General features: G+C 60.2%; 47 protein-coding genes and 5 tRNA genes (1 of these 52 running past the window's edge). 6 read left to right on the forward strand and 46 right to left on the reverse strand.

Annotated elements, in window-relative coordinates:
* Nucleotides 1–89: 89 nt before the first annotated feature.
* The 11 genes from ACTNA2_RS06770 to pstB all read right to left on the reverse strand — a co-directional run bounded on the left by ACTNA2_RS06770 (nucleotide 90) and on the right by pstB (nucleotide 15,001).
* Nucleotides 90–1,073: a DMT family transporter gene (locus ACTNA2_RS06770; protein ID WP_441036938.1), complete on the reverse strand. Its 984-nt coding sequence runs from the start codon at nucleotides 1,071–1,073 to the stop codon at nucleotides 90–92.
* Between the two features lie 339 nt (nucleotides 1,074–1,412).
* A complete protein-coding gene (locus tag ACTNA2_RS06775; protein ID WP_441048972.1) occupies nucleotides 1,413–3,602 on the reverse strand; it encodes a YhgE/Pip family protein in 2,190 nt (729 codons plus the stop codon).
* A complete protein-coding gene (locus tag ACTNA2_RS06780; RefSeq protein ID WP_441048973.1) occupies nucleotides 3,603–6,377 on the reverse strand; it encodes a YhgE/Pip family protein in 2,775 nt (924 codons plus the stop codon). It abuts the gene before it with no gap.
* A gap of 490 nt (nucleotides 6,378–6,867) precedes the next feature.
* Nucleotides 6,868–8,892: a molecular chaperone HtpG gene (gene htpG, locus ACTNA2_RS06785; RefSeq protein ID WP_154517684.1), complete on the reverse strand. Its 2,025-nt coding sequence runs from the start codon at nucleotides 8,890–8,892 to the stop codon at nucleotides 6,868–6,870.
* A gap of 202 nt (nucleotides 8,893–9,094) precedes the next feature.
* A complete protein-coding gene (locus ACTNA2_RS06790) occupies nucleotides 9,095–9,595 on the reverse strand; it encodes a GNAT family N-acetyltransferase (RefSeq protein ID WP_441048974.1) in 501 nt (166 codons plus the stop codon).
* Between the two features lie 39 nt (nucleotides 9,596–9,634).
* The gene (locus tag ACTNA2_RS06795) at nucleotides 9,635–10,285 is read right to left on the reverse strand and encodes a tyrosine-protein phosphatase (protein WP_441048975.1); all 651 of its coding nucleotides are present in this window, start codon (nucleotides 10,283–10,285) and stop codon (nucleotides 9,635–9,637) included.
* A 25-nt stretch (nucleotides 10,286–10,310) separates the two neighbouring features.
* Complete coding sequence (locus ACTNA2_RS06800) at nucleotides 10,311–11,066, reverse strand: CpsD/CapB family tyrosine-protein kinase (protein ID WP_441048976.1); 756 nt, start codon at nucleotides 11,064–11,066, stop codon at nucleotides 10,311–10,313.
* Nucleotides 11,067–11,069: 3 nt separating this feature from the next.
* A complete protein-coding gene (locus tag ACTNA2_RS06805) occupies nucleotides 11,070–11,726 on the reverse strand; it encodes a YveK family protein (protein ID WP_154517680.1) in 657 nt (218 codons plus the stop codon).
* Nucleotides 11,727–11,904: 178 nt separating this feature from the next.
* The gene (locus tag ACTNA2_RS06810; protein ID WP_441015683.1) at nucleotides 11,905–13,329 is read right to left on the reverse strand and encodes a sensor histidine kinase; all 1,425 of its coding nucleotides are present in this window, start codon (nucleotides 13,327–13,329) and stop codon (nucleotides 11,905–11,907) included.
* Nucleotides 13,330–13,332: 3 nt separating this feature from the next.
* A complete protein-coding gene (locus ACTNA2_RS06815; RefSeq protein WP_154517679.1) occupies nucleotides 13,333–14,061 on the reverse strand; it encodes a response regulator transcription factor in 729 nt (242 codons plus the stop codon).
* Between the two features lie 64 nt (nucleotides 14,062–14,125).
* Nucleotides 14,126–15,001, reverse strand: a complete 876-nt coding sequence (pstB, locus tag ACTNA2_RS06820; RefSeq protein ID WP_441048977.1) for a phosphate ABC transporter ATP-binding protein PstB — start codon at nucleotides 14,999–15,001, stop codon at nucleotides 14,126–14,128.
* Nucleotides 15,002–15,252: 251 nt separating this feature from the next.
* On the opposite strand from pstB, the gene ACTNA2_RS06825 reads away from it, so the two are divergent.
* Nucleotides 15,253–16,593, forward strand: a complete 1,341-nt coding sequence (locus tag ACTNA2_RS06825; RefSeq protein ID WP_441048978.1) for a D-alanyl-D-alanine carboxypeptidase family protein — start codon at nucleotides 15,253–15,255, stop codon at nucleotides 16,591–16,593.
* Between the two features lie 133 nt (nucleotides 16,594–16,726).
* On the opposite strand, the gene ACTNA2_RS06830 is transcribed toward ACTNA2_RS06825, so the two are convergent.
* The 6 genes from ACTNA2_RS06830 to serS all read right to left on the reverse strand — a co-directional run bounded on the left by ACTNA2_RS06830 (nucleotide 16,727) and on the right by serS (nucleotide 22,342).
* A tRNA-Ser gene (locus ACTNA2_RS06830) sits at nucleotides 16,727–16,817 on the reverse strand.
* Nucleotides 16,818–16,913: 96 nt separating this feature from the next.
* The gene (locus ACTNA2_RS06835) at nucleotides 16,914–19,100 is read right to left on the reverse strand and encodes a tetratricopeptide repeat protein (protein ID WP_441048979.1); all 2,187 of its coding nucleotides are present in this window, start codon (nucleotides 19,098–19,100) and stop codon (nucleotides 16,914–16,916) included.
* 635 nt (nucleotides 19,101–19,735) lie between these two features.
* A tRNA-Arg gene (locus ACTNA2_RS06840) sits at nucleotides 19,736–19,812 on the reverse strand.
* A 543-nt stretch (nucleotides 19,813–20,355) separates the two neighbouring features.
* Nucleotides 20,356–20,432: transfer RNA gene (locus tag ACTNA2_RS06845), tRNA-Arg, on the reverse strand.
* Nucleotides 20,433–20,506: 74 nt separating this feature from the next.
* On the reverse strand, nucleotides 20,507–20,884 hold the full coding sequence (locus ACTNA2_RS06850) for a hypothetical protein (RefSeq protein WP_154517675.1): 378 nt from the start codon (nucleotides 20,882–20,884) through the stop codon (nucleotides 20,507–20,509).
* A gap of 174 nt (nucleotides 20,885–21,058) precedes the next feature.
* The gene (serS, locus tag ACTNA2_RS06855) at nucleotides 21,059–22,342 is read right to left on the reverse strand and encodes a serine--tRNA ligase (protein ID WP_118080822.1); all 1,284 of its coding nucleotides are present in this window, start codon (nucleotides 22,340–22,342) and stop codon (nucleotides 21,059–21,061) included.
* Between the two features lie 111 nt (nucleotides 22,343–22,453).
* Between serS and ACTNA2_RS06860 the strand changes: the two genes are divergently transcribed.
* Nucleotides 22,454–22,627 (forward strand): DUF6724 family protein, encoded by a 174-nt coding sequence (locus ACTNA2_RS06860; protein ID WP_195838594.1) that lies wholly within the window; start codon nucleotides 22,454–22,456, stop codon nucleotides 22,625–22,627.
* Nucleotides 22,628–22,783: 156 nt separating this feature from the next.
* On the opposite strand, the gene proC is transcribed toward ACTNA2_RS06860, so the two are convergent.
* From proC to cpaB, 21 genes are all read right to left on the reverse strand, one after another.
* Nucleotides 22,784–23,554 (reverse strand): pyrroline-5-carboxylate reductase, encoded by a 771-nt coding sequence (proC, locus tag ACTNA2_RS06865; protein WP_427719061.1) that lies wholly within the window; start codon nucleotides 23,552–23,554, stop codon nucleotides 22,784–22,786.
* A gap of 73 nt (nucleotides 23,555–23,627) precedes the next feature.
* Entirely contained in the window at nucleotides 23,628–24,098 is a 471-nt protein-coding gene (gene rlmH / locus ACTNA2_RS06870; RefSeq protein ID WP_370450649.1) for a 23S rRNA (pseudouridine(1915)-N(3))-methyltransferase RlmH, read from the reverse strand.
* A gap of 6 nt (nucleotides 24,099–24,104) precedes the next feature.
* Nucleotides 24,105–25,043 (reverse strand): SPFH domain-containing protein, encoded by a 939-nt coding sequence (locus tag ACTNA2_RS06875; RefSeq protein ID WP_117848150.1) that lies wholly within the window; start codon nucleotides 25,041–25,043, stop codon nucleotides 24,105–24,107.
* A 306-nt stretch (nucleotides 25,044–25,349) separates the two neighbouring features.
* A tRNA-Leu gene (locus tag ACTNA2_RS06880) sits at nucleotides 25,350–25,436 on the reverse strand.
* A 43-nt stretch (nucleotides 25,437–25,479) separates the two neighbouring features.
* The gene (locus ACTNA2_RS06885; RefSeq protein WP_441048980.1) at nucleotides 25,480–26,397 is read right to left on the reverse strand and encodes a TatD family hydrolase; all 918 of its coding nucleotides are present in this window, start codon (nucleotides 26,395–26,397) and stop codon (nucleotides 25,480–25,482) included.
* A complete protein-coding gene (rsmA, locus tag ACTNA2_RS06890; RefSeq protein WP_441031685.1) occupies nucleotides 26,387–27,247 on the reverse strand; it encodes a 16S rRNA (adenine(1518)-N(6)/adenine(1519)-N(6))-dimethyltransferase RsmA in 861 nt (286 codons plus the stop codon). The genes ACTNA2_RS06885 and rsmA overlap by 11 nt, the downstream gene beginning before the upstream one ends.
* A 107-nt stretch (nucleotides 27,248–27,354) precedes the next feature.
* Nucleotides 27,355–28,956, reverse strand: coding sequence for a methionine--tRNA ligase (gene metG / locus ACTNA2_RS06895; protein ID WP_154517665.1), 1,602 nt, complete (start codon nucleotides 28,954–28,956; stop codon nucleotides 27,355–27,357).
* A 69-nt stretch (nucleotides 28,957–29,025) separates the two neighbouring features.
* Nucleotides 29,026–29,904 (reverse strand): 16S rRNA (cytidine(1402)-2'-O)-methyltransferase, encoded by an 879-nt coding sequence (gene rsmI, locus ACTNA2_RS06900; protein ID WP_441048981.1) that lies wholly within the window; start codon nucleotides 29,902–29,904, stop codon nucleotides 29,026–29,028.
* A 6-nt stretch (nucleotides 29,905–29,910) separates the two neighbouring features.
* Nucleotides 29,911–30,972 (reverse strand): glycoside hydrolase family 5 protein, encoded by a 1,062-nt coding sequence (locus ACTNA2_RS06905; protein ID WP_441048982.1) that lies wholly within the window; start codon nucleotides 30,970–30,972, stop codon nucleotides 29,911–29,913.
* Nucleotides 30,973–31,575: 603 nt separating this feature from the next.
* Nucleotides 31,576–31,648 (reverse strand) — tRNA-Phe (locus ACTNA2_RS06910).
* Between the two features lie 158 nt (nucleotides 31,649–31,806).
* Entirely contained in the window at nucleotides 31,807–32,166 is a 360-nt protein-coding gene (locus ACTNA2_RS06915; RefSeq protein ID WP_441048983.1) for a DUF192 domain-containing protein, read from the reverse strand.
* Nucleotides 32,163–32,639: a hypothetical protein gene (locus tag ACTNA2_RS06920; protein WP_441048984.1), complete on the reverse strand. Its 477-nt coding sequence runs from the start codon at nucleotides 32,637–32,639 to the stop codon at nucleotides 32,163–32,165. The genes ACTNA2_RS06915 and ACTNA2_RS06920 overlap by 4 nt, the downstream gene beginning before the upstream one ends.
* Complete coding sequence (locus ACTNA2_RS06925; RefSeq protein WP_441048985.1) at nucleotides 32,639–34,699, reverse strand: hypothetical protein; 2,061 nt, start codon at nucleotides 34,697–34,699, stop codon at nucleotides 32,639–32,641. The genes ACTNA2_RS06920 and ACTNA2_RS06925 overlap by 1 nt, the downstream gene beginning before the upstream one ends.
* 76 nt (nucleotides 34,700–34,775) lie before the next feature.
* Nucleotides 34,776–35,468 (reverse strand): TadE/TadG family type IV pilus assembly protein, encoded by a 693-nt coding sequence (locus ACTNA2_RS06930; protein ID WP_441048986.1) that lies wholly within the window; start codon nucleotides 35,466–35,468, stop codon nucleotides 34,776–34,778.
* A gap of 1 nt (nucleotide 35,469) precedes the next feature.
* Entirely contained in the window at nucleotides 35,470–35,700 is a 231-nt protein-coding gene (locus tag ACTNA2_RS06935) for a hypothetical protein (protein ID WP_154517646.1), read from the reverse strand.
* A 293-nt stretch (nucleotides 35,701–35,993) separates the two neighbouring features.
* Complete coding sequence (locus ACTNA2_RS06940) at nucleotides 35,994–36,227, reverse strand: hypothetical protein (RefSeq protein ID WP_427719148.1); 234 nt, start codon at nucleotides 36,225–36,227, stop codon at nucleotides 35,994–35,996.
* Nucleotides 36,228–36,237: 10 nt separating this feature from the next.
* Nucleotides 36,238–36,879, reverse strand: coding sequence for a type II secretion system F family protein (locus tag ACTNA2_RS06945; protein ID WP_441048987.1), 642 nt, complete (start codon nucleotides 36,877–36,879; stop codon nucleotides 36,238–36,240).
* Nucleotides 36,876–37,802, reverse strand: coding sequence for a type II secretion system F family protein (locus ACTNA2_RS06950; protein WP_441048988.1), 927 nt, complete (start codon nucleotides 37,800–37,802; stop codon nucleotides 36,876–36,878). Before ACTNA2_RS06950 ends, ACTNA2_RS06945 begins: the two co-directional genes overlap by 4 nt.
* On the reverse strand, nucleotides 37,775–39,103 hold the full coding sequence (locus tag ACTNA2_RS06955; protein WP_441048989.1) for a CpaF family protein: 1,329 nt from the start codon (nucleotides 39,101–39,103) through the stop codon (nucleotides 37,775–37,777). Before ACTNA2_RS06955 ends, ACTNA2_RS06950 begins: the two co-directional genes overlap by 28 nt.
* On the reverse strand, nucleotides 39,100–40,737 hold the full coding sequence (locus tag ACTNA2_RS06960; protein ID WP_441048990.1) for an AAA family ATPase: 1,638 nt from the start codon (nucleotides 40,735–40,737) through the stop codon (nucleotides 39,100–39,102). Before ACTNA2_RS06960 ends, ACTNA2_RS06955 begins: the two co-directional genes overlap by 4 nt.
* Complete coding sequence (cpaB, locus tag ACTNA2_RS06965) at nucleotides 40,737–41,396, reverse strand: Flp pilus assembly protein CpaB (RefSeq protein ID WP_370450646.1); 660 nt, start codon at nucleotides 41,394–41,396, stop codon at nucleotides 40,737–40,739. Before cpaB ends, ACTNA2_RS06960 begins: the two co-directional genes overlap by 1 nt.
* Here cpaB and ACTNA2_RS06970 point away from each other — a divergent pair.
* Nucleotides 41,383–41,586: a hypothetical protein gene (locus ACTNA2_RS06970; RefSeq protein WP_195838599.1), complete on the forward strand. Its 204-nt coding sequence runs from the start codon at nucleotides 41,383–41,385 to the stop codon at nucleotides 41,584–41,586. The genes cpaB and ACTNA2_RS06970 overlap by 14 nt on opposite strands.
* A gap of 67 nt (nucleotides 41,587–41,653) precedes the next feature.
* Here ACTNA2_RS06970 and rsgA read toward each other — a convergent pair whose 3' ends face one another.
* Nucleotides 41,654–42,607, reverse strand: a complete 954-nt coding sequence (rsgA, locus tag ACTNA2_RS06975) for a ribosome small subunit-dependent GTPase A (protein ID WP_427795936.1) — start codon at nucleotides 42,605–42,607, stop codon at nucleotides 41,654–41,656.
* A 486-nt stretch (nucleotides 42,608–43,093) separates the two neighbouring features.
* Complete coding sequence (locus ACTNA2_RS06980; RefSeq protein WP_427728430.1) at nucleotides 43,094–45,775, reverse strand: cation-translocating P-type ATPase; 2,682 nt, start codon at nucleotides 45,773–45,775, stop codon at nucleotides 43,094–43,096.
* 442 nt (nucleotides 45,776–46,217) lie between these two features.
* On the opposite strand from ACTNA2_RS06980, the gene pyk reads away from it, so the two are divergent.
* Together pyk and ACTNA2_RS06990 are read left to right on the forward strand one after the other, a co-directional pair.
* Nucleotides 46,218–47,678 carry a pyruvate kinase gene (gene pyk / locus ACTNA2_RS06985; RefSeq protein WP_346964805.1) on the forward strand — a complete coding sequence of 487 codons (1,461 nt, stop codon included), beginning with the start codon at nucleotides 46,218–46,220 and terminating at the stop codon, nucleotides 47,676–47,678.
* A gap of 421 nt (nucleotides 47,679–48,099) precedes the next feature.
* Nucleotides 48,100–49,173: a hypothetical protein gene (locus tag ACTNA2_RS06990; RefSeq protein ID WP_427795924.1), complete on the forward strand. Its 1,074-nt coding sequence runs from the start codon at nucleotides 48,100–48,102 to the stop codon at nucleotides 49,171–49,173.
* On the opposite strand, the gene ACTNA2_RS06995 is transcribed toward ACTNA2_RS06990, so the two are convergent.
* From ACTNA2_RS06995 to pheS, 6 genes are all read right to left on the reverse strand, one after another.
* Entirely contained in the window at nucleotides 49,170–50,018 is an 849-nt protein-coding gene (locus tag ACTNA2_RS06995) for a hypothetical protein (protein ID WP_441048991.1), read from the reverse strand. The genes ACTNA2_RS06990 and ACTNA2_RS06995 overlap by 4 nt on opposite strands.
* Nucleotides 50,019–50,097: 79 nt before the next feature.
* On the reverse strand, nucleotides 50,098–50,868 hold the full coding sequence (locus ACTNA2_RS07000) for an energy-coupling factor ABC transporter ATP-binding protein (protein ID WP_441048992.1): 771 nt from the start codon (nucleotides 50,866–50,868) through the stop codon (nucleotides 50,098–50,100).
* 44 nt (nucleotides 50,869–50,912) lie between these two features.
* Nucleotides 50,913–51,749: an energy-coupling factor transporter transmembrane component T family protein gene (locus ACTNA2_RS07005; RefSeq protein ID WP_441048993.1), complete on the reverse strand. Its 837-nt coding sequence runs from the start codon at nucleotides 51,747–51,749 to the stop codon at nucleotides 50,913–50,915.
* On the reverse strand, nucleotides 51,727–52,812 hold the full coding sequence (cbiM, locus tag ACTNA2_RS07010; RefSeq protein WP_441048994.1) for a cobalt transporter CbiM: 1,086 nt from the start codon (nucleotides 52,810–52,812) through the stop codon (nucleotides 51,727–51,729). The genes ACTNA2_RS07005 and cbiM overlap by 23 nt, the downstream gene beginning before the upstream one ends.
* Before the next feature lie 246 nt (nucleotides 52,813–53,058).
* Complete coding sequence (gene pheT, locus ACTNA2_RS07015) at nucleotides 53,059–55,512, reverse strand: phenylalanine--tRNA ligase subunit beta (protein WP_441048995.1); 2,454 nt, start codon at nucleotides 55,510–55,512, stop codon at nucleotides 53,059–53,061.
* A gap of 181 nt (nucleotides 55,513–55,693) precedes the next feature.
* Nucleotides 55,694–56,770, reverse strand: coding sequence for a phenylalanine--tRNA ligase subunit alpha (gene pheS, locus ACTNA2_RS07020; protein ID WP_154517607.1), 1,077 nt, complete (start codon nucleotides 56,768–56,770; stop codon nucleotides 55,694–55,696).
* A gap of 505 nt (nucleotides 56,771–57,275) precedes the next feature.
* On the opposite strand from pheS, the gene ACTNA2_RS07025 reads away from it, so the two are divergent.
* On the forward strand, nucleotides 57,276–57,671 hold the beginning of the coding sequence (locus ACTNA2_RS07025) for a carboxypeptidase M32 (protein ID WP_441048996.1). The gene runs 1,179 nt beyond the window's last position; the window shows 396 of its 1,575 coding nt (coding positions 1–396); its start codon is at nucleotides 57,276–57,278; the stop codon falls past the right edge of the window.

The raw sequence follows: 57,671 nt of genomic DNA on the forward strand, positions 1-57,671 counted from the left end.
GGAGTATGATGTCCAGCATCCCGTCCCCGTCTCTTCGATGTTGATGTTTGGCGACATTCATCTTAGGGCGGGGACGGGACATTATTACGTCAACGCTGGTCTAACGGAGAGTTACGCAAAAAGTCAAAGTGCGTCTCGCTCAAGATAATCGACAGGAAGATGAGCGCAAAGCCGGCAAGCAAACGCGAGGTGAGCACCTCCCCCATCAGCAGCACCGAGAACAGCACGCCCGATGGCGACTCCATCGAAAGCAGTAGTGAGCCCGTCGAGGCCGGGACATGCGCCAAGCCCACGTTTTGGATGAGCAAACCCACGCATGTGCAGCCCACCGAGAGAAATGCCATCACGCCAATAAAGCTCGGCGTCCACACGGATAAAGGCGCCTGGGTCTCGAACGGCAGCGAAGAGATCAGGCACAGCACACCGTTGCCCGCAAACATCCAAAACGTGATGACGTTGATGTCCATCTTGCGACCGTACTTAGCGGCCACCGCCATCTGGATGGCAAAGAAGACCGCGCCGCCCAGCGTAATAACATCGCCGGCATTGAACTCGACGCTATCAAGCGCCACCAAGCCAATGCCCGCCAGACACAGCAACGCGGCGCCCAAGTTGTAACGGGTAAGTTTTTCGCCGCTTAGGACATAGCTCGCAAACGGAACCAAGATACAGTACGTGCCCGTCAAAAACGCGCTTTTGCCTGCCGTGGTCTGCGCCAGGCCAATCGTCTGCAAACCGTAGGCACCCCACATGAGCACGCCCATGCCAAGTCCAACAATCAGATTTCGAGCGTTGAAATGGGCAACAATGCGCTTGTGGAAGACGGCAAGCATGACCAGCGACGCCGGAAGAAAGCGAATGTAGAGCAGCTCGAACACCGGAATGGTATCGAGCGCGTCCTTCATGGTGGTAAAGGAATAGCCCCAGATGACCGCTATCGAAAGCAGCAAGACCTTCCAGAACAGCGGCGAGCGCGCACCGGCACCGCGAGAGGCACCGCCGGCACCCAGGTCTTCGCGGGCTACAGGGCTATCGGGCATATTTTCGATTTCAATAACGGCATGATGGGCCATAGGGCATCCTCGCGCTCGGTCTGGGCGTGGTGTCCGCACGCGCGCGACCGCATGCCGCCTCATGGTCATATAAAAACGGGACGCGCCGGACCCCCGGCACGCCCCGCAACTGTAGCAACAATCAAGCAGCCCACGCAATTCAGCCCACTAAAGCGTTTTGTTCCGCCGTTCTACCGAACGGCGGACCGGCCGACGCTGCGCGAGCCGCATTCACGCCAATCTGACGTTCAATTTCAAGGGCGCGACCAGAAGGTCAGCGCCCTTTCATTTCACGTCACCTTGGCGCAAATGCGGCTCGCTCGCTGGCATTAGTGCTACATCAGCGTTAACGTTGCCGCACTAAATTAGCTTTGTCGACTCCAGCTTTTCGATAATCCAGTCGTTGGCTTTGATGACCGGACGACGAAAGACCACACCCAGGGCCAGCGACGGAATCAGATAGCTCGCCAGAATACCCAGCTCAACCCAGTACTCCATATGGTAGGCGCCAGCCATGGCGGCATGCATGGCGTTGATGCCATGGGTAAACGGCAGGAACGGATAGATCGCCTGGAACACGGGGCCGGTCATCTCGATGGGGAATGTGCCGCCCGAGCCACCGACCTGCATGACCAACAGCACGACAGCGAGCGCCTTGCCGATATCGCCAAACGAAACCGTAAGCGTGTAGACGATATTGGAGAACACGAGACTCGCGATCCAGCCCGCCAACACAAACTGCAGCGGGTTGTCGCACTGGATTCCAAAGAACAGGATGTCGCCGGCGCACACGAGCGTCGCCTGCAGCAAGGCCAAGCCGCCAAAGAACAAGTAGCGGCCCAAATAGATCTCGTGCAGGCGTACGGGGATGAGCTCGTTGATAAGCTCATCGTCGACCGAGACCTTCATCATGGCTGCCAGCACAATCGAACCCACCCACAGCGACAGAATCGTGTAGAACGGCGCCATGGCCGAACCGTAGTTGCGGATCGGATAGACCGGCTTGCGGTCGAGCGCGACGGGGCCGGAAAGCGACACGGCCAGACCCTCGGGATCATTGCCGATCATCGTTTTGATCGTAGCGAGGTCATCCGACATCAAGGCGCCGTCGAGCTCGTCCTTAAACGCACTGATCTTGTCCGACGCCTCACCCAGCTGATCGGAAGCCTTGTTGACCAGCTTTGCAGCCTTGGAGAGGCCCTTTGCCAGCGAACCGGATGCATCGGTCAGGCCGTCTACGGCGCTATCCAGATCGCCCGAGATACCATCGAGCGAGTCCAGGATGCCCGAGACGGTCTTCTTGAGCTCCTTGGCCTTAACCGAGAACGTGGAATCGTAATCGGATTTGGCACCCGAAATGCCCGACTTGGCATCCGCAATGGCTTGGTCGACTTCGGCACGCGTGTCGTTGACCTTGGTCATGTTATTCGAAAGAGACGTCGCGATGCCCGTCAGTTCCTTGGCATTGTTGCGATACTCCATCGCGATCCTGCCCAGCGATGTTGCGACGGACTTCAAGCCATCCTGGAGCTTTTCGCCCTTCACCTGATCGGCAAGGCCGCGAATCTTGTCCGAAGCGGCATCAATCTCATCGGCACGCGCATTGAGCGAGTCGGCAGCATCGTTAAGCTGAGACACGGTAAGGTCGACATGTTGGTTCGCAGCATCGAATGCATTTGCGAGCTCGGTGGATACGTTATCGAACGAGTCCGCGCTTCCGTCTATTGCAGAATCGACGGCACCTCTGACGGCCTTGAGTGCCGCCTCGGAATCGGCAACACCGCTCTCGGCACGCTGCATGAGCTGCTTCGTCGATTCCTCGGTGGTTCCGGTCTGCTTGAGCATGCCGCTCGCCGACGTAAGGGAATCGGCGGTCGAACTTAAAATGCCCGCGAGCGAGGCTGCGCTCGCCTTGACGTCCTGAAGGTCCTCGACCGAATCGCCAAGCGTCGAGGACAGATTGGCGATAAAGTTGCTAACCTGCTCGGTGCTCATATAGTCGAGCAGGTTTGACACCGTCTTAAGACCGATGGTCGTGATGGTCTTGGTAAAGGTCTCATTGACTTGGCTCTGGACGGCGCTCGAGCCCTTCTCGGTCACAATCTGGGCAATGGCGTTGGCCTTCTGGTTCTCGTAAAACTCGATATCGGCATGCTTCACCTCGGTCGAGAAAAGCGTCATCATGTCGGTGCTAAACGTTTTAGGGATAACGACGGCAGCGTAGTACGCGCCCGACTTAACGCCCTCGATCGCCTTATCACGGTCGTTGAGAACGACCCAGTCGAAGTTCTCGTTGCCGCGCAGGGTGGCGGTTACGTTTTCGCCCACGTTGACCTCGACGGGAATCAGATCACTCTCGTAGCCCTCATCGGTGTTGACCACGGCGATCTTAAGGTTGCCGGTGTTGCCGTACGGATCCCAGCTGCCGGCGATGTTAAACCACGCATACAGGCACGGCACGATAATGAGGCCCATCACGACAATCAAGCCGATCACGGAGCGAGACACGTTTTGGACATCGCGCTTAAACAGATGCAGGATGTTCTTCATTTATGCCTCACCTCCTTTGGAGTGCTTGCCAAGCGGGGTGGTGTCCCCGTCGTTTCCGCTTACGTTGTCAACGCCGTCGGCATCTTGAGCCTTACGATGCGCACCGATATGCGGCAGACGGCTCGTGGGCTGTTCGCTGTCCTTGGTGCCCCGCTCACTGGCGTTGAGACCGAACATGCGACGGGCGGCAGGGATGGCAGCCGTGTGCTCGCGCATCTCGCGGCGCAAGTCCTCATCCGAAAGCGCCGAGATGCGCAACTGGGTATTGAGGCTCGCGCGGATATATTCGATATTGATAAGCCAGCCGCAGATGGCAATAACCGAGATGATCCAAATGACAAGCAGGATGATCTTGCCGTTATTGTCGATATCGAGCACCGTCGAGAGCACAAAGAGCAGGACCTGCACGCCTACCACGGCGGCAAAACCGCCCTTGATGTAGTACGGGTAGCGATGCTCAAACGCCACGGCATGATCGAGCAGCTCGCGACGGTACGAATCCGAATCGAGCATGACGCGCATGGCCGTGCGCAGCGAATAGCGCTGGCGCGGCAGGTCGTTGGACTCGCAGATCATGAGGCCCGTCGTGGAAAGCTGCTTATCAAAGAGCAGATTGAGGTTGAGCAGCAACGGGCGCAGCTGCAGACCGATAAAGAGCGCCACGATCAGAAACACGCCCAGGATGCACAGGTTAAACAGGTAGTTGAACGAATACATGCCACCGACGGTCTCGCGCAGCAGATTGATGCCGTAGGTGAAGGGCAGCAGCGGATGCAGCCACTGGAAGAAGCCGGGCATCATCTCGATGGGATACATGCCCGACGAGCCGGGGATCTGCACGATAACCAGAATGACGCCGATCGCCTTGCCGATATGCTTAAACGTGGTGGACAGCGCATAGATGATATTGACGTAGGTGAACGAAATGGCGATGCCGCCCAGCACGAACAGCAGCGGGCTGACGCACTGCACGCCAATCACCAGATCGCCTACCGTAACGATAATGGCCTGGAACGCGCCCAGGATCACCAGGAGCAGCCAGCGGCCAAAGTAGCCCTGACGCGCGGTAAAGCTGCCGATGCCTTCGCGGTCGACCTCGAGCTTGTAGATAGCGATAAGCACGTAGCCGCCCACCCAAAGCGCCAGATTGGTATAGAAGGGAGCGATTCCCGAGCCAAAGCTCTTGACCGGGAAAATTGACTTGGAAGTCAGCTCTACGGGAGATGCCATAAAGTCTGCCACGTCATTGACGTCGACACCCATCAGATCAGCCAGCTCGCCCATGGACTCGGAGGTCTGCAGCGCCGCAATGTCGTTGGCGGCGGTTGCGAGCTTGTCCTGGACCTTGGCAAGCGAGGCATCGGTCTGGGACAGCGTGGTCTTGGCCTGACCGAGCGTAGCGTTGAGTTGCGAAAGTGTACCGCGCGCGCTTGCAATAGCAGGCGTGAGGCCAGACACGATTCCCGTCAGATCACCCGAGACGGCGGCAAATGAATCAAGCGCGCTCGAGGCCTTCGGCAGCGCGTTTTGACCCAGGTCCGTCTGGGCCTGGCCAAGGTTAGTCGCACCGGTCTGGATTGCGTTATTGATAGCGTCGCTGGCACCCGAGACAGCCGCGGCGTCATTCTCCATGGCGCTCGACTGCGCAGACAGACTATCCTTGATGCTCTTAAGCTTTTCATTCTGCTCGCGGAGCAAACCGATGGTCGATACAATGCGCGCGTCAATTTCCTCGGAACCTGTCGACGTGTCATTAACGAGAATTTCTAAGTGCCCGATAACGGCCTTATTGTGGTCGATCGTCGCCTGGAGAGGCTCAAGCGAGTTGTTGATACGGGTGGTCGTAGATGTGACCGTGCCCGTCAGCTTGCCAATCGCAGCGTTCGCGGAGGCTGACGTTTTGGTGAGCGCAAGGCTGCCCTCCGAGAGCGCCTTGGAGAGCGAGGTGATGGAATTACCCGCCGTGGCGCGAGCCTCGCCCAGCAGGTCGTTGCCCTGAGAGATCGCCTGCGTCAGCGACGGCGCCTGACCCTGTAGACCGGCAAGTGCTGCATCTGCCGAGGCAATGGAACCACTCGTCTTATCGATGGCGGCATTCATGTCGCCAATCGAACCACGCACCTCGCCCAAGGTATCGGATGCTTCGGACACCGAACTTGCCAGCGAATCTTGGGTCTGGGTTGCCTTGTCCTTTAAATCGACTCCGGCATCCTTGGCGATACCGGCAACGGTCTCGCCCGCCGTGGAGACAAATTCCGAGTTGATCTGCTCCTCGATGGTGCTTGCACCGGTGTCGGTAACCTTCGGCGCAATAGCGCTCTTCTTCTCATTGACGTAGTACGTAAGCTTGGGCTGATGGTAGTTGCCGTCGAGCATCGAAACCAGGTTATCCGAGAAGTTCTTGGGGATTACGATGGCCGCATAGTATTTACCGCTCTCGACGCCCTCTTTGGCATCGGCCGCCGAATCGACGAAGGTCCAGCCCAGCCGATCGTTCTCCTTGAGCTGATCGACGACCTTATCGCCCGCGTTGAGCTCGCCCACCAAGTCGTTTTGGGTGCCCTGATCGTTGTTGGCGATGGCAATCTTGATACCCTGGGTGTTTCCGTACGGATCCCAGTTGGCAACGATGTTGTACCAGGCATACAGCGAGGGAATAACGCACACGCCGAGGGTAACCACCAGGGCGACGGGGTTCACGATCAATCGCTTGATGTCGCGCTTAAATATCGCAAAGGAAACCTTTGCATCGGATAGTTTGCTGCCGAGACTCACGCTTGGACCATCCATCCTGTCGTTGAATCGAATCGTGCTATCGATAACCATTGTACGAAGGCGTTTTAACGTCTCGATGCACAATGGTATTGAGTTTTGCGGGTAGCAATATACTACGAAGATGAGTTAACGTACAGTTGTACAGTATCTTAAATTTCCGCAGCTCCCAAAACCACAACCCGCACAAAATAGCAATCCAACTAGTCATTGGGGACGTTCTTTAGTCATTAGGGACGCTCTTAAACGACCAGTCAAACAAGAACGTCCCCAACGACTAGTCATTTAAGAACGTCCCCAATGACTACTTAGGACCATGAAAGCGTCGTAGGTTGAGCATAAGTCAGCGAAAACGCCCCTGAGCGAGCAAGGTGACGTGAAAGAGGAGGGAAGCGTACTTCGGTACGCGACCGACGATTGAACGTCAGATTGCCGCTTAGGGGCGTTTGCAGCGTCGAGCCGTTACGCGGTTCGTAGAACCGCGTAACTTAAGTTACATAAGCTCGCAGACAGCCGCCGCGAAGGCAACGGGGTCCTCGGGCAAAATACCCTCGACGAGCAGGGCCTGGTCATAGAGCAGGCCGGAGTACTGCTTGATCTTGTCGGCGTCGCCCGCCTTCTGAGCAGCGACGAGCTTGGCAAAGACCGGGTGCTTGGCGTTGAGCTCGAGCACACGCTGGCTCTTGGGCATACCGTCGGGCGCACCCTCGGGACCCTTCTGAAGCACCTTCTCCATCTCGAGCGAAAGCGGACCCTCGGTGGTGATGCACGCGGGAGCATCGGTCAGGCGCGCAGAGACGGCGACCTTCTCGACCTTGTCACCGAGTGCCTCCTTCATGGCGCTAAAGAGGTCCTCGTTCTCCTTAGTGGCGTCCTCGGCCTCCTTCTTCTCGTCCTCGGTCGCCAGGTCAAGATCGCCGGTAGCGACATTCTTGAGCTCCAGGTGACGATCTTCGACCTCGGGCTCGGCACCGTCGGCAACAGCCTTCTCGGCAGCCTCGCGGGCAGCATCGTCCTCGTAGATCTTGGGCATATCAACGGCAACGTACTCACGCATAGCCTGGAACGTGAACTCATCTACATCCTGCGTCAGCAGCAGCACGTCATAGCCTCGGTCGAGCACACCCTTTACCACGGGCATCTTGGCCAAGCGCTCACGCGAGTCGCCGGCGGCGTAGTAGATGGCCTTCTGATCTTCGGGCATGCCCTTGGCATACTCGGCCAGGGTAATCATCTTCTGCTCCTTGGCAGACCAGAACAGCAGCAGGTCGGCGAGCTCATCGGCCTTCATGCCATAGCTCGAATAGATGCCGTACTTAAGGCCACGGCCAAAGTTCTCAAAGAACTTCTCGTAGGCCTCCCGGTCGTTGTCACGCATATCCTCAAGGTCGGCGGTAATCTTCTTTTCCACACGCTTGGCGATGGCCTTGAGCTGACGGTTCTGCTGCAGCGTCTCGCGCGAGATGTTGAGCGACACGTCGGCGGAATCTACGACGCCGCGGACAAAGTTATAGTAGTCGGGAAGCAGGTCGTCGCACTTCTCCATGATCAGGACGTTGGAGCTGTAGAGCGCCAGGCCCTTCTCGTAGTCCTTGCTGTACAAATCGAACGGCGCGCGGCCCGGCACAAACAGCAGGGCGTCGTACTCGAGCGTACCCTCGGCGTGGAAGCTGATGGTGCGCGCAGGATCGTCAAAGTCGTGGAACGTAGACTTGTAGAACTCGTCATAGTCCTTCTGCTCAACATCGGAGCTGCGCTTCTTCCAGATCGGCGTCATGGAGTTAACGGTCTCGAGCTCCTGGTAGTCCTCGTACTCGGGCTTGTAATCCTCCGGCGCGTCCTCGGGCTTGGGTTTCTGGCGGCTCTTGGAGACCATCATTTGGATCGGGTAGCGCACATAGTTGCTGTACTGCTGAATCAGGCTCTTGAGGCCCCACTCGGTCAGGAAGCGATCGTAGGTCTCGGCCTCGCCATCGGCGTCGAGCTTCTCGTTCTCGCGCAGCGTCAGGATGACATCGGTGCCGTGCTCGGCGCGCTCGCCGTCCTCGATGGTATAGCCCTCAAGACCGTCGGATTCCCACACATGGGCAACATCCTCGCCATAAGCGCGGCTGACCACCTTCACGTGGCTGGCGACCATAAAGGCCGAGTAGAAGCCCACGCCAAACTGTCCGATGATGTCGACATCCGAGCCCTGCTGCTCGGCGTTCTCGGTCTTAAACTCCTCGGAGCCGGAATGGGCGATGGTGCCCAGGTTGCGCTCGAGCTCCTCGGCGGTCATGCCAATGCCGTTATCCGAGATGGTAATGGTGCGGGCGTCTTTATCAAAGGAGACGCGAATAGCCAGGTCGCCCTGGTCGAGCTTGACGCTCGGATCCTGCAGGCTCTTAAAGTTGAGCTTGTCGACGGCGTCGCTCGCGTTAGAGATAAGCTCGCGCAGGAAGATTTCCTTGTTGGTGTAGATGGAGTTGATCATGAGGTCGAGCAACTTTTTGCTCTCGGTCTTAAATTGACGCATGTGCAGTCCTTTCGCGCTACCCCCGTCCGCAAAAACAGCCCGGTTGCCCGAGCCGTATCGCAGACCTGCTATGTTCAGACTTAGATTTTATAACCCATTAGCGCGCATATATACATGCGGAATCGAAAAACTGTATGTCCGAGCACTCCGATGCGCCAATTGCCAAGGAGTGTCCCCAACTGCCGACAGGAAAGGAACGTCCCTATCTGCCATCTACGCGCTTGGCCATCCAGGCATGGGGCTGGCCCTCGTCTTCGTAGTCAACCGGGGCAATTTGTGTGTAGCCAGCCTTTTCATAGAGCGGCAACACGTATTCCTGCGCGTGCAGCTTAATAAGTCTAGCTCCGGCATCGCGTGCGCATGTATCGCTGGCCTCGACGATCGCGCTTGCCAACCCGCGACGACGCATAGCCGGCAGCACGGCGACGCGCCCCATAATGTAGGTCTCCCCCGCGGCGACGCCTTCGTCCAAGTCGCACGCCGGTGGCACCGAAGCCTCCGCATCTGCCGCGCGCTCCAACTCCTCGGGAAACACGCGCGAACAGCCGGTGAGTTGGCCATCCACATACAGCGTCACATGGATGCAGCCCGGGTCCTCGTCAATCTGGTCAAACTCGTTTTCATAGCCTTGTTCGTCCATAAAAACGGCGCGGCGCACCAGCGCCGCGTCCTCAAAGCAACCTGTCTTAAGTTGGATATCCAAAGCGGCCCCTTCATTCAGTAAGAACGTTAGGGACAGATTTTAGCGAAAATGAGCCCCGCGCACGCCAAACTTCGCACGCGCTTTTGCCAGGCAATCGTAGTGGCCCACGTTATGGGCGTCACTCGCGATAAAGCTGTACAGATTTTGCTCGAACAGGCGCTGCGCCGGCTTTTTCTCGCGACCAAAGCGCCCACCCGCAATAAAGTCGGCAGAAGCCTGCAGCTTACAGCCCATGTCGACCAGACGCTTAGCAATGCTTACGTCCTTTTGAATGGCACGGTAGCGCTCAGGGTGGGCAATAATCACCTGGTAACCGCGACACTGCAAGTCGTAGATCGTGTTCTCGTATTCCTCAAAGTCATACGAATCAGCACGCGTCGAGAGCTCAAGCAAAAACTCGTTTGAGTCATCGAAATGCAGGCGGTCGGCCCATTCGATGCCCAAATCCATGAGCTTGGCATGATTGACCTCAAAGCCCATCTGCAAATGCATATCGCCTGCATGCGCGCAAAGCAGTCGATAGGCCTCCCACATTTTTTCGAAGTCAAAATACGGGTCCCGGCAGTGTGGTGTACACACCATGTGCGTAACGCCGACGGCGCGGGCCGCCTCGAGCATCGCCAAGCTTTGCTCGAGGTTCGCCGCGCCGTCATCGACTCCGGGCAGGATATGACAATGGATGTCTCGCATATCGCCCTCTTATCTGCGTCGTTGCTCATTTCTTAAAGCGTTGCGCCTTCGCAGGGATGCCCGTTGCAGCCGCGCCGCCAACAGTGGGATCGACCCCCGCCGCAGCGTTGTTCTGCCCCTTATCCCCGCCATAATACGAGTAATAGTAGTCGTGGCTCGAAGTCTCGCAGTAGTTCATGACCGTACCGATCACGTTGACCTCGGCCTTGTTGAGCTGATCGAAAGCAGCGAGAATCTCATTGCGCTTGGCAAAGTCCTGGCGGACGACATAGATGGTGCCGTCGGTGATCGCGGCGACTTCGGCAGCGTCGACAAACGTGCCCACGGGCGGCGTATCAAAGATGACGTACCGGTACTTTTCCTCCAGCGCGGCGACAAGCTTGGCAAAGCGGCGCGAGGCAACGATGTCTGCCGGATTGGGAATGCGCGGCTCGGCGTCGAGGAAAAAGAGGTTGGGCTGACCGGTGTCGACAACGGCCTCATCGATCGACATCTGATCGGAAAGCACGGCGTACAGGCCGCCGGCATGACGGACGCCCAGCATATTGGCAAGTGTGTGGTGGCGCATGTCGCACTCAACGAGGAGAACGCTCTTGCCGCTGGTTGCGATGGCCTTGGCCAGGTTGATCGCGATGGTGGACTTGCCCTCGTTGGGAATGGAGGAGGTCACCGTAATGGACTTGATGGGCGTATCGACACTCGCAAAGCGAATGTTGGCGAGCAGCGTCTTGGCTGCGTTGTTAAAGGCGAGGGTATCGCCGGACTTCTTTTTACGGGCCATGGATTACTTACCGCCCTTCACAACGGGGAAACGGCCGATAACGGGCACTCCAAGCAGCTCGACGGCGTCATCGACAGAACGGACACGCGTGTTGAGCATGTCGAGCAGCACAACAATCGCGACAGCGACAAACAGGCCGGCCAGGGCGGCAACTGCAATGTAGAGCTTGCGGTTGGGGCCGCTGGGCTGGGTGGGGACCTTTGCCTTGTCGATGACGTTGACGGCCTGGGCGGCGTCGACGTCCTGGGCGACGGTGGAAACCGAGTTGGCCATGGCGTTAGCGACAGCGGCAGCGCCATCGGGGCTGGCACCGGTCACAGACAGCGAGATAACGCGGGTCGTGGTCTCGCTCGTAACACTCACCTTATAGTCGGCCAGGCTGGAAAGGCCCAGCTCCTTGGCGGCACCGCTCTTGACGCTGTCGCTATCGAGCAGCGTGGCGATGTCGTTGGAGAGCATCTGGCTTGCAGACAGATCGTTGTAGTAGCTCGTCTGGCCGCCATCGGTCTTGGCGAGAATGTACATGCTCGTCGTGGCGGTGTAGGTGTTGTCCATCATGATGAAGGAGACGACGCCCATGGCGATCGCGCAGACCACCGGAAGGGCAATGACCAGCTTGAGGTGCTTTTTAAGCAGCTGGAACAGTTCAAGAAGGGTCATGCGGTTCGCCTTTCATTTCCCTAGTTCGTATCGACAAAACTGCTCGTATAATATCGCATATTTCTGCCATACCCGAGCTCTATACATAAGATACAGCGTCCGCGTGTAAGTTGCGCAACAATTCACGCGGCAGCGGAGGCGCGGGCGTACCGTCTAATCCTCGGTTTTTGCTATGCCGCTACGCGAACGGTCCCTCTTGTTGCACGGGAAACGTTACCGTAATGGTGGTTCCCACGCCCGGCTCACTCGACAGGTCAATCGCGGCGTGATGGTACAGAGCGGCGTGTTTGACGATCGCCAAACCCAGGCCGGTTCCGCCACGCGCCTTAGAACGACTCTTGTCCACGCGATAAAAACGCTCGAACACTTTACCCTGCTCCTCGGGCGCAATACCGATACCCGTATCGGCAACAGACAGGTACGGATGACCCTCGTCATTGGTCCCGCAGCGCAGCGTGACCGTACCGCCAGGTCGGTTGTATCGAATGGCGTTGCTTGCAAGGTTGTAGATCAGCTCGTCAATCAGGCGCGGCACGCCTTCGATCACCATGGGCTTCGTCTCGTGCCCAATGGTCACATTCGACTGCCGGGCAACTTGCTCAAGACGCTGTTCCACCGTCAACATGGCGCGAGAGAGCTCGATGGGTTCTGTGGACCCAATGGGCACCGCCTCGCCCTCGGATGCTCGCTCCGCCTCGTCCAAGTTGGAAAGCGTAAGAATGTCGTTGACGAGCGCTGCCAGGCGGCCCGCCTCGCGATAGATGCGGCCACCAAAGTTGCGCAAGTCGTCCTCGCCCTCAACCATGCCGTTTGCAATAAGCTCGGCATACCCCGAAATCGCGGTAAGCGGGGTCTTGAGCTCATGGGTGATATTGGCCGTGAACTCACGGCGCATTCGGTCGTTGTCCGCTAGCACCGCCATTTGGCGCTTGAGTTCCTGGCGCTGCGACTCGATACGCTCAAGCATGGGGACCATCTCGGCATAGGCGTGCTCATAGCTACGGCGTGGGTGGTCCAAATCCACCTCTTGCAACGGCGCGATGATTGCACGGGACTCGCGGCGCGCCATAAAAAACGAGAGTACTGCACCCGCTGCTGCGATAAGCAGCATCGGCGCCACCATCGACAGCAAAATCGCCGCAACGCCAGGCTGGGCTTGCGCCAAGCGGACAACCTGGCCGTTATCAAGGGCGACGGCGCGATACAGCATAATCTCGTCGAGCGTAGAGCTTGCGCGCTCCGCGGAACCCAAACCACTCTCAAAGGCCTCGATGACCTCGGGGCGATCGCCATGGTTGGGCAGTGAGGAAGGCGACGCCTCGTTGTCGTAGGCAACCGATCCATCCTTGTTAATCAGCGTAATGCGCAAATCCTCGCGATCGAGGCTACGCAAGAACGGGATGGGCTCCTGCTGTTCGTCGAGGGCGGCAGCAATGAGCTCGGTTTCCTGCGCCAGATTGGCACTCGTGGCATCCGCCAAGGTGTTTTGCACAAAGAACGCACCCAGCACCGTAAACGCCACGATAACCGCCATGGCGCAAACAAAGATCGTCACAAAAACGCGGTGCGACAGCGTATGTTTTCCCTGGGGGGCGAAGACCACGGGCTACTCCTCCGATGCAGTGGCCGCGGTGTCGTCACCTTCGGCACCGTCACCGGCAGAAGGCTCGGCCAAGCGGTAGCCCACGCCGCGCACGGTCTCGATGGCACTGGCATGCTCGCCCAGTTTTTGGCGAAGCGTCTGCACGTGCACGTCAACGGTGCGCGAACCGCCGTCGAAATCCCAACCCCACACGCTCTGCAGCAACGACTCGCGGGTAAAGACCACGCCGGGCTTGCGCATGAGGTACTCGAGCAGGTCGAACTCGCGCAGGGTGAGCTTAAGCGGCTCGCCGGCAACGGTCACCTCGCGATGGCTGGGCGAAAGCACGATATCGCCCACGCTGAGCACATCGCTCGCCTGCTTGACCATGCCGCCGCGACGCAGCAGTGCGCGGCAGCGGCTCGCAAGCTCCATGAGCGAAAACGGCTTAGTCAGGTAATCGTCGGCACCGCCATCGAGCGCCATCACCTTGTCGAGCTCGGTGTCCTTGGCGGTAAGCATCATGATGGGCACCGTCTCCGTCAGGCGATCGGCACGCAGGCGACGCATAATCGCCAAGCCATCGGTATCGGGCAGCATGATATCGAGCAGCACGGCATCGGGCACCCGTCGCGCCACGGCAGCCTTAAACTCACCGTCGCACGAAAAGCCTTCGGCCTCGATCCCCTGCTTGCGCAGCGCATAGACCGTCAGATCCCTGATGTTGTCATCGTCCTCGACGTAATAGATCATGTTGAACCCCTTTGCGGCCGGCATGACCGCATCTTAATCCTAAAGGTACCTTTACTAGATGGTATCAGCCAAAACGTCCCGTCAAATAATCCGCCGTACGCGGGTCGGTAGGATTTTTGAAAAGCTGAGCGGTGGGCGCGTGCTCCACCAACTCACCTAGCAAGAAAAACGCGACGGAATCGGATATGCGCGCCGCCTGCTGCATATTGTGTGTAACGACCACGAGCGTGCAGGTCTCTTTGAGCTCGCAGGCCAGCTGCTCCACCACGAGCGTCGACACGGGGTCGAGCGCCGAGGTCGGCTCGTCCATCAGCAGAACATCGGGCCGCACGGCAAGCGCACGGGCGATGCACAAACGTTGCTGCTGTCCGCCCGAAAGCCCCAGACCAGACTCCTTGAGTTTGTCCTTGACTTCGTCCCACAGGGCAGCGCGGCGCAGGGAGTCCTCGACCAGCTCATCCAGCACAGCGCGATCGCGCACACCCATACCGCGGGGGCCATAGGCGACGTTGTCGTAGATGCTCATGGGAAACGGGTTGGGGCGCTGGAACACCATGCCCACGCGCTGGCGAAGGCGGCAGATGTCGTAATCGCCCAGGATATCTTGACCATCGAGCGCAATCTTGCCCTCGATGCGGCAGTCCTTGATGCCGTCGTTCATGCGGTTAAAGCAACGCAGTAACGTCGACTTGCCGCAGCCCGAAGGACCGATAAACGAGGTAATCTGCTTGTCGCGGATCTTGATGGACACATCCTTAAGCGCGTGGTGATCGCCATAGAACAGGTCGAGGCCCTCGACATCAATGCGCGTCGGCGAGGCGGCAAGGTCCTCTGCCGTGGGGCGAGTCGCATCCCCAACTTCGCGCTCATGCGCGGCCTCGGCCTGCGCTTCCATTAGCTCCTCGAGCTCCGTGGGCCCCACAGCCGCAGCAGCCGTCATACCGCATACCTCCACATCGATATCAAATCAGCAGTATCGATAGTAAAAATCGCAGCTCATATATGCGTGAGGGTATTGTCAAGTATTTGTAAGGACCTCCTCGATACGCGACGGGCAATCATATCGACCGTGCACACCCAAGCGTCCGCCCAGACACGAAGATAAACCGCACGCGCCAAACCCCAAGCGACACAGCCGGTAAACGATATACTCTAGAGCCAAAGGAGACCATCCCGTCGAAAGCGAAATCAGTGAAGCATCTCACCCCTCTTGTAAAGCGTTCCGCGCAGCTGACCGTTGGCCTTGCCTGCGCCGTCGCCCTTGTCGCCGGCATTCCGTCCGTCGCCGGTGCCCAAGTGCTCACGACCGATAACATCTGCGGCAAAGCCGCCGATGCACGCGGCATTGCAGCCGAAGACCTGCCCGATATCGATGCCTCCAATGCGTTTGTCATGGGTAAAAACGGCACCGTCTACTATGCCCGTAGCGCCGACGAGCAAGTCAAAATCGCCTCTATCACCAAGGTCATGACTGCAATCCTCGCGGTCGAGAACTGCAAAATGGACGAGAAAATCACCGTGAGCAACGCGGCGGCAACCGTAGGCAACTCGACCGCGGGACTCCTCGAAGGCGACGAGCTCACCGTCGAGCAAGCGCTGCGCGGCCTGATGATCCCCTCGGGCAACGACGCCGCCATCGCGCTTGCCGAACACGTGGGCAAAAAACTTGACCCCAAGACCAAAGATGCCGTCGCTACGTTTGTAAAAGCCATGAACGAGCAGGCCAAGAAGCTCGGCTGCACGGGAACGCTCTTCGAGAACCCGCACGGGCTGGATTTTGACGAATGGGCCGGCGATATGCATTCAACCGCACACGATGTGGCATTGATGATGCAAGAGGCCATGAAGGACGACACGATTCGCGAAGTCATGGCGAGCAAAGATCCCTGGATCGAAGTGACGGGCGCCGACGGCTCCGATCATTCGCATTCCATGGATACGCACAATGTTTTATTGGACCAAGACGGCAATATCGGCGGTAAGACCGGCACCACCGACGATGCCGGATACTGCTTTGCAAGCGCCTACAATCGCGATGGCGACGAGATCTATACCGTTGTCTTGAACTCCAGCACCACCGACCAGCGTTTTGCCGATACGGCCACACTTGCTAGTTGGTATTACGACCACAAGGTAACGGTCGAAATCGCCAATACGCAAAAGAAGACCGCCAACGGAAATCCGCTGATGGCACGTGTCAGTCAAACCGACTGGACAGACAAAACGATCGACGCCACGCTTGCCGACCCCACCGCGCAGGCAACGGTGTTCTCACTCGCCGGCGAAGTGACCGAAAAGGTTAGCTACGATGACCTTTCGGGCACGGTGCATGTTGGCGATAAGGTGGGCAGCGTTACGCTTAAGCAGGACGGCACCAAGATTGCCGTCATGGACCTGGTTGCCGACGAGGAAGGAACGGGGCCCAATCCCATCGAGTGGCTGCTCGTGAAGCTCGACCGCCTGGGCCGCCGCATCGACAACCGCCCGCTCACAGCCGAGAGCGAGACCGTAGCCAAGGCTCCTGAGGTGTAGGGCCAAAGCGATATCACATCGAACCAAATGAGGCGTCCAACGGGGCGCCTCATTTTTTGAGGGTTCGAATCCCCAGTTAACATTCTTCTAATCAAAAAAGGGCCCCAAATGGGACCCTTCTTTCAAGTCATACTGGCGGAGAGCTGGGGATTCGAACCCCAGATGCCCTTTTGGGGCATACTCGCTTAGCAGGCGAGCACCTTCGGCCTCTCGGTCAGCTCTCCGTAACAGCCGTTCCATAGTAACCAAACACTCGAATCCGGGCAAGGGGAAATTTTGATAATTGGCCGGCCGGCTTTCCTCCCCCATAAATCAAACCCCTATCCCAACGACCGGCTGAGGGATCCGAGCTCATCGTTTCCCATCGTGCGCCACATTTGGAAGATGCAGACGCGTGCCAGGAAAAAGAAACCGTTATCGACCAGCTGCACAGCCGCGTCTGCCAGCTGGTTGGACACGGCGGGCACCGGCGGCAGTTCGAGCCCGGCCTTACTGATGGTCTCAACCGCTTCCTCGAACGTCGGTGGCTCATTGACACCCATCTCGTTCATAAGGCCCTGCATTTCCTCCAGTGCGTTGCTACCCGACTCCTCACCGCGCGGTACCAAGCGGTAGCACGCCAACGCCAGCTCGAGCTGATCGCAGTTCCAGTAGGCAAACGCTAGGCGATAGAACAGGTAGCCGATTGAGGAACGGTCACTGGCAATGCGCAGGCCGTGGCGCGCCACCTCAATGACCTCGTCATAGCGCTCCAGACGCGCCAGCACGTTGATGAGTGCAAAGTGTGATTGCATGGATGAGCGCGCCAGATCGTAAAGATGACGCACCTCGGGCAATGCCCGCTCAAAATCCTCCTGATCGGCGTAAAAGCTGCAAATCTCATGCTGGGTAAAGTACAGCGCATCGGGAGCGCGCAAAATACGAACGGAGCGGTCTTCCTCCATTACCGGCAGCACCATACGCACCAGTTGGTTGTCGCAAAACTGCGTCTGGACCGGTCCTGTCGCCAAAAGCTCGGCAACGGCGCACTTGGCCTCCAGCTCCTCAACAAGACGGGAAAAGCCCTCAAACGCACCCGCGCGGTCGACTTTTGCCCGCTCGCGCAACTCAGCGACGCGCGCCACATACGGGTCATCGCCCTCCTCCATAACCTCAAGCTCATCAGCCGTATCGGCAAGCAGCAGGTCGCGCAACGCCGGCGGCAGCGAACGGTGGTCGTCACGCGGGCGAGCATGAACCTCAGCGGGCTCAATCGCATCCGGCGCGTCCGACTCATATGCCTCAAGCATGCGCTTGCACGGCATATCATCCATATCCATACTTTCAAAATACTTAGCGGCGGGAACGCAATTGGCCAGATAAGCCGCACGCCCAAAGGAATATGTTGCAATGATGCGCTCGCCCCGCTCGCCATCGGGAGCCGCAATCTGAACGTAGCAGCGCGTAATGCTGGCACCGGCAGCAAAACAAGCCGCTGCCAGCGTGAGCGCCACGCGCGCGTCGTGCTCCGCGGCCCATGCTGCGCGCTTAGGCTCATCCACCTCGCGCCAGGCATCATCTTGGGCGTCGTATTCACGTTGAGGCATGGCATCCACGACCGAGCGCCCAAATCGAACCAGCATGATGCCCTCGGCGACGTTCGCTCGATAGGTGTAGTCGAGCCGCGTGACCACGTTGAGTGCTTCTACGATACGTGCAAAGCGGGTGCGAACGTCCCACTCGCCACCCGGCTGGCACGCAACCGTCCCCGGTTTGGCCCACGGGTTGTCATTCGGCAACGTTTCGAGCAGGCGAGGAACGTCGTTTGTCGTCTTGCTGATATGCCATAGGTCAAAGAGCGAGCAGCCCTCAAAGCTTGGCGACGAGGCAACGGGGCCCAACCCTGCCCCAATACGCTCAAGGATGCCGGAGAGGCGGTTAAGACGACACTCGATAGCAAGCAGCATGTCAATCTCGTCTTGGTCCAGCAGGCTACGATCAAAATTGAGATAGAACAGCTTTGAGCGGTCGATACGCGCTAGGCCCATCTCGGACTTGGCAGCGATGGTGCGCAGTCGGGGCAAATCGACCTCGCTCATAAGGGCGGCGGCATAACGCTCGATACCGCTCGGATTATCGGCATGGTCAACGCGGTAGAGCAGCGTCTCGATAGCATCGGGGAGCGGTGCCGTGTTAAAGCCCAAAAACACCTCGACCGGCTCGGGCAACTTTACGAGTTTGATCTTGTTGGCGGTGTTTTTTATACCCTCATCGAGCTCGTCGGCAGGTACCGTGTTCGCAAGAGTGTTGTTGGGGTCGGCAAATATCACGTAGCGCAAGAACATCGAGGCCATAAACTCGCCATAAGGGAGAGCACGGCTCGAATTCCATGTCTCGTGGTCAGACTGCTCACGCATGGGCCCTTCGGGAGAGCCGACCGTTCGCGCGCAAGCGCGCATTGCACCGTTGGCTCCCCGCACCAAAATCTCGCCAACACTGGAATCGGACTCGTCAAGGACCAATTTCATTTCGGGGCTCTTGGGCAATGGCACTTTCTGAACAGGGCCGTCAACCTTATAGACCTCACCTGACACGCTCACGTAGCCCAAAAGCGATATGTGGCTTTTGCCTACGAATTCGACGACGTAGCAAGACTCTTTAGGATCCTCGCCAAAAACTTTCCAGACAACACCATACGAGCGCCCCGCGGGTTGCTCTGGCATCGATGGAAAACGCTTTTTGGGGTCGAGAAACCTGAGCTTGTATGTCGGACGCTCTGCCACGAAATATCACCCTGATCGGTCGTCTAGCGAAGGAGTGGTCGCGGATGGACCGCGACATCTACTCGGAATCTTACACGAGTCGATAAGAAATAGTCTCCCGCGGGCGGAGGCGCACGATTCCAGTCGAGTCTCTGGGGTCGAATGGCGGCGTAAAAGAAAAGCCCCCGTTGCCGGGAGCTTTAAAGTCAATTGGTGCGGCGTATAGGATTCCGCGCATCCGCTTCGCGGATCCGCACCGGCTTCGCCCGCCTGCCGGCGCGCTCGCCCGCTCGCTAAAAACGCTCCGCGTTTTCTTTACGCTCGCGCCTCGACCGAGGTTCGAATCCATGCATGGCTTCCAAAAAAGAAAAGCCCCCGTTGCCGGGAGCTTTAAAGTCAATTGGTGCGGCGTATAGGATTCGAACCTATGACGTTCTGATTCGTAGTCAGACCCTCTATCCAGCTGAGGTAACGCCGCAACGCACGGATTATTATGCACGCGAGGCCCCGACGGGTCAAGCGACAATTTGAAAAATTTTTACGATGTGGTGATTATGCTGCTCGCGCCTCGACCGAGGTTCGAATCCATGCATGGCTTCCAAAAAAGAAAAGCCCCCGTTGCCGGAGGCTTCAAGTTCGATTGGTGCGGCGTATAGGATTCCGCGCATCCGCTTCGCGGATCCGCACCGGCTTCGCCCGCCTGCCGGCGCGCTCGCCCGCTCGCTAAAAACGCTCCGCGTTTTCTTTACGCTCGCGCCTCGACCGAGGTTCGGATCCGTGCATGGCTTCCAAAAAAGAAAAGCCCCCGTTGCCGGGAGCTTTAAAGTCAATTGGTGCGGCGTATAGGATTCCGCGCATCCGCTTCGCGGATCCGCACCGGCTTCGCCCGCCTGCCGGCGCGCTCGCCCGCTCGCTAAAAACGCTCCGCGTTTTCTTTACGCTCGCGCCTCGACCGAGGTTCGGATCCGTGCATGGCTTCCAAAAAAGAAAAGCCCCCGTTGCCGGAGGCTTCAAGTTCGATTGGTGCGGCGTATAGGATTCGAACCTATGACGTTCTGATTCGTAGTCAGACCCTCTATCCAGCTGAGGTAACGCCGCAGCGCAAGACATATGAAACCATTTTAGTTAATTGGAGTCAAGCAAAATCTTGATTTTTTTCTAGACCATTTTCCTCATGCAGCTCCGCATGTATCACCGTTTCCCATACGATCGATCGGCTTTTCAACCACATCGAACCCAACACCGAGATCCCTCAATAGCGAGCGCACCCGCTGGGCGCAATCATACTCGGCAAACGAGATACTCAGCATGCGTGCCACCTGGTTAGAAGTCCCGACTCCATAGAACCGTTCGAGTGTTGCAAGCCCTTCGTGCGTCACAAAGGTCTCAACTACATGTGGCGACTCCTCAAAGCACCATTGGGTCAACGGACCCTCGCTCGTTTGCCTCACCACCAAGCCACCCATACCCGATGGCTCACACGTAACTAGCAGGTGCTCCCCACCTTCATCGCTCTCAAACAAAACTACCCGCTCATCAAACAGGTCCATCACATCCCCCTTCTCTCGCTCGTATCTAGTAAAAGCATAGCAGGTAGACGACCGTATACAGAACACTTGTTCGTGTGTTTTCTATTGAGCTGTCCGCGCGACATGGTAAGGCTCCGCGCACAAAAAAAGGCGCCCCGGATAGGGGCGCCCCCGCAAATCGCTTATGCAGCAAACCTACGCGACCGGCTCGATCTTCTCGAGGCCGCCCATGTAAGGACGCAGAACCTCGGGGATCGTAATGGTGCCGTCGGCGTTCTGGTAGTTCTCCAGAATGGCGGCCATGGTGCGGCCAGCCGGCAGACCGGAACCGTTAAGGGTGTGCAGGTAGCGCGAGCCCTTGAAGTTCTCGGGATCGCGATACTTGATGTTGGCGCGGCGAGCCTGGAAGTCGCCGCAGTTGGAGCAGGAGCTAATCTCCTTGTAGGCGTTGTAGCTCGGCAGCCAGACCTCGATGTCGTAGGTCTGACGGGCAGAGAAGCCCAGGTCGCCGGTGCACAGGCTAATCACGCGATACGGAAGACCCAGCTGCTGAAGCAGGAACTCGGCCTCGGCGGTCATGCTCTCGAGCTCCTCGTCGGACTCCTCCGGCTTGGCAAACTTGACCATCTCGACCTTGTCGAACTCGTGCTGGCGGATGATGCCGCGGGTGTCGCGACCAGCGGAGCCGGCCTCCTCGCGGAAGCAGGGGGTGAAGGCGGTGTAGCGGCGCGGCAGGGTGTCGGCATCGAGAACCTCGCCGGCGTGCAGGTTGGTAAGCACGACCTCGGCGGTGGGGATCAGGAAGTTATCGCCCGAGACATGATAGGCGTCGTCCTCGAACTTGGGCAGCTGGCCCGTGCCAAACATGGTCTGACGCTTGACGACGATGGGCGGCCACCACTCCTTAAAACCACGGCTGGTGTGCGTATCGAGGAAGAAGTTGATGAGGGCGCGCTCCAGACGGGCGCCGGCGCCACCGAGAACGGTGAAGCGGCTACCGGAGAGCTTGTTGCCGCGCTCGAAGTCGAGGATGTCGAGGTCGGTGCCCAAATCCCAGTGCGGTTTAAAGTCGAAGTCGAACTCACGCGGGGTGCCCCAACGACGGCGCTCGATGTTCTCGTCCTCGTCCTTGCCGTACGGGGTGGCCTCGCAAGGAATGTTGGGCAGGTGAGCCATAAAGTCGTACTGCTCCTGCTCGAGAGCGGTGCGGCGCTCGGCCAGACCGTCGATCTTCTCGTTGACGGCGCGCACGGCCTCCTTGGCGGCCTCGGCCTCGTCCTTCTTGCCCTCCTTCATTAGGGCGCCGATCTTCTTGGACTCGGCATTACGCGTGGCCTGGAGCTCCTCGACCTCGGTGATGACGGCACGACGCTCATCGTCGAGCTCAAAGAACTTCTCGCGATCCCAAGACGTCTGGCGGTTAGCCATGGCGGTATCGATGGCATCGGGGTTCTCGCGAACAAACTTGATATCAAGCATTAGATCCTCCGGCGATATACATTCCATTTAGGTTGCAACCTTGTACATGTATGGGCAAGTATATACTTATGAGCGTTTACGACCCAACTCAACTACGCAAGAAGGCACCCAATGGACGCAGTTTTTTCCTTTTTGTTTGGCACCCGCACCGGTTTTGCCATCCTTTTCGCCGGCGGCATCCTGCTGTTTGCGATTCTTGCCTTTGTAATGGAGAAGCGCACCCATAAGCTCTACGTCGACCGCGGGCCCAAATCCGAAGAAGATCAAGACAGCTTCTGGGACTAACCTGCCATTTAGGGACAGGTTTATTTTGGTCGGTTTTATCTGGGCAAACGCAAGCGCCCCGCAACCGGTATCAACCCGGTTGCGGGGCGCTTTTCGCTATAGAGATAAAACCGCAGGAAAAACCTGCCAAAATAAACCTGTCCCTAAATGGCAGGTTTACTGAAGGGTGGCGTCGATGGCCTTGACCAGGGCGCTGCGCATGCCGGCGTCCTCGAGCGCGACGACGCCCTTGATGGTTGCGCCGCCGGGCGAGCACACGGCATCCTTCATCGCCGCAGGATGCTGCCCAGTTGCAAGCTGCAGTTTCGCCGTACCCAGAACCATCTGGCTCACAATGCGATAGGCGTCGGCGCGCGGAATGCCGTGCTTGACGGCCGCGTCGCCCAGGGCCTCAATCGCCATGGCAACAAATGCCGGGGCGCAACCGCCCACGGTACCGCCCACAAACAGCAAGCTCGTATCGAGCTCAACGACAGTGCCAAGCTTTCCGAGCAGGTCGAGCACCACGGCACGCTGCTCGCCGTTGAGCGTAGAGGACTTCTCGCAGGCGATGACGCCCTCGCCCACCGAAACCGGTGTATTGGGGACCGTCGAGATGTGCGCGACACCCGGCAGGACCTGCTCCCACTTGGCACTGTCCCAAGTCCAGGCGACCGAAAGGACGACCTTATCGGCAAGAGTATCCTTGAGCGGAGCGAAGACCTTCTCGATCATGTACGGCTTGACCGCAGCAACCACGATATCGGATACAGCGACAACCTCCGCCGCATCACGACAGGCAAGTATCCCACGCGCCTCACAGCGCTCAACCAGGGCATCGTAGCGGCCCGCGCAGGCACACATGTCGCTCGCAGCCACACCGGCGGCAATCCAGCCATCGGCCATAGCGCTCGCCATATTGCCAAAACCGACAAATCCAATCTTCATATCTCATAGTCCTCTCAGACAGGTTCTTCAAATCGAGAGCTATTGTCCCACGGCATTGTTTCGTGTTGCCGACCTATTTGTGATACGGCTCACCACGGCTAATCTTGCAGGCGCGGTAGACCTGCTCCAGCAGCACCACGCGCGCCAAGTTATGCGGCAAGGTAATGCGTCCAAAGCTGAGCATTTCGTCAGCTCGTGAGCGAACATCGTCGCTCACGCCGTCCGATCCGCCAATCACAAAGGCGATGTCGCTGTTGCCTCGCAACATAAGATCATCGAGCCGCGCCGAGAGTTCCTCACTCGAGCGCTCTTTGCCCTCAATGGCCAGCAGAATCACATGCGCTCGGGGCGGCAGGGCTGCAAGAATCGCCGCTCCCTCCTTGTCGCGCGCGGCATCCACGCCGCCCGCCTTGGCCGGGTCGATATCGGCCACCTCGCGCATATCCACCTTGGCATAGGCGCCCAGGCGCTTGGTGTACTCGGCGCAGGCATCCTTCCAAAAACGCTCTTTGAGCTTACCGACGCATACAACGGTGCACTTCACGCGCGCCTACTCCTTCGAATCGTTTTGAACTTTGCCGGCGGTCAGCATCTGCTCGAACATAGAGGCCGACTGCGAAAAGTCGCTCGGCAGCACGACCGTCGATGTTTTACCCGTGCGAGCGAACTCCGTCATCATCTCGGACCATTGCGTAAACATGAACAGCTGGTTGGCCTCATCGTTGCCGACGCCCGTCTCCTGGATAATCTCGAGCGAATCCTTGATACCCAGCGCGATGGCCTTGCGCTGGTTGGCGATGCCTTCGCCCGCCTTTTCCATTGCCTCGGCCTCGGCGGTCGCCTCGGTAACGCGCTTGATGCGGTCGGCCTCAGCGAGCTCCTGCGCAGCAGCGCGCTTACGCTGGGCGGCGTTGATGTCATTCATAGAGTTCTCGACCTCGGTCGGCAGCGCGATCTTGGTGATGAGCGTCGACACGAGGGTAAAGCCGTAGGCGGCCATCTGCTCGGATACGGTGGCGTTGACGTCCTTGGCAATGTCATCCTTCTTGGCAAAGACCTCATCAAGGGTATAGACAGGGATGGAAGAGCGCAGGGCATCGGTAATGAAGTCGCGCATCTGGTCGACGGGCTCCTGCAGCATGTAGTAGCTCTTGTAGATGCCCGAATCTGCCGGGCCGGCTCCCATGTCATAGCTCACGTGGTACTGAGCAGAGACCTCAAGGCCGATAGTCACGTTGTCCTGGGTCTTAACGTCGATCCCAAAACCGTTTTTCATGGTGCGCAGACTCACCGTGGCGGCCTTGCGGTCGATCACGGGCACCTTCATGTGGAAACCCGCGTTGACGATGCGGTTAAACTTGCCCAGGCGCTCGATGATCACAGCATGCTGCTGTTCAACGACATAGCAGGCGTTGGGAAGCAGTAGCAACAAAATGATGATGGGAAGCAGAAGGCTCGTAAGGGCAGCGATAATACCGGATAACAGCATGGTCTCTCCTCCGATGGGCACACGTTGGCACTAGGATACCCGCACAAAGCAGCCATGTGACACCATCAGGAGGCCCATAACAAAAAAGCTCCCATTGCTGGGAGCTCTTTCAATCAATGGTGCGGGCGAAAGGACGTCCGCGTATCCGCTGCGCGGATCCGCACCGGCTTCGCCCGCCTGCCGGCGGACTCGCCAGCTCGCTAAAAACGCTCCGCGTTTTCTTGACGCTCGCTCCTTCGCAGGTTCAAGTCCCTGCGATGGGCCCATAACAAAAAAGCTCCCATTGCTGGGAGCTCTTTCAATCAATGGTGCGGGCGAAAGGACTTGAACCTTCATGGGGTTGCCCCCATACGGACCTGAACCGTACGCGTCTGCCAATTCCGCCACGCCCGCGTGCAGGAATTAGAATAACGGAGCGCCACCGTGAACGCAAGAACTATTTTTGAAAAAGTTTGCAGGCATTGTCCCACGCAGCTTGCGCAATTGCCTCTGCTTTCTCTCCAGTACGATCGACACGGTCGTTGACCAGCGCGTTTGCTGTGATGGAAATCATTGCCGGCTCACACTCAAGACCGCGAATGGGCTCCGGAGCCATATAGGGACAATCCGTCTCGAACAAAATACGGTCGAGCGGGGTCGCCGCGAATGCCTCGCGCACATCATTGTTGCGCTTAAAGGTGGCCGCGCCGCCATAGGCGATGTAACAACCCAAATCCACAAAGCGCTCCATCGTGGCGCGATCCTCGCCAAAGCAGTGCAGCACGCAACCGGCCTGAGGCACGCCGACCTCGCGCAGCACGTTGTACGCATCCACATGCGAGGAGCGCTCCCCATCCGCATCCTCGTGGCGCAGATGCAACTCCACCGGTACGTTACGACGCACAGCAACTTCGAGCTGACGTGCCATGCAATCAATCTGCACGCTGTGGGGCGCCGGCGCGATGTCGTCGTCGTAATCCATGTGGTAGTCCAGACCGATCTCGCCGATACCGACGCATAAGGGATCATCAAGCGCAGCAACGACCTGTGCATGAATGTCATCGGTATAGTCCGGCGCGCCATAGGGGTGCACACCGGCGAGATACTTTATCTGCGGAATCTCGCGCATCGGCAAAATCTCGCGCACCAGCCAGTCGCTATAGTCCGTCACGCTGCGTTTGTCGGCAATGGGATCAAAAATCGTCACCAACAGGTCGACGCCTGCAGCCTTGGCGCGCACAAGCGTCTCGGGTACTTCCTTGCCCCAAAACGAGAGCAGGTGCGCGTGCGTATCGGCAAGCGGCGCCAAGGGCACGGGGCAAGCAACCGTTTTCTTTTTCTTGGTAAACGTCACGCGCTCGTCATTAGGCATCATGGATTAGCTCCTGAGCTAGACGGACGAAATCGGCAACGCCAAGCGTCTCGGCGCGTGTGGTGGGCGCGATGCCGCAAGCCTCAAAGGCGGCATCGAGCACGTCCTTGGCAAAGCCGTTGGCGCTCATGGAATTGCGGATGGTCTTGCGACGCTGAGCAAACGCAGCGTCAATCACGCGAGCCACAAACTCGCGATCAAGCCCCTCGGGCGCTACACCGTCAACACGGTCGATGCGCACGACGGCCGAATCCACATGCGGCGCCGGCATAAAGCAGCGCGGCGGCACCTCAAAGCGACCCGTCACCTGCGCATACAGGCCGAGCTTTGCCGTATAGCCGCCGTAGGTCTTGTTGCCCGGCGTTGCGGCAATGCGATCGGCAACCTCCTTTTGAACCATGACGACGGCGCGCTTAAGGGCGGGCATCGTCTGGAAGAACTGCAGAATGATCGTCGCTGCCACGTTATAGGGCAAGTTCGCGACAAATACCGTCGGCTCACCGCCCGCGGCCTGCTCAATCTGCTCCGGGCACACCTTGAGCGCGTCGCCCATGATAAAGCGGAAGTTGGCATAGTCGGCGGCATGGGCATCGAGCACCGGCTCGAGCTCGGGATCGGCCTCAATCGACGTGACGCACGCCGCCTCCTGAAGCAGCGCAAGCGTGAGCGTTCCAACGCCCGGACCAACCTCGAGCACGCGCTCATCGCCCGCAAGTTCGGAAAGCTCGCAAATACGCTCGATCACATGGTTGTCGATCAGGAAGTTCTGGCCCAGGCGATGCTTGGTCGCAAGGCCAAACTCCTCCAGCAGCTCCCTTGTTGCCGTGGGGTTTGCCAAAGGCGAAGTTGTCATAGTTGCCTCCTTAACATGGTGGCGGCGTCTTGAAACAAAAGGGCATGGACCGTTGCGGCCATGCCCTTACACCTAAACAGCAGATTGCCGATATGGCGCGCGGCGTCTTAACCCAGACGCGGGAACAGCGGCTCACCCTTCTCGACGGGCTGACCACCGGCAAGCAGACCCCAAGCGCAAATGCCCTTGAGGTCGTCGCTCGCGGCCTCGTCCTCGCACGACAGGCGGCGCAGGGCCTCGGTAGAAGTCTGGGGCATGAGCGGCATCAGCAGGTGAGCAGCAATGCGGATGGCCTCGAGGAGGTTGTAGATCACAAACGCCAGCTCGTCGGCCTTGGCCTCGTCCTTGGCAAGTGCCCAGGGCTCGGAGTCCTCGATGTAGTGGTTGGCGGCGTGGATGAGCTCCATAACCTCGTCTTTGGCTCCACCGTAATCGAGCACGTCCATCTTGGCCATGTAGCGCTCGGCCAGGCCATCGGCGATCTTTGCCAGCGGGTTATCGAACGCATCGAACGATGCGGGCTTGGCGGGCGCGCAACCGTCAAAGTACTTGCCGCTCATGTTGAGTGAACGCGAGATGAGGTTGCCCCAGCTGTTAGCGAGATCGGCGTTGTAGACCTGCTCCATGCGATCGAAGCTGATAGCTCCGTCGGTGCCGGGGACCACGTCGGTCATAAAGTAGTAGCGATAGCCCTCGACGCCCAGCATGTCGATAACATCCTGCGGGGCAATGGCGTTGCCACGGCTCTTGGACATCTTCTCGGCCTTGCCAGTCTCGGCATTGCGCACGGTCAGGAAGCCGTGGGCAAAGACGTGCTCGGGCAGAGCCTCGCCAATGGCCATGAGCATAGCGGGCCAAATGACGCAGTGGAAGCGAATGATGTCCTTGCCCACAATGTGGAACTGCGCAGGCCAGCGATAGGCCAGCTCGGCACGGGCCTCGTCGGTGTCGACACCGTAGCCGACAGCCGTCATGTAGTTGAGCAGCGCGTCGAACCACACATAGGTCACATGGCCCTCATCGAACGGAACCTGGATGCCCCAGTCAAAGCTCGTACGGCTCACGGAAAGGTCGTTGAGGCCACCCTCGACAAAGCTACGCACCTCGTTCATGCGGAATGCAGGCTCGACGAAATCGGGATGCTCGTCATAGAGCTTGAGCAGCTTGTCCTGGAAAGCGGAAAGCTTGAAGAAGTAGGACTCCTCCTGCACGCGCTCGAGCGGACGATGACAGTCGGGACACAGGTGCTGGCCGACGCTGCCGTATTCCTCGTCACCCTTCTGGACCTGCGTGTCGGTAAAGTAAGTCTCGTCGGGCACACAGTACCAACCGTCGTAGCTGCCCTTATACAGGTAGCCAGACTCCTTCATGCGCTCCCACAGATACTGCACCGCATGATGCTGGCGCGGCTCGGTGGTGCGGATGAAGTCGTCGTTGGAGATCTCGAGTTTGCTCCAAAGCTCCTTGAAGTGCGGAGCCTGGCTGTCGGTCCACTCCTGCGGCGTCATGCCATGCTTGGCTGCGGCCTCGGCGACCTTCTCGCCGTGCTCGTCCATGCCGGTCAGGAACTTGACGTTATAGCCGGCGGAGCGGCGATAGCGAGCCTGGACGTCGGCGATGATAGTGGAATAAGCCGTGCCCAGATGCGGATCGGCATTGACGTAGTAGATGGGCGTCGTGATAAAGAACGAAGGCTTGCTTTGATCCATGGGGTTTGTCCTCCAGAAAAACGTTGCATACAGGGGATGATTCTAACGCAAGGGCTGGATATCCTCCATCTATTGCATATTGAGCACCATGGCATAGACATCGCGCTTGCGGCGTGAATACTTCTGAGACAGACGCTTGGCCACCGCAGAGGCGGGCTCCCCCTCCTCGAGCGCGACACGGATATCCGCGCGCAGGGCCTCATCGGGATCCGCTGCCGCTGCGCCAACCGGCACGATGCCGGCCTCCTCGTCTTCGCTCGGTGGCGCAATGACCAGCGCAATCTCGCCCTTTACTTCGCCACGGGCACGCAGCCCCTCGGCAAGCTGGGCGGCGGGCCCGCGCAAGACCTCCTCGTGCAGCTTGGTGAGTTCGCGGCAGACGGCAACCTCACGCTGGGGAAAGACCTCTGCCACGGCCTCGAGCGTCGCCACGATGCGATGTGGAGACTCGTAGAAGATGAGCGCGCCGGGCACCACGGCAAGGCGCTGCAAACGGCGCACGCGGTCGCCGTGCTTTCGGCCCAAAAAGCCCTCGAAGAAAAAATGCTCGCAGGGAATGCCGGACGAAACGAGCGCTGTGACGCAAGCAGAGGGCCCGGGAATAACTTCGACGGGCACATCGGCCTCACGCGCCGCCTCGACCAGCGCCTGGCCGGGATCGGACACGCTCGGCATGCCGGCATCCGAGGCAAAGGCAAGGGTCTCACCCGCCAGCAGGCGGTCGACCAGACCGGTGGCGCGGCTGGCGATCACATTCTCGTCGCAACGGACAAGCGGCTTGGAAATGCCCAGGTGCATCAGTAGCTTTGAGGTCACGCGCGTGTCCTCGCAGCAGATCGCATCGGCGGCGGCAAACGCCTCGCCAACGCGCGGAGACAGGTCGCCCAGGTTGCCGATGGGTGTTCCGACCACATAGAGTTTGCCCGTATGGGCTCTGTTTTGCGTCATATCAACCTATTCAATCATGCCGCGCTCGAGCGTACCGAGCGCCGCGCGGGCGTCCCATGCTGCGATGCGTTTCTCGGTCTTCCACGTTTGGAAGAACCAACCGGCAGCCGGCGCAAACGAAGCCAGCTGATTGGCGATAAACACGCGCTCGTAGGCATTGCGGCCCTCGGGCGTAACCGACGAGTTGGCAAAGATCGCCGCGCCCGACCATTCGCCCACCAGCACGGGGAACCCTGTCGAAATCGCTTCTTTAAGCTCGCGCTTGTTACGCGAAATCGCCGTCGTCAGCCCGCAGGGGCTCGTGATGTCGAGCGCATACTCGTCGCGGTAATGGTACAGGTGAAGGTCCATGTAGACGTTCTTGTACTTGGCGCCGCGCATAAAATGCTTCCACTCGCTGGGATGTCCTGAGGACGAAAAGACGACGATCTTATCCTCGGGCATATACGAACGGACGAGCTCGTAGGCATCGCGATAGAAATTGCGCAGGTAGTGGGCCGGAATGCCATCCGTCATGGTAAAGAGACTCTTGCGGACACTCATCTGCGGCGTATCCAGCAGCTCAATGCCCAGAAGGCTTTCGGCTTCGCCGTAGCGATCGGCCAAACGCTCCAGCACGTCGAGCGCAACGTGACGACCGTTGGTGGACGAATGCCACTCGGCAACAGCCTCCGGCGTGGTGGGCGAATCGTTGGAATCGCCCTGGCCACCGGGCACAGTCGCTAGATCGAGCAGCACGCGAATGTCGTACTTGGCAGCCCACTCAATTGCACGGTCAATGTAGTCGATAACCGAAATGTAGGACGCATCGGACTCCTGCGAGCCAAAGGCATACCAGGGCACCGGCAAACGCACGGCATTGAGACCAATCTGCGCCATACGGCGAAAATCATCTTCGCTTACGAATGTCTCATAATGGCGACGCATGCGCTCGTTATAGGCAGCAGTGCCCATGGCTTCTTGCAGTTCCGCCGCATTGGACGCACCTGTCGCCGCGTACAGCGACGGGGTCACCCAAGGCTCGGGAATAAACCAGCCAGAGAGATTAACGCCGAGTATCCTCTCCATCACGGCCCCCTTCGAATCGTGCAGGGCGAACCCGCATCGTATTGCATAGGAAAAGTATCGTTTTGAGTATACCCGCGCACACGGACAGCCGATCGAACGGTCTGCAAAGTGGCGCAAAAGTAGGAGTAATATCTGGGCGGGCACACCCGAGATGGTACGCCAAGATGTGCACGCACGCCGAAGGCAGGCGCCGGAAGGAGCATCCCGTTTTTTTGCTCAATAATGGAATGCATTTTCCGCCAGCAGGCCCAACCGGAAAGCATGTCCCGTAATTTCACGTCATTCCGGGTCGCATTTTCCCAAGCGCCCCTAAAGCGGAAAGCGCATCCCGCTCAGGATTGAAATTCTGGGATGCGTTTTCCGCGGGTCCACATAAAAGAAAAGGACCTCTTTCCTGTGGACCTAGTAAATACAGGGGGGCGGGCAAGGTAATCGCGTCCGCGCGCTGCGCGGACGGACCGCTGCGGCGCTTGCGCGCCTTGCGAGCTACGCTGGCAAACGCTATCGCGTTTCCTCAGCTCCGCGCCCTCGCGGGGTTCGATTCCGTGCGGGGGCTACATAAAAGAAAAGGACCCCTTCGCAGAGGTCCTAGTCAATTCAAGGTGGCGGGGAAGGGAATCGAACCCCTGACACGAGGATTTTCAGTCCTCTGCTCTACCAACTGAGCTACCCAGCCATTTGAGGTGTGCCTTGTTTCAAGGCTTGATTAGTATAACCAAGGACGCGCTCCGGTCAACCGAGAATTTGAAAAAAGTTTTTGGACACCGCCTCGGTTCTGTAAAGCAGCACGTCAGAGACATCAACCGGCCGCAAGAAGTTTTTCGCCCAGGGCCTTCAAGCCTGCACTCGTTGCAAGACAGTGGGCGATACAAGGATTGAAAGGCGTTCCAGCACCGCCCAAGCACCGGGACAGGAGCACATGCGCCAGGGGCGGACATTTTCGTAGCGTGCAAGGATATTGCCGCTGCAATCAATAAAGGCAATGTCGATGGGATAAGCCATAAAACAGGTGTGGACCGAAGAGCAGGACGGAAACGCCATGACGAGCGGCAGTCCGTCAGCCGTAATCGGCACGCGGCCCAGCATGCCGCGCAAGCGTGCGCCAAACGATTCTGCCACCATAAACTCTGCCGGCGACCAACCGAGCCTATTGAGCGCACGCGCGTAGGCGATATAAGACAAGACGGCGCTCACATGACCACCCCCGGTCGCCACGGATCGACCGTAACCGCGCGCTCGTGCGACAGCTTCGCCGGCGTCCCCAGAGAAACGCCGGCAATGCTAAGCAATCTAGGCCACGGCTCATAGTACATGACGCAGGCATAGGTCCTAAACGTCCCGGACAGAGAGAGCAAGCCGCCGTCAGACGACGCCGAGCTCTGCTCGCTCGAGACCTCGACCTGCAGATTATAGCCCTGCATAGCCGCCTGAATCTCGGACTGGACACGCACCGAGGCATCGACAGAGCTCTTGTCGCCCTCCCCTTCCGGCGCCACAGCGTGCGCCAGCACGATATCGGGCACCACGCGATCGAAGCGCGCAGCAGCGCCGGCAAAGACCATGACGTTGTACACAATGAGCGCAAGCGCCAGCAAAACGGGAGCGACCACGGCCATCTCGACCGTCGCTTGGGCGCGCTCCTCGTACAAGACTGCACCAACGCCCATTACGATCCACCGCCCAGAGCGCCAACCAGCGTGGCGACATCGACGGTGAGCGGGATGGAGCCGTCGCCGGGCAGAGGAATCTCCGCAAGTGTGAACACCACATCGCCGATCGTGCGTTCGACTTGATATTCCAACGCCTCGCAAAGCGCCTTGGGATCGGTCACGCCCAACGGAATACTTCGCAGTTTGTCTTGCGCTTGAGAGAGACCGGCAATGTCAGACCCCGGACTCTTAATGACGTTAGCGGAATCGGTCAGCACCGGCTTTCGCAGGCGCAAGTCGCACGGTTCCAAACCCAGCGCCGCCACGGACGCCGAAACGGTATCGCCGAGCCACGATGCAATGGAGCCCAACGCGCCGCTGCCCCCTCCTAGGTCTTTAATCATCTCGTCCATAAGTTCGTCGGCCGAACCTTGGATGTCTCCGTATCCCACAAGCAGGCGTCCCCAAACATCCATGACGCCATCGAGTACGCCGGCAACGCCGCCCGAGCGCTCTTCCAGTGTCGAGAAAAACCGCGAGAGCACGTTGTTTTGCGCCGTCGCGTTGTCGGGAGCCAAGACCGCGGCAGAGATTGCACCGCGACTGCCGAGCGTAACCGGCTTATTGAATGAAGAGTTGAGCTTACCGGGACTGGTCATATCGCCCGAGACCGCAAAGGAGACCACGCCGTTTCGGCCGGGCGGGGCGATACGCGGCCGCTCGCCCGAAAGCGCCTTGATGGCCTGGTCAAACGCATTGCCCGCGCGATCGGCTTCGTCCTCGGTCTGACGCATAAGCTCGAGCTCTTTGTTGCGACATTCGACGTAGTCTTCCAGGGCGTCTTTGAACTTGTCAAAGTGGTATTCGAAGCCGTTTTCGATAAATGATGGAGGCATGAGGGCGCGACCCAGGTCAACGACGTCAAATTGGCACTCCTCGCACACATCGTGGCCATCGTAATCGACGACGGATGCCAACCCGCCCGGCGACCCATTCTTATAGTTGGGGCATCCGGTCCCATAGTGCAGGTATGTCTTGCCACCAATATCACTCGTAGGCCACATGGCATCGGTGTAGAGCTGGGTTCCCTTCACCTCATCTGGAGTGCGTGGCAGGAATGGAATCTGGGATAAGATTTTTTCACCATCATCTTTAATATACGAGTGATCGAGTTCTTCGATTGCATAAGCGTAAAACGCTTTGCGCGCGACAGACTCCGCTTCCATCTCTACACCCCCACCAAGCGGCCTTTCATTCGCCAGGCGCCGGCGGTAATAGTTCTTCGCACGATTTAGGGCGATTTGCGGCTCCCAATCGATACTCGAAGTATAGCGGCGGTTTTGTTCACCCGATAGCTTTGCCAAGCTCCCCGCACGCTCCCACATACATGAGTACTTGCCAATCGCATTCTCATCCGATCCGCCACAGTCCGCAAGCCAGGCGCGTTCCTTGGCCTTTGACGTTTTCTCGGACGCTTTCTTCAGTTCCTTGGCAGCATAGTCAAGGTCTTTTGAGGTGCTCTCGATGGCATCGGTCGAGATTTCTGACCCCTCGAGCGCAACAAAGTCCGACTCCGATGTCCTGGGCACGGCGAGCGCTGTGCCGGTATAGGTCACGTTATCGGTATCCTGCGCCGAAACAGCCTGCGTAGCTCGCGCGGCAACCAGATATGGCAGAGCCGTTTCGACTTTTTGCAAACCCTCCGACGCACTTTTGGCAAACCTATTGCGCGTTTTAATAATCTCAATCCCGGTATCGACCATATCGCTTGCGGCTATTTTCCCACCCGGCACCAGCATGGCAACCAAGCCGGTGCCGATTGTGGCAAACCCCGCCAGGCCCAAGCTCAAAATGCTCGCATCCACCACCGTGGCTGCTGTATGGTAGGACGATATCACGTTGGCACCCGCCAGAGCACCGCTATCGGCCGCCACCTGGGTATCCCCGGCACGCGACATACTCCATATCGCCGCCGTCGACGAAAACAGCAGCGTAAGCACCACAAGTATGACGACCGCCGAAGAAAGCGTAGTGTAGGCACCGTCCTCGATAAACAAGTCGATACCGGAGCGGCCCATGAAGCCGCCCCGCTTGCGGCGGGCATTCGACCGGCAACGGCACACGAGCCCTCGCATCATTCGCAGCAGGCGACGCCTAATCCCACGCGGCAATCCACGAATCATAGTCTCCCTCCAGCCATCCGGGACGCGATCGATACGAAACGTCGACTTTCAACTCAACATTCCCTCCTCCCCCCACATTGCCCATGGCCTGCACGAACGCGCCGATCACGGGCAGCGGCTTTACATCGCCCGCGATAGATACAGACGAAACGCCCCCTGCGCCCGCCCGGCCAAGCTCGATATCCCACGACAGCGGTCCGCCGGCGTGAAAGATCGAGACATCGGGCACCGCGGCGAGACGGCGACGGGCAAACTCCTTGAGGTCGTCGTCCTCCGCCGTCGTCGTGGTCATGAGCCGCGCCGTCTCGGCGGCGGCAGACTCCATGACCGCGCGCGTATAGAGCAGGCACACCGGCTGCAGCGCAAGCAGGATGAGCGTCAAAAACGTCGGCAGCAAAAAAGCGGCCTCGACCGTGGACTGCGCCCAATCCTCGCGCGCGATATCAATAGAGCGCGATGTCTTTGGCGCCTGCGGCGGCGTCGATAACCGATGTCGAGGCGACGCCATGGGCCTCGTCGCCCGTGCAGCCAACGCCGCCAAGCGTCCGTCGGTGCCGGCGCGCCAAAGCCCCGCAATCGCCAGCACGATGGAAAGCAGCGCCATGGTGACGATGGCGTACTCAACGGTCGATTGGGCAGACTCCTCGCGCAAAACGTCAAGCATTTCACGATCCCTCCTTTGACCCCGATGCTTGCGGAACCAAGCGCACCGCGCGTAAGCGGCACGAGGCGTCGCCGGCATCCGCGGCAACCGTCACCATGTCGACCCAGCCGCGCCCATCGCGCACGATGGCGCCCCATACGTTGCCCTTGATGTCGAGGTAACCGCTTAGAGCGAGCTGGGCTGTGGGCACCTCGCGATAAACACGCAACAGGTCCGCGGCAGCCTCGGTCATCGGTCGCTCCTCGGCCCATGTCAGCCGGGCTGCGACTGCGTTGTCCGCAGATGGACCCACCGCAGCATCCACCCGTTCGTCGAGGGCGCGCAGAAAAGTTTGTGCCGTGACGGCGGCATCCCTGTCGGCCGTGTCCCGCGCTTTGTCATCGGGAGGCGCCACCGCGCCCGAGCTCCCATCCGCGACGGCCCCAGAACGCTGCTGTCGCACGACATTCAGCCCCCAGAGCGTCGCCGCTATCGCCACAATCAGGCAAGCGAGCACCAGCAGCACGCCAACAGAATGCCCGCCTTCTACAGGCTGTTGATGCCGTCTTTGATCGCGTTCCATAGCTTTTCGACGTTGCCCTTAAATGCAACGATGGCAATGATCGCGATTACCACGAGCACGCCGACCAAGATGGCGTACTCGGTGGTACCCTGCGCGCTTTCCTCCTGCACCAGCGCCTTGGCACGTTGACAGGAACGCATTGCACGGTAAAGCGTCCGGCTCCAAACCCTACCCATAACGTCAGCCATTTTGTTCATGTATTCCTCCCTACATCATCCCGCCTGCTCCCAGCAGCGGGCCCAATATGGATAACAGCAGTGCCGGCAAGATGAGCGTGCCGGTGGGAATCAGCAGCTTGACGGGCGCTCGTTCAATCTCGCGCTCGACCGCGGCACGATGGGCGGCGCGGATCTCGCGACTTTGGACAGCAAGGGTCTCGGCAAGCGGGGCACCCAGGGCGAGCGCTTGACCCACCGTAATGGCAAAGGTCTCGAGCGCCCGCACGTCCAGGTCCTGCGCGGCCGCCAACAACTCGTCCTCGCGCGCTCCCACGCCCACCTGCCACGCCATGCATGCCCGTTCAAGCCGAACAGTCAGCGCCGATCGACGATTGGCGCAAAAGATCTCGAGCGCCGCATCGAACGAAAGGCCGGCGGAAAGCCCCAGGCGCACCACATCAATCATCTCGGACACCTCGCCGAGCGAAACCTGCGCTGAGTTGTCCACGCCAAATGCGCCCCTCACCCGCGCAATAGCGGCATCGATCACCGAATGGGCCGCAGCAACGACCAGCACCGCCTCGCCCCTGAAAATCTCCATGGTCTTGCGCACATCCGAGCGCTCCAGGCCCGTCGCGACAAATACGCCGAAGGCGCACAGGCAAGCCGTGGCGGCAACCAGGGCGCTCACAGCTCCACCCGCATAATGCGTCGGATAACCATTAGGGCGACGCCGTTAAGGGCAAGCCCCAGAACCACGGCGCCGGCGCCTACCGGCGTTGCGAGACCGTAGCGAAAATCTGCCGAAAGCAGGGCCAGCACCGCGCACATACCCGCCGGCATCGCCGCGACCATATGCGCCGACATGCGCGCCTGCGACGTTTTGACATCCAGGCGGCGCTTGAGCTCGATACGCTCCCCCACCATGCTCGACGCCTCGGACAGCAGATCGGCAAGCGGGGCACCGGTCCGCTGCGACACCTTGAGCGCCAACGTGACAAGCGAAAGCCCGGGGGCGTCGATGCGGACAAGCAGGTCGTCGAGCGCATCGGCAGCCGAAATGCCACAGTCGATCGCCGCCGCTACCCGCAGAAACTCGGTATGCACCGGCTCTTGCGCGTGAGCGCCCACAAACCGCATGCCCTGGGCCAGCGAATGTCCCGAGGCAAGCGACATGGAAAGTGCCGTAAAGGCCTCGGGCATGGCTTCCTCCACATCGCGCTGCTCGCGTCGGTGGTCAAAGACGTCGCGTGCGGCGCCGGCGGCAAAGGGCGCAACCGCCCCCAAAACAAAGCCGATGGGCGATAGCGACACCACGGCAAGCGCAAGGCAGCAGACGCCACTCGATAGCAACAGGAACGCCAAGCGTGAAGCATCATCCTCAACGACAAGACCGATGCGGCGCACGGGAACCAACGATACCCAGGAGCGGGCGATCTTTTTTAGCAGATCGTTTTCCACCAGCTCACGCGGCAGCTTCTCTGCCGCCGTCTCGAGCGTCTGGCGCACCAGCTCCGCCGGCGGCACCCTCGGCACATGAGGCTCCACTCCGCATACCGTCGCGACCGAAAACCCGGCAAGGCCCCCTACGACGAGGGGCACAACGACCTCCATTCCTCCACCTCCTCCTGCGTAAGCGTTCCCGAGCGCAAGCCCTCTGCGATAAACGGCGGCTCGCGGTTGAGGGTCCAGGTGCGCTCGGCGGCATCGAAGGTCACGTAGCGCTCGAGTTCCACGCCACCCGACGCGCCGCGTCGCACCCCCGAGTAGGAGGACACAAAACGCCGGCCGTCCGCATGGCGCTCGGACATCACGATGCCGTCGAGCGCCATAGCGATTTGTTCCTCGATAAGCTCGCTCGGCAGATCGATGCCATAGCGCGCAAGCAGCGTCAAACGCACCACGGTCTCTTGCTCGGTGCCCGCATGAAGCGTGGTGAGCGACCCATCGTGCCCGGTGTTCATGGCCTGCAGCATGTCGCAACATTCCGCACCGCGTACCTCACCCACCACAATACGGTCGGGACGCATACGCAGGGCGTTGGTCACCAGGTCGCGGATTGTCACCGCACCCTCACCCTCAATTGAAGCCTCGCGCGCCTCCAGGCGAACCACATGCGGGTGATGCGCGAACTTGAGCTCGGCGGAATCCTCGATCGTCACGATGCGCTCGCCGGTAGATATCTCGCACGATAGCGCGTTGAGCAGCGTAGTCTTGCCCGACCCCGTACCGCCCGCAACCGCCAAATCTTGGCGCAGCGACACCGCACACGAAAGCAGTTGCGCATACCAAAGCGGCAGCGACCCCAGGCCCACAAGCTCGTCCAACGAACAGATGCGATCCGAGAACTTGCGGATGGTGAGGATCGGCCCATCGATCGCCACGGGCGGAATCACCGCGTTGACGCGATAACCCGTCTTGAGGCGGGCGTTGACGATGGGACTGCGCTCGTCGATACGCCTGCCCAGCGGTGAGATGATGCGGTCGATGAGCACGCGGATCTGCTCGTCATCCTCAAACGCATGCTCGATGGGGTATAAGACCCCGCCGCGCTCAAAGAACGCCGAGCGGCAACCGTTGACCATAATCTCGGTGACGGTGTCGTCCTCGATGAGCGGCTGCAGCGGGCCCAAGCCCACCACGTCATCCAAGATCTCGTTGATGATGGTCTCACGCTCGGGCGTCGCCAGGTCGGTCGGTTCTTCCACGTTGAGTGCCGCCTCCACCGCAGGACGCAATTCCGAACGGGCAAGAACCGGATCGACGTAGGCACTGATGCGTGCCACCTCGTCGTAGCCCACGCGGTCCATCACGGCCCGCTTGGTGCGGCGCTTGACCGCACGGTGCCGTCCCACATCGACAGGTGCCGTCGCCGCTGCCGCACCGGCTGCTTTAATTCTCGTTTGCAGGCTCATCGGCAATCACCCTCACGCGACCAGGGAAGGCGGATGCGCGGGCGTTCGGTGCGCGTTGCACGGTCGGCGACCATATCGCTCCAAGGGCCGACGGCGCACCCCAGTTCCACGAGCATCTCACGCGTGGCCTCGCGCACGCTGGTCGCAAAAGCGCTGGTCTGCCCCACTGCCTCGTCAGCGCGCCCAAACGCCATGAGCGCGGCGAGATCCTGCCCGCCATCGGCGATACGAATCTTGGAGCTCAACGCACAGGCAATCTCAAAGCGCATGGCGACATCCTCGTCCGCCCCACGCGCGCCAAATCGGTTGAATACGGCGCTCATGCGCGTGCGCGGCACGCCCACACGGCTCGCCAGCTCAATGACGCGCGCTGCAGACGTCGCGGAAGAAACTGCCGCATCACCCACGACAAGGCAACGGTCGCACGCCGCCACCGCAGCCGCCACCGCATCGCCCCAAAAGACCGAGGTATCGATAAGGACCACGTCGGACTCACGACGCAAGATGTCGAGCAGCAGCTCTACCGGACGCGCCATGAGCTCGGCGCGCTCGGGCGCTGCGACAGGCCCCCAAAGCGTAACGCCTGGGGCAACGCGCATCGATGCAGCGACCACGTCTTGCTCCGCAAGTGCGCCCGCGACCGACGGCTCGATAAGTGTCGCCATGTCATGCGGGGCATCGGCGCCCAGCAAGTCGTAGAGATTTCCAAACATTAGGTCCAAATCGAGTACGGCAGCTCGCAGACCCAGCAACGAAGCGGCATGCGCCATCGTGGCGACAATCGTCGATTTGCCACAGCCGCCCGAACCCGAAATGGCGCAGATGACCGGAGCTCGATGCGACGTCGACGCAGTGTCTGCCAGCGGTGCAGGGGCTGACGACGTGGGCGGCAACGTCCCCGTCTCGCCAGCCGCACCCAAGTGCTGCGTCCACGCCGGCACGGCAGGCTGCTCAAACGGTAGGGGCGGAACTGGGGATTCCGCTGTCACGTCGACGTGCGGGCCATCACCCGCGACAAGGCCCTCGACCTCATCGAGTCCATCGGCCAGGCTCACGCCGTGCACGTATCCCATATCTACGGCCAGGAGGTCTTCGCCATACGGCACCGACGCTCCGACGTCACCACATGCAAGGGGGCCCGGGGGGCGCCGAACATGCTCGGCTTCCGCTTTCCCATAGTCATCAACACGCGGGCCTCTTGTAGCGCGAGGCGCCCCGGGTTCCCTATCAACAAAAACATCGGGCTCAGGCGACACGCCCCAATCGGAATCAACCGCTCCCTCGCCCACATGTCCGCTGCCGCATATGCTGTGCGCAGCGATGACCTCGGTCGCCCCCGCGCGAAACAGCCCCTCGATATCCGACGGATCGAGCGCCTCTATCAACACGACGACGCGGCTCACGCGTCCTTCGGCAGTCAGGCGCGCGACGGCCTCTCGCACATCTTTAGTATCAAACAGGGATGCCGCGATAATGGCAGCGCCACGGCGCGAAGGAAACGCCCGAGCCATAGACACCAACCCGTCTAGGTCGCCCACGCGAAGCACCTGCGCGCCCGCATCGCGGCCCTCGACTTCCTGCTGCAGCAGTCCGTAATCTCCACACGCGCAGCACGCAAGCCAGATCGCCTTCATCACTCGTCGCCTCCGCTCTTTTTGCCGCGTGCCGTGGCGGGAATCGTCAAGCTGACCGTTCCCTTGCCCGAGGCTCCCAGCAATTCCTTGACGTCTTTGGGGTCGGCCGCCAGCGTCACCCACTCGACCTTGCCTTCGCGCGTGGCACCGGCCTCGTCGCTGGTATCGATCACATACGCGCCGCACAGCCGGTCGGTCACGCCGTCTTTTTGCACGTACACATCCACGTAGCTGCCCACGCCTGCGGCTCCGCCCACCGAATGCTCGGCATCGACCGCCACCGAAACGGCAACCTTGCCCTTGGGCACCTCGAGCGTATGGCTCTCGGCTTTGGTGTAGACATCGCAGACCACGGCATTTTTGGGAATACGCGAGGTCGTCACGTCGCCTCGCACCTGGCGCAGCTCGGTCGCCGCATCGCGCGGCAGCAGGCTCGCGAGCCACTCTTGGGTTACGACATTGGTCTCGTCGAGGGTCTCACCCACATCGATATCACGCGCGGCAACGCAAACTTCGACGCGATCGCCGCCGTATTTGGCCAAGGTTTTGGCCTGGGCCTGCTCAGCCCGCGAACGAACCGATGACCCGTAAACCATGCAGAGTGCCGCGGCGAGCACGCCCGCTGCCAGACTGATGGCGATGCGCTTGCTCTTGTTCACGGCAGCTCCTCTCAAGACAGCACTGGGCGGATGGGATGCCCGTACCACTATTGTCCGAGCGGCCAAGCAACAAAACAGCGCGATCACCATCTTGGTTTTAAGTGTCAAACCAATTACCAGCCAAGAGCTGACCAACCCGTCAAGCCCGCGGCAAGGTTTTGGTCAGCGCGTCGGCAAAACGCTCATTTAAGGGCGCATCGCCAGTAAAAAAGCCGCCTCCCGCACAGTTGGAAGACGGCTGTCATAGATAAATTCAATTACAGATGGACATCGGGATCGAGCATTTGGGCACTCACACGCATGGATGACGCCAAGTTTTGGAACGTTTCCAGGCGCAGGCCATCGATCTGCCCGGCATCGGCGGCCTCGCGAACGGCGCAGCCCGGTTCGTGGGTATGCGTGCAGTCGCCAAACCGACACGCACGCGACGCCTCGACGATCTCGGGGAAGGCACGCGCTAGGCCCCGCTCGTGACCAACGAGTGGCAAACTGCGCAGGCCCGGAGCGTCGGCAATGACGCCGGCATCGCCCGGCAGCGCCACCATCACGCGCGCGACCGTGGTATGGCGGCCTTGGTCGTCGCGCTCGCGCACACCACCGGTAGCCAGCGCATCGTGGCCCAGCAGCGCATTGAGCAGCGTCGACTTTCCGGCCCCCGACTCACCCAGGATCATGGCGCACGTTCCCGCCGGAACACAGGCGCGCACCTCATCCAAACCACGGCCTTCGGCAGAGGACGTCACGATCACGCGCACGTCCGGGCCCACCAGACGGCGCACGCGATCCAGATCGCGCTCGAGTTCCGCGGCCTCGCAGCGGTCGGCCTTGGTAAGCACCACCACCGGCTCGGCATCGCAGTCGAGCGCCAAAACCAGCGAGCGCGCCACGCGGTCGAGCAGCACCTCGCCGGCGCCAAGTGCCTGCACGATCAGCACGCTATCCACGTTGGAACAAAGCACCTGACGCTCGCCGCGGGCGCGGCCACGCCAACGCTCAAAACTCGTGCGTCGCGGCAGGACGCATTCGATTACGCCCATGTCGTGCCCGGGTGCACGACGCACCGCCACGCGGTCACCCACAGCCGGCAGCAGCACCTCGTCCTCGCCGCGCGACTTGGCAAACCCCACGGCATGCTCGGCACGAAAGGTATCGTCGGCCGTCGCCACCAGCGGAAACCCGCGATCTAAGCGCACCACGGCACCCAGCTGCATCTGCTCGGGCTCCTCGGCTTGGGCGCAAAAATCGTCAAATGCTGCCTGCTGAGCCGCGGCGACCGGCAGATCGCCAAACGCCGGAACATCCTGCAGCGCATCGAGTCCCGGCACGCTCGCCAGCAGCTCCTCGGCAGACGCGGGGGCTTCGGTCGCAAGCTTCCGACGACGATCACGCTTGGCTCGCGCCCCCGTCGTCTTTTTCTTCGCCTTAGCCCTAGCTTTACCCACAAGCGCCTCCCAGCACCACAAATCACAACTGAGCAGGTATTTTAAATCAAAAAGAGCTGGCCGGGCAAAGCCCGACCAGCTCACATACTTTCCCTCAGCCCTTTATCATCCGCGCGGGAGAAAAGCCAGCAAGGATACCGCAGGGCCCGCCCCGGAAGCCCTTTCTCCCGAACGATCCCGCAGCGCGAAGCGCGAGGACCAGCGAAGAAGAAACCCCGCAGGCGGTCGGGCCGGTGGGAAGGATGGCCTTTCGACCTACTCTTTCTCGACTGCGCGCATGATCGCCTTGTAGATCTCCATCAGCGGAATGATCAGGAAGGCAAGGCCCAGCGCGGCGATAACGCCCTTGAGCTCAAGCGTCACGGGGCCAAAGAACATCTCGGCAAGCGTCGGCTGCACGGTTACGATCACCGTCAGCACCAGCGCCAGCGCGGCAGAGGCCCACAGCCACTTGTTCTGCTTCTTCATCTTAAACAGCGACGTGCGGCGGCTGCGCATGTTAAAGCAGTGGAAGATCTCGACCATGTTGAGCGTGATGAAGGCCATCATCACGCCTTCCTCGTCGGCGACGCCGGCGATCATATCGGAGATGTGGATGTAGCCCATGTCAAAGTACACGCCCACAAAGAAGCTCGCCAGCACCAGCGCGGCAATGATCAAGCCCTGGACCACGCAGTCCAGGCCCATATTGCCGGCAAAGACGCCGTCCTTGGCGTTGCGCGGCTTGCGCTTCATGATGTCGCCCTCGGCATCCTCCATGCCCAGCGCGAGCGCGGGGAAGCAGTCGGTGACCAGGTTCACCCACAGCAGCTGCACCGGCTGGAAGATGGTAAAGCCGATGAGCGTGGCGATAAACACCGAGAACACCTCGGCAAGGTTGGCCGAAAGCAGGAACTGGATGACCTTGCGGATGTTGTCGTAGATGCGACGGCCCTCTTCGCAGGCACCGATGATGGTGGCGAAGTTGTCGTCGGCAAGCACCATGTCGGCAACGTTCTTGGTAACGTCGGTACCGGTGATGCCCATGCCGACGCCGATGTCGGCGCGCTTGATGGACGGGGCGTCGTTGACGCCGTCACCCGTCATGGCCACGATCTGGTCGCGCGACTTCCAAGCCTCGACGATACGGGTCTTGTGCTCGGGCTGGACGCGGGCGTACACGCCGTAGTCCTCGATGTGCGCGTCGAGCTCCTCGTCGCTCATGCGATCGAGGTCGGCACCGGTGATGGCATGGCTGCGATCGGTGACGATACCCAGCTGCTTGGCAATGGCCACGGCGGTGTCGATGTGGTCGCCCGTGATCATGACGGTGCGGATACCGGCATCGTGGGCCTCGCGGATGGCGTCGGCGACCTCGGGGCGGACCGGGTCAATCATGCCGGACAGGCCGCAGAAGACCAGGTCGTGCTCGAGCGCGGCGGGGCTGCAGTCGCTTGGGACCTCGGTGTAGGTGCGGCTTGCCAGCGCCAGCACGCGCAGGGCCTCGTCGGCCATGGCCTTGTTGGCGGCCACGAGCTCGGCACGACGCTCCTCGGTCAGGGGGACGACCTTATCGCCCTCGTAGATGTGGGTGCACAGGCCGATCACCACGTCGGGCGCGCCCTTGGTGTATTGCTCGTACTCGCCGTCCAGGGTCTCAACGACCACGGACATCATCTTGCGGCCCGAGTCAAACGGGGCCTCGCCCACGCGCGGGTGCTCGGCAGTCAGACCAGTGAGGCCCGCCTTTCCGGCATCGTTGACGAGCGCGCACTCGGTCGGCTCGCCCACGGCCTCGCCCAGTTCCTCGTCCCACTGGGCATCGGAGCACAGCGCCATACCTGCCAGGAACTTCTCCTTAGGCGCAGCGAGCTCGTGCTTGACGACGGTCATCTTGTTTTGGGTAAGGGTACCGGTCTTGTCGGAGCAGATGGTCTGCGTGCAGCCGAGAGTCTCGACGGCAGAGAGCTTGCGGATAATTGCCTGGCGCTTGGCCATCTTGGTCACGCCAAGCGACAGCACGATGGTCACGACGGCGACCAGGCCCTCGGGGATGGCAGCGACGGCGAGCGAGACGGCGACCATAAAGGTGTCGAGCAGGGCAGTCGGGTCGGTAAGGACGTTGCCCACGCCGTGGCGGACGATGTCGACGCCAAAGATCACGACGCAGATGACGATCACCATAATGGTGAGGATACGGCTGAGCTCGGCGAGCTTCACCTGCAGCGGCGTGAGCTCTTCCTTGGCCTCGGCCAGGGCACCGGCGATCTTGCCCATCTCGGTATCCATGCCGGTGCCGACCACGACGGCGCGGCCACGGCCGTACACGACGGTGGAGCCCATGTAGCACATGTTCTTGCGGTCGCCGAGCGGCACGTCATCGGTGCCCGCGGCAAGCTCGATCACATTGGCGTGCTTCTCGACCGGCACGGACTCGCCGGTGAGCGCGGCCTCTTCGATTTTCATCGTGGCGCTCTCGAGCACGCGGCAGTCGGCCGGGACGGAGTCGCCCGCCTCGAGCATGATCACGTCACCGGGTACGAGCTCGGCGCTCGGCAGGTGCACGAGTTTGCCGTCGCGTAGAACCTTGGACTGCGCCGCGCTCATCTCCTGAAGGGCCTCGAGGGCCTCCTCGCTCTTGGCTTCCTGGACCACGCCCAGCACCGAGTTGACGATAACGACGAACATGATGATGGCGACATCGGCAAAGTCCGCCTCGCCCTTAACCATGCCCGTGAGCGCGCTGATAACGGCGGCAACGATCAACATGATGACCATGGGGTCGGCCATCTGCTCAAAGAAACGCTTCCACAGCGGCGTCTTCTCGGCTTCCTCAAGCTTGTTAGGGCCTGTCTTGGCGAGGCGCGACGACGCCTCGTCGTTGCTCAGGCCGAGGTTCTCATCGACACCTTGGTCGCTGAGCACCTCCGCCGCGGCGGACAGGTATTCCTTTTGCATATAGAGTCCCCTCCTGGGATTCGGGCCACTCAGCAGATTGATGCCCGATCATAATTCCCAGGAGAAGGGCAAGGGCTCATCAAGGCTGCCGTGCTGAGCGGCAGTTGATAGTGGAGCTATGGTACCCCAAAGCGACGCGTCTAGCCAAAACAATCCATTTGGAAATATGGTCCGTATGCAACGATGCGGACCGTGTGATGCTCAATACTGATAAAACGTTTTTTCTTAGGCGCGTCGCCAAACTAAAATATCGCCCAGATAGCAGCGGTTAGAGCGGTTGGTAAAGTTTTTTCATATACCGTTTTTCCCGTAAAAAATGAACTTCTAATTCGGCATACGGTCGATTTTTTGGGGTATTCGGCCGGTATTTCGTTATAATCAACTCAGTTTTATTTCTTATGGTTTATCTATCAGCGCAAGACGATGTCAGATGGAGGTCTGAATGTACAAGCGCACTAAGATTGTATGCACCATGGGTCCCGCCTGCGATAGCGACGAGACCATCCGCGAGATGATCAAGGCGGGCATGAACGTCGCCCGTTTTAACTTCTCGCACGGCTCCTACGACGAGCACCACGGTCGCATCGAGCGCGTCCGTCGTATTTCCAAGGAGCTCGGTATGCCCGTCGGCATCCTGCTCGACACCAAGGGCCCCGAGGTCCGCACCGGTCTTCTGGTCGACGGCAAGAAGGTTGCCGTCAAGACCGGCGACAAGATCGTCGTCACCGCTCAGCCCACGTCCGAGGATTTCCACGGCACCGCTGAGCACATCTCCCTCGACTACCTGGCTCTGCCCTCCGAGGTCGAGAAGGGCTCCCTCATCCTGATCGATGACGGCCTGGTTGCTCTCGAGGTCGAGTCCGTCGACGGCCAGGACATGACCTGCGTCGTCAAGAACGACGGCCTGATCGGCGAGCGCAAGGGCGTCAACATGCCCAACGTCAACATCTCGCTGCCCGCCATCACCGAGCGCGATCGTCAGGACATCCTCTTTGGCCTGACCGAGAACATCGACTACATCGCCGCTTCCTTCATCCGTGACGGCGAGTCTGTCCGCGGCATCCGTGAGCTTTGCCGCGAGAACGGCGGCGAGCACGTGACGATCTTCCCGAAGATCGAGTGCGCCCTGGGCGTCGAGAACTTCGATGAGATCCTCGAGGCTTCCGACGGCATCATGGTCGCCCGTGGCGACCTGGGCATCGAGATCAAGCCCGAGCTCGTTCCGCACATCCAGAAGGAGATCATCGCCAAGTGCAACGCGGCCTACAAGCCCGTTATCACCGCTACGCAGATGCTCGACTCCATGCAGCAGAACCCGCGCCCGACGCGCGCCGAGGTTGCCGACGTTGCTAACGCCATTTACGACGGTACCGACGCCGTCATGCTGTCCGGCGAGTCCGCTGCCGGTAAGTACCCGGTCGAGGCCGTCAAGATGCAGGCCAGCATCGCTCTCGAGACCGAGAAGTACCTCCCGGCCCACGCTCCGCTCGAGGTTCCGGCCGATGCTCACGGCACCCGCGTCGTCAACAACGTTGTGGGTATGTCCGCTGTGAACATGGCCACCACCGTTGGCGCCAAGTGCATCACCGTGCCGACGACCACCGGTCGTACCGCTCGCCTGATCTCGCACTTCCGTCCCAACATGCCGATCTGCGCGTTCTCCCGCCACGAGTGGGCCGTCCAGCAGATGATCATGTACTGGGGCGTTATCCCGCACCAGGCCGAGATTACCCAGGGCACCGTCAACGGCACGATCGTCAAGGCGATCGAGACCGCTAAGGAGCTCGGCTACGTCGAGACCGGTGATTTGACCGTCGCTACCGCCGGCGATCCCCGTATGAGCGTCCAGCTTGAGGACAAGGTCTCCTCGACCAACGTCGCCTACGTCGCTCAGGTGCGCTAAATCGCACTTGCAAGCACATTTGCATTGCAAAGGGCCCGGAAGGCTTTGCCTTCCGGGCCCTTTTTCTGTGCGCCGATGCCTACCGCACGGCATGACACGCACCCATTTCTTTACCAAAAGCGCGAAATCCGCCCTCCGAGGCCCAAAAAATAAAGCCCCAAGCGCTAAAAGTGTTCGCCCGGTGGCAAACCCACACCTCACACAGGGCTGATAAATCGTTTTAGCAAGGTCTAAATCGACCACGTTTTCGGAAGTGCGGGGAAAAATTGCCTACCCCCGAGCACAAGCCCTTTTATTTCAACAAAACCCCTGATAAAGTTGGCTTAAATACCGCTTGTGGTTGACCTGTTTGTCTTTTTCCCCGCACTTCCGAAACCGATAGCTTTTCTAGCCCAAACTACGCTCAAACGATCGGATCGCTATGTCATTTCTTGCCTGCGGACCCACGGCTTTTCAGTACTATCGCATACCGCCCCAGATACTGGGACTCTATCCGGCAATCCTGCCGCCCGACCATGACCATCGCTTGGTGCATTACTCAAAACAACCAGTATTTAAAGACTTGCTCGGCACACCAGTCTGGAGATTCGTGGGCGAAAGAAAACAGCGCGCGAACGGAAAGCTATTTCATAGCCGTCTGCTAACCCAAGAGCCGCCTCCTGGGTCGTTTAGGCAGACTGAGCATGGATTTGATGTCACGTCGCCCGAGTTTACGCTGCTCAACCTTGCTACGCAGGTCTCACGCAACCAGTTACTCATGGCTTGCTACGAGATGTGCGGCTCCTTTGCAGTGTTCACGCCTTGTAAACGGGCGCAGCAGCAGCTCGATGAAGCAATTTCGCTTAAGCTCATTCCGCCCGACTGTGGTTGGAAACGTGTTGTCGACACCAAGGGCAATGACACCAACTTGTGGAAGCGCACGCCGCTTCTTTCCGCAGCGGATATCGCCGCGTTCGCCAAGCAGGCCGCAGGCCTGCGCGGCGTTAAACAACTGCGCTGGGCGGCCGAGCACATGACGGGACAGACCGCCTCGCCCTTCGAAGTACAGACCTCCATGCTTGTCTCGCTCCCCCGCAACGAGGGCGGCATGGGCATCAATATCGCAAACAACGTGCGCATCCCACTCAGCGACGCCGCGCGCTCACTGTATGACAAAACCTGCTGCTACGCCGATATCCTCATAGAGAGCAGCACCGACAGCATGGGCGTCATTCTGGAATGCCAAGGCCGCTCCGCCCATGACAGCGAAGCCGCGAGCCTCTCCGATGCCGAGCGCACCACCGCCCTCACAAGCATGGGCTATGACGCTATCCAGATAACCTATGATCAAATCAAGGACACGAAGAGCTTTAACAGCATCGCCGAGCTAATTCATAAAAAGGCGGGGCTCCCTTACGTTCCAAAATCTAAGCTGGAACTCACTGCCGCAGAAACCCTTCGGCGGGAGCTATTGGTCAATTGGGATGAACTGTTCACCGCGAAGTCAGCCGGCTAGCAGCTAGCGATCAGAGGGACTGCGGGGACGTCAGAAGCGGCAACGCGGGCGGCAAAACCCGCCTCGGTTAGCTCGACGACCTCGGTAAACGTTGCGTCAAAGAACCCTTCGGTCAGCAGACGGTACGGCGGATGATCCGGATCGCCGGGGTTTTCGCGCACAATCTCGTGCATAACGCCAATGGTCTTGAGCACATACTCTTGTGGAATCGAATACTGACCAAACTGGGCCGCCGCGGTATAGAGGCGATCGGTCGCACGCGGGATAGAAACGATGCCGAGCGTCTTGCCAAACCAGTCAAAGTCTCCCTGCTTCTTAATGCGGAACTCCTCGCACGGCTTGCCGCCGCGCGCCTCGAGATATTGGTTCACTCGCGTGTTCCACACGGTATCGGCCACCAGATGCGACCAAACGCCCAGCGTCAAATCGAGCAGCGACTGCGCTACGTCATCGGGCGCGAGCGAAAACTCGGCGGCGCCGGGGCCGTCAACCGGCTCGGCGTCTTTGTAGCGCTGCGGATAGTGCACCCGATTGAGCCTTTCACGCTCTTCGCCAATCGAGGTCGCTGCAGCCGGCGCACCCGCCGGCGCACCTTTAAGCAAAGGCGCGACATAGGTGTCCCAAAACTCATGCTCGCGTGGCTTAGGAATGGGCTCGGGCTTGGCAAAGTGCGTGATGCGATACGGGATGGGGTCGGCAATACCGGGAACCATGTACCCCACAAAAATGTCCGGAACCACGCTGCCAAACAAAAAGGCATTGCGGTCGCGCACGTTATCGGCAAGCGCGCCGGCACGCGCCAGAAGTCGTTCCGTCTGAGCGATATGAATATTCCAGCTTGGCATAGCTACCCCCGTAAAAACCCGGATAACTATACCATTCGCAGCAAGTCACGTGCGCGGCCGCAACCCCACTATGCGGCAACTATTCTGCTGCACCGTTTTCGGTTCCATATGACGGCACGGGAGCCTCGACCACGTGGTGATATCGATCGATATAAATCGCACGGGCCCCAAGACGTCGTACTAAATCCTGATGATGCGTGCTCATCAAGACCGTCTTACCGGCAGCAACATAGGCCAGTAGAAAGTTGACCACGATGTCGCAAGAGTCCTCGTCAAGTCCGTTGGTAGGCTCGTCGAGCACCAGAATATCGGGGTTCATCGACACGACGGCAGCCAGCGCCACACGCTTCTTTTGCCCGCCCGAAAGCTGATAGGGCGAGGCATCGACCAGATCGGCAACCTGAAACAGCTCCATGGCATCACGGACGCGGCGCCCAAGCTCGTCCGCCGAAAGCCCCATTTGAGCCGGGCCAAACGCGACCTCCTCGCCGACCGTGGCGCAAAAGAGCTGTGCATCGGCGTTTTGGAACACGAAGCCCACGTGCTGATGGAACCGCTGGGCCGTCGCGGAATCCTTGAGATATGCCGCATCGACCACATGTCCATCAAACAGGTACGTACCCGCATCCGCAAGCTCAAGCCCGTTGATAAGCCGCATGATCGTCGTCTTGCCGCAGCCGTTGGGTCCAAGCAGCGCAACCAGCTCACCGCGATTAACCTGCAGCGACACGCTATCGACCACCGTATGGCCCGCATAGGAAAACACCACGTTGCGAAACTCGATGAGCGGCGTGGCCTTGGCGCCGGCAGCACCGCTCGCACCCATCGCACCATTTGTATCGTTTGCCAAAACGTCGCCCTTCCCTATTCACATCGACGGCTTGACCGCCCGCGCTACAGCACCGCGCACAACACGGCGAGCAGCACCACAACGGCCGCATAGACCGCGTCGTGCCAGCCAAATCCGTTCCGTGCAGGCGCCGGATATGCGCCGGCAAAACCGCGGCAAAGCATAGCCTCGTCCATCGCGCGGCTGCATTCCATCGCCTTGATAAAGGTCATGCCCATGATACCCGCGATCGAATCGGTACGCGAAAATCCTGCAGGCGCGCGGCCCACACTGCGAAGCATGACCGATTCGCACAGGTCGTGCGCCGTGCGTCCCAGCACCTCGATGTGTTTGAGCGCCATATCAAACGTAAAGATAACCTCGTCGGGCAGGTGCAGCATCTTAAGCGCCGCCGGCATGCGACTCCAGGTAAGCGTCCACGAAACGCCCAACACCAATGACACATTAACAAAGGTCTTGAGCGCAATCTTGAGCATGGCGCCCGTGGCAGAAGCACCCAGCAGCAGGGCCGGCAGCGCCAAAACCACGGCAAACCCCGCTGCAGCCAACGCCGGCACAAAGGTCGCGCGCAGCCCGCGTACGGGGCGCACCGCAACGAGCACCAACGCGATCGCTGTCATCAGCATCAAGTACAGCGGGCTCTGCGTCAGGCATACGCACAGGACGCAGACGAACATCCCCACCAAACGCACTGGCGCCGAAACGGAAGAAAGGGCGCGGTCGATAATCGACCCGCCCTTATGTGCGCCGCCGCCTAGACGAACCCGCTCAAGCAGGCTCGCCAGGTGCAGGACATTCTTTTGCATCACACGATGCCGAGCCCCCGCGGGCTCATAACGCTGCTCGGCCGCAAGCCAGCTAGGCAGCTCGACCGTCGCCATGGGCTCCGCTTTCCTTGACCGTCAGCGAGACTAGGCGAAAGGCGATGGTGAGCACCGCCACGCCAATCACGCCCGAAAGAATATACATCGCGGCCTGGCCGGCAAAGCCAAGGCCCTGCTCCTCGGAATAGGCCTGCAGATAATCGCCCGTGGGCAGGGCATCGGCAAAGGTCGGGGTATCGAGACCGACCGAAGTCTGCAGACTGTCGTCACCAGCCTCCTGAACGGCGGTCGCGGCGCCATCGGCGTCCCACTCGCCCCAGGCGTCACCCGTGGCAAGCAAGCCGAGCGGCGTGGCCACGACAAGCACGGCGACCAGGATGAGCGTGGGGACCAGCGAGGTCTTCTTGGCAGCAGCGCCCTCGGCAGCAAGCTGGCCATCGGCGGCCTCGGGCCCGACGATAACGCTCGGCGCCGTCTTCTTAATGAAACCGTAGATGGCGGCCGTCGCCACGCCCTCGACCACGCCGGCTACCAACATGTGCGGAATCATCATGGCCGGAATGGCAATAGAGAGCGGGAAGGGGCAGTACAGCGGAGCGCCCGAAGCGTTGGTAAAGAACATCGGCTGAATACCAAACTCGATCGCCGTGCACAGGGCCGCCAGGCACAGGCCGACCCAACCGCTTACGACGGCCGAAACCGAGGTGCCCCAGCTCTTGTCGTGCAAACGGCTGTTGAGCGCACGGAACACGATAGCGGCGGCAAACGGCAGCACGAAGGCCATGTTAAAGCAGTTGGCGCCAAAGGACAGGATGCCGCCGTCGCCAAACAGCAGCGCCTGCAGCGCCAGCGCGACCGAAACCGCGATGGCCGCGGCCTCCGGGCCCAGCAGCAGCGCGATGAGCGCACCGCCGACGGCGTGACCCGTGGTACCGCCGGGCAGCGGCACATTGAACATCATGAGCAAGAAGGAGAACGCGGCGCAGATACCCAGAAACGCCATATGCTCGCGGTCGAGCGTGGCGCGCACCTTTTTGATGCAGCGAACCCACACAGGGACCATCACCACTGCCATGACGGCATCGGTCTGCGGGGACAGATAATTATCTGGAATGTGCATGTACGCCTCCCGGTTATCGGCGCACAGAATTACAACGCCGCTTAAATCACCTTGCCAGTGTTACGTATTGTCAGATTCGTAACACGCCGCTGTCTATCATAGCAAAACGGCGCACTGCCGACAAAGCAGCACGCCGTTATGCAATGCGCGTGTCATATATGCAGGCTCAGCAGTGCCTTATACCGAGGATAGCAGTCACGTAAGGCTCGGCAGCAGCCACCGCTGACCCATACCCCAGTGCAGGACCTAGCCGCGGACCTCGCCGTTTACGCCCTTGCACACCTTGGTGACGATCTTCTGGTGCGCTTTTTCGACCTCTTCGCTGGTAAGCGTGTGGTCGTCGGAGCGATACGTAAGCGCAAAGGCCATGGACTTCTTGCCCACGCCCACGCGGACCGGATCGCGGTAGACGTCGAACAGACGCACACCCTCGAGCAGCTTGCCGCCGGCGCTGGTAATGCGGCGCTCAAGGTCCTCGCAAGTCACGGAGTTGTCGACCACGATAGCAAGATCGTGCTCAACAGCCGGGTACTGCGAGAACTCGCGGTAGTTCTCCTGGTTGCGGGCGCCCTTGATCAGCTTGTCCAGGTCGAGCTCAAAGGCAACGACGACCTCGTCGATACCCATGGCTTCGCGCGCCTCGGGGTGGATCTCGCCGACCCAGCCCAGCACGGTGCCGCCAGACAGAACCTCGGCGGCACGGCCCGGCTGCAAGAAGGCATAGCCCTCGCCCTCGACGGGACGGAAGCGAACCTTCTCGATGCGCAGCTGGGCGAGCAACTCCTCGACAATGCCCTTGCCAAAGAAGAAACGCAGCTTGCGGTACTTCATGTTCCAAGACTGCTCGCTCCACTGGCCCGAGAGCACGCCCGCCACGGACTTAGTCTCCTTGGGCAGGCTGGCGTTCTCGCGGCCGTGGAACAGGCTGCCGACCTCGTACAGGTGCACGTTGGGCGTGCCATGGGCCTCGTTATAGGCCACAGACTGCAGCAGGCCCGGCAGCAGCGAGCGGCGCATCTCGGTCTGCTCGGCCACCAGCGGGTTCATAAGTACCACGGGGCAGCCGCGGCCCTCGGTGGACATGCCGATCTTCTCCAGGTCGCCCGGCGCGGCAAAGCCAAAGGTCGTGGTCTCGTTGAGGCCGCAGGCGCGCAGGATCTCGCCGACCTTGCGGGTGAGCTTCTGCTCGCGGGTCAGGCCACCGATGTGGTTCTTGGCAGCCGGGATGGTCGCCGTCACGCGGCCCATGCCCCACAGGCGCAGGACCTCCTCGATCAGGTCGATTTCGCGCGGCAGGTCGGGGCGGAAGCTCGGCGGGGTAACCATAAAGTCCTCGCCGTCGCGCTCGACGGTGCAGCCCAGGCGGGTGAGCGAGCGCTCGATAAAATCGGGCTCGATGTCGGCGCCGCAGATGGCGTGCACGCGGGCCAGGCGCAGCTTTATGCTGTCGATGGTCTTGGGCGCGGGGAACACATCTACGTAGCCGGGAGCGACCTCGCCGCCGGCGATCTCCTCGATGAGCGCGCAGGCAACATTGGCCACATCCACGCAGCCGGTCTCATCGACCTGGCGCTCAAAGCGGATGGAGGCGTCGGAGATCAACGACAGGTCGCGGCTGGTGTGCGAGGTACGGCCGGCGTCGAAGCAGGCGCTCTCGAGCATCACGTCGACGGTGTCGTCCTCGATCTCGGAATCCATGCCGCCCATAACGCCGGCCAGCGCCACGGGGCGCTCGCCGTCGGTAATGAGGCCCATGCCGGCGTCGAGCGTGCGCTCCTCGCCGTCGAGGGTCGTAAATTTCTCGTCCTGCTGGGCGGCGCGAACCACCACGCGGCGCCTGCCCTCGCGCTCGGCAAAGGTGTCCAGGTCAAAAGCGTGCAGCGGCTGACCGGTGAGCATCATCACGTAGTTGGTGATGTCGACGATGTTGTTGTGCGGACGCACGCCCAGAGCGTTAAGACGCTTGACCATCCAGTCGGGCGAGGGGCCGACCTTCACGTTGCGCACGATGCGGGCGACATAGCGGTCGCACAGGTCCTCGTCGGCGATCTCGACCGAAAGCTCGTCGTCGGTCGCGCGGCCGGTCTCCGCCTTGATGGCGGGCAGCTCAACGTGGAAATCGCGATCGAAAATGGCACCGGTTTCGCGGGCCATGCCGATCATGGACAGGCAGTCGGGGCGGTTGGGCGTGATCTCGCAGTCGAGCACGGTATCACTCGAGCCCACGTACTCGGCAAACGGCATGCCGCAGGGCGTATCCTCGGGCAGGATCATGATGCCGGAGTGGTCGCCACCCAGGCCGAGCTCGCGCGCGGAGCAGTTCATGCCCATGGACACGACGCCGCGAAGCTTGCTCTTCTTGATCTTGACGTCGCCGGGAAGCACGGCGCCGATCATGGCCGTGACGATGTGGTCGCCGGCCTCGAAGTTCTGCGCGCCGCAGACGATCTGCAGCGGAGCGGGGTTGCCGTCGGCGTCGAGATTCTTGTCTCCCACATCGACCGAGCACACATACATATGGTCGCTATCGGGGTGCGGGGTCTTGGTAAGCACCTTGGCGGTCACCACGTGGTCGAAGGACTCGCCCACGGTGTCGATCGCCTCGACCTCGGTGCCGGTACGGATATATTCGTCCGAAAGGGTCTTGGGATCCTCCGGAATATCGATCATGGTCTTGAGCCAGTCGTAAGAAACACGCATCTAACTGGTCTCCTTTCATCTGTAACGTCTGCAATAAACAGACGGAAAACTCCAGCTACGGAGACGGGTTTCCGAGGTGCCGCAGATTGCCCCGAAAGAGGAGCGCCGCGTACTTGGGTACGCAAGCGACGGTTTGAGGGGCAAGGTGCGGTGGCTCGGGAAGCCGCCGGGACAGGTCAACTTAAAACTGATTCAGGAAACGCATATCGCCCGTCATGAGCGTTCTGAGGTCGGGCAGGTCGTAGCGCAGGGCCGCGACGCGCTCGGCGCCAATGCCAAAGGCGAAGCCGGTGTACTTCTCGGGGTCGATGCCGCAGTTGATCAGGACGTTGGGGTCGACCATGCCGCAGCCCAAGATCTCGATCCAGCCGCTGTGCTTGCAGAAGTTGCAGCCCTTGCCGCCGCAGACGTGGCAGCTCACGTCCACCTCGCAGGAAGGCTCGGTGAAGGGGAAGAAATGCGGGCGGTAACGCGTCTTGCGGTCCTCGCCAAACATGCACTTAACAAAGTAGTCGAGCGTGCCCTTAAGATCGCCAAAGGTGATGCCCTCGTCGACGACCAGGCCCTCGATCTGGTTGAACTGCGGCAGGTGACAGGCGTCGGCCGTGTCGGGACGGTAGACGGTGCCCGGGCAGATCATGTAGATGGGCGGCTTCTGCGACTCCATGGTGTGAATCTGCACGCCCGAGGTCTGGGTGCGCAGCAGCACGTCGGACTCGCCGTGGGCATGCGCCTCGGGGTGCGCGACGCTGCCGGGGTTGTTGTCGACCACATAGAAGGTGTCGCGGGCCGAGCGGCTCGGGTGATCCATGGGGGCGTTGAGCGCGGTGAAGTTGTAGTAGGAGGTGTCGACCATGGGACCGGACTCGACGGTGTAGCCGATACCGCTAAAGATGTCCTCGGCCTCCTCGATGATCTGCTTGATCAGGTGCTGGTGGCCGATCTGCGGACGGATGCCCGGCAGCGTGATGTCGACGGCCTCGTGCTCCAGCGCGTGCTTGAGGGCGGCGGCCTTCATCTCGGTGGTGCGCTCGTCGAGCATGCCCTCGATCAGCTGGCGCATCTCGTTGGCGCGCTTGCCCATCACGGGGCGATCCTCGGGGGCGAGCTTGCCCATCATGCGCATCAGGCCGGTAATACGACCCTTGCGGCCGAGCAGCTCAACGCGCGCAGCCTCGAGCTTGGCGGCGTCGTCGGCGCCTGCGACGAGCTCCTTGGCCTCTTCCTCGAGTTTGACCAGATCATCAATCAGACTCATGTCTTCCCTTTCGTCTCTCGCGTTCCCCGCTCGCCAGGACGACTGCCGCCGTCTGGCGTTGCAAAAACGCGGCCCGGTTCGGTAACAAAAAACCGTCCTCGGGCATGTGCATTGCCCAAGGACGGTTGAATTCCGCGGTACCACCTTGTTTGACCCGGCGGATGTCTGGCCCGCCGTGCCCACTCTGTGCCCCTTATCGCGAGGCTCACGGCTTCCCTACTGGGGCTTCGCCGCCGCTGGCCGCGCGCCCGTTGAGGTTGCTGCTCGGGAGTGAACGCTTGGCCCTTGCCACCGCAGGAAGGCTTGCAGCCCATGACCTTCCCTCTCTTGCCGGCGACGCGGCGGGCAAAACCCTCTCCGTCAACGCATTGGGCTATAGGATAACACATTCTGCGAGCATATCGCCGCGTTCCGTTTTGTTCGCACTGGGTACAAGGCAGATAGCTGTGCAAACTGGCCGCACGCCCACCCGTGGCGTCCGGTCTGCGAGATCAAGGATATAGGTATGGGAAAGAAACTCGATAAGAAGGCCAAGGCCGCCGTGGCCAAGGCCTCTAAGAACGCCAAGGCGGGCAAGGGCATCAAGAAGCTCCGCAAGCTCGAAGGCAAACTATGGACCCGCGAGTACCTGCTCAAGATTGCCGAGTTCGATGGCGCGACGATTGCCCCCGCCAACGGCGCTGCGGCCCGCGCCGATGCTATGGGCACCCTTGCCGGCGAACATCACAAGCTCCTGACCAGCAAAAAGTCCGTCGAGCTTGTAGGCTCGCTGGCACACGAGACCGTCGCCGGCGGCAAGATCAACGACCCGCAGCTGCTCGACGAGATCCGCGTGCTCGGCCGCGACCAGCGCGAGGCAAGCGCCATTCCCACCGAAGAAGCCGAAGCCTGGACCAGGCTC

This window comes from Collinsella sp. HCP28S3_E9 (assembly GCF_052065455.1).
Taxonomy (GTDB): Bacteria; Actinomycetota; Coriobacteriia; order Coriobacteriales; family Coriobacteriaceae; genus Collinsella.

Coding starts and splice junctions, on each gene's coding strand:
- ACTNA2_RS06770 (WP_441036938.1), bottom strand. CDS start 1,073: ATGGCCCATCATGCCGTTATTGAAATCGAAAATATGCCCGATAGCCCT.
- ACTNA2_RS06775 (WP_441048972.1), bottom strand. CDS start 3,602: ATGAAGAACATCCTGCATCTGTTTAAGCGCGATGTCCAAAACGTGTCT.
- htpG (WP_154517684.1), bottom strand. CDS start 8,892: ATGCGTCAATTTAAGACCGAGAGCAAAAAGTTGCTCGACCTCATGATC.
- ACTNA2_RS06795 (WP_441048975.1), bottom strand. CDS start 10,285: ATGCGAGACATCCATTGTCATATCCTGCCCGGAGTCGATGACGGCGCG.
- ACTNA2_RS06800 (WP_441048976.1), bottom strand. CDS start 11,066: ATGGCCCGTAAAAAGAAGTCCGGCGATACCCTCGCCTTTAACAACGCA.
- ACTNA2_RS06805 (WP_154517680.1), bottom strand. CDS start 11,726: ATGACCCTTCTTGAACTGTTCCAGCTGCTTAAAAAGCACCTCAAGCTG.
- ACTNA2_RS06815 (WP_154517679.1), bottom strand. CDS start 14,061: ATGATCTATTACGTCGAGGACGATGACAACATCAGGGATCTGACGGTC.
- pstB (WP_441048977.1), bottom strand. CDS start 15,001: ATGACGGCTGCTGCGGCTGTGGGGCCCACGGAGCTCGAGGAGCTAATG.
- ACTNA2_RS06835 (WP_441048979.1), bottom strand. CDS start 19,100: ATGAAATTGGTCCTTGACGAGTCCGATTCCAGTGTTGGCGAGATTTTG.
- ACTNA2_RS06850 (WP_154517675.1), bottom strand. CDS start 20,884: ATGGACCTGTTTGATGAGCGGGTAGTTTTGTTTGAGAGCGATGAAGGT.
- serS (WP_118080822.1), bottom strand. CDS start 22,342: ATGCTTGATATCAAGTTTGTTCGCGAGAACCCCGATGCCATCGATACC.
- ACTNA2_RS06860 (WP_195838594.1), top strand. CDS start 22,454: ATGGACGCAGTTTTTTCCTTTTTGTTTGGCACCCGCACCGGTTTTGCC.
- proC (WP_427719061.1), bottom strand. CDS start 23,554: ATGAAGATTGGATTTGTCGGTTTTGGCAATATGGCGAGCGCTATGGCC.
- ACTNA2_RS06875 (WP_117848150.1), bottom strand. CDS start 25,043: ATGCTGTTATCCGGTATTATCGCTGCCCTTACGAGCCTTCTGCTTCCC.
- ACTNA2_RS06885 (WP_441048980.1), bottom strand. CDS start 26,397: ATGATGCCTAATGACGAGCGCGTGACGTTTACCAAGAAAAAGAAAACG.
- rsmA (WP_441031685.1), bottom strand. CDS start 27,247: ATGACAACTTCGCCTTTGGCAAACCCCACGGCAACAAGGGAGCTGCTG.
- metG (WP_154517665.1), bottom strand. CDS start 28,956: ATGGATCAAAGCAAGCCTTCGTTCTTTATCACGACGCCCATCTACTAC.
- rsmI (WP_441048981.1), bottom strand. CDS start 29,904: ATGACGCAAAACAGAGCCCATACGGGCAAACTCTATGTGGTCGGAACA.
- ACTNA2_RS06905 (WP_441048982.1), bottom strand. CDS start 30,972: ATGGAGAGGATACTCGGCGTTAATCTCTCTGGCTGGTTTATTCCCGAG.
- ACTNA2_RS06920 (WP_441048984.1), bottom strand. CDS start 32,639: ATGGGCGTTGGTGCAGTCTTGTACGAGGAGCGCGCCCAAGCGACGGTC.
- ACTNA2_RS06925 (WP_441048985.1), bottom strand. CDS start 34,699: ATGGGCCGCTCCGGTATCGACTTGTTTATCGAGGACGGTGCCTACACT.
- ACTNA2_RS06930 (WP_441048986.1), bottom strand. CDS start 35,468: ATGCTTGACGTTTTGCGCGAGGAGTCTGCCCAATCGACCGTTGAGTAC.
- ACTNA2_RS06935 (WP_154517646.1), bottom strand. CDS start 35,700: ATGACCGAGGCTGCCGCGGACCTGTTGCGTGTTTATCGCGAGGTGCCC.
- ACTNA2_RS06940 (WP_427719148.1), bottom strand. CDS start 36,227: ATGAACAAAATGGCTGACGTTATGGGTAGGGTTTGGAGCCGGACGCTT.
- ACTNA2_RS06950 (WP_441048988.1), bottom strand. CDS start 37,802: ATGGAGGTCGTTGTGCCCCTCGTCGTAGGGGGCCTTGCCGGGTTTTCG.
- ACTNA2_RS06955 (WP_441048989.1), bottom strand. CDS start 39,103: ATGAGCCTGCAAACGAGAATTAAAGCAGCCGGTGCGGCAGCGGCGACG.
- ACTNA2_RS06960 (WP_441048990.1), bottom strand. CDS start 40,737: ATGAAGGCGATCTGGCTTGCGTGCTGCGCGTGTGGAGATTACGGACTG.
- rsgA (WP_427795936.1), bottom strand. CDS start 42,607: ATGCAGCTGGGTGCCGTGGTGCGCTTAGATCGCGGGTTTCCGCTGGTG.
- ACTNA2_RS06980 (WP_427728430.1), bottom strand. CDS start 45,775: ATGCAAAAGGAATACCTGTCCGCCGCGGCGGAGGTGCTCAGCGACCAA.
- pyk (WP_346964805.1), top strand. CDS start 46,218: ATGTACAAGCGCACTAAGATTGTATGCACCATGGGTCCCGCCTGCGAT.
- ACTNA2_RS06990 (WP_427795924.1), top strand. CDS start 48,100: ATGTCATTTCTTGCCTGCGGACCCACGGCTTTTCAGTACTATCGCATA.
- ACTNA2_RS06995 (WP_441048991.1), bottom strand. CDS start 50,018: ATGCCAAGCTGGAATATTCATATCGCTCAGACGGAACGACTTCTGGCG.
- ACTNA2_RS07005 (WP_441048993.1), bottom strand. CDS start 51,749: ATGGCGACGGTCGAGCTGCCTAGCTGGCTTGCGGCCGAGCAGCGTTAT.
- cbiM (WP_441048994.1), bottom strand. CDS start 52,812: ATGCACATTCCAGATAATTATCTGTCCCCGCAGACCGATGCCGTCATG.
- pheT (WP_441048995.1), bottom strand. CDS start 55,512: ATGCGTGTTTCTTACGACTGGCTCAAGACCATGATCGATATTCCGGAG.
- pheS (WP_154517607.1), bottom strand. CDS start 56,770: ATGAGTCTGATTGATGATCTGGTCAAACTCGAGGAAGAGGCCAAGGAG.